The sequence below is a fragment of the Streptomyces spinoverrucosus genome, assembly GCF_015712165.1.
In the GTDB taxonomy this organism is placed as follows: Bacteria; Actinomycetota; Actinomycetes; order Streptomycetales; family Streptomycetaceae; genus Streptomyces; species Streptomyces spinoverrucosus_A.
The window spans coordinates 1,537,877-1,595,547 of record NZ_JADPZX010000001.1 but is presented as its reverse complement, the minus strand read 5'-3'; the positions used below and the strand labels follow the sequence as shown (position 1 = coordinate 1,595,547).

The window sequence follows — 57,671 nt, the reverse complement described above, 5'->3', positions numbered from 1 at the left end:
GCTACGCAACCCGCTCCGTTGTGTGGAACACCTGTGCGGCAGGATGGGCGCATGAGACGACCCGTGCGCGCGCTGCCCTGGACAGCCCTGTTGATCCCCGTGCTGCTCACCGGCTGCGGCACCGAGACGGAGCCCGCGGACGCGGCCGAACTCGCCTCCAGGGCGCGCACGTTGGGCATCGCGCCGGAACACGTCTACGCCACCGAAGCGGACGGCTTCACCCTCGCCCAGCAGTCCGTCGGGGTGTACGGCGGCGACGGCTTCCACGCCGTGTACGTCGCCCCGGAGGGCGGCGCCCAGATACAACTCACCGTCGACCGGGGCACCGTGACCGCCGCCGACTGCCCCGACTGCGTGCGCGACGGCGACGCCTGGTACCGCGGCATCGGGGAGCAGCGCGAGTACGCCGTACCCAAGGACGGCCATGTCGTCCGCGTCACCGGCACCATGGGCGTCTCCCGCGACGTCCTCCGCGAGGCGGCCCTCACCGCCCACCGCCCGTCCGCCGACGAACTCGACACCCTCCTGCCGTCCGCCGCCCCCGGACCCACCGCGCCCGTGGAACGCGGCGACCTGCCTCCGGAGGGCGACGGAGCACCCAACAATGAGGTGGGCACGGGCGGCTGACCGAACCGACTCAGCGACCGGGGTCGTCGGCAAGCTTCAGGAAGGCGGTCCGGCGGGACTCGCGTCTCGTGAACAAAGAACTACGCTCGACGACATGGCCGCACGACTCCTCGTCTACACCCGTACCACCGCCTACCGCCACGACTCCATCCCGGACGCCGTCGCCGCCGTACGTGCACTCGGCGGGTTCGAGGTCGAGCACACCGAGGCCCCGGCGGCTCTCGAAGCCTTCCTCGACGGGTACGCCGCCGTCGTCTTCCTCTCCACCAGCGGTGAGGTCCTGACGGCGACCGGACGCGAGCGGCTCGCCGCGTACGTGGAGGCGGGCGGCGGCTTCGTCGGCGTACACGCGGCGGCGTGCACCGAGTACGAGTGGCCGTACTACGGCGAACTGCTCGGCGCCCGATTCGACCGGCACCCCGCGTACCAGCCCGGCAAGGCCGTCGTCGAGGACCGCGACCACCCGGCCACCCGGCACCTGCCCGCCGTGTGGGACTTCAGCGACGAGTGGTACGACTTCCGCTCCAACCCGCGGGGTTCGGTGCGCGTGCTCCTGTCCGCCGACGAGTCCTCGTACGAGGGCGGTGGCATGGGGGACGACCATCCGCTGGCGTGGTGCCGGGAGAAGGGTGCAGGGCGGGTCTTCTACACCGCGCTCGGCCACGCCTCCGAGGCCTATGCGGACCCCGACTTCCGGGCCCATCTGCGGGGCGGCATCCGTTGGGCGGCGCGGCTCGACTGACGGGCCGTCGGCCCGCCCTCTACGTGCACTACCCGGCCGGCCGAGCCGTGCTGGCCCGTTCCACGAGGCGGGTCGACAGTTCCGTGCGGGTGCTCTCCGGGCGGTCGTCGGCCATCATGCGGACGAGCAGGCGCAGGGCGGTGGCCGCCATTTCCGAGATGGGCTGACGGACGGTGGTCAGGGGAGGGGTGGCCCACCGGGCCTCGGGCAGGTCGTCGAAACCGACCACGCTGATGTCGTGCGGGATCCTCAAGCCACGCTCGGCCACGGCGCCGTACACACCCAGGGCCATACGGTCGGAGCAGACGACGACGGCCGTCGGCGGCTCGGGCAGGTCGAGGAGTTCACGCATGCGTCTGCGGGCCATGGCCTCGTCGAACCCGGCGTGCCGCACGTACTCCGGGTGGTGGCGCACCCCGGCCGAGGCGAGCGCCGAGCGGTGGCCCGCGATCCTGGCGCTGCCGCTCATGGTCCGGCGGTGGTCGGCGATGACGGCGATGCGTTCGTGGCCGAGGGACAGCAGGTGCTCGGTCGCCGTCACCCCGCCCTGCCAGTTCGCCGCGCCCACCGACACCACGCCGGGCGGCGGTTCGAGCACCGGGTCGATCATTACGAAGGGGATGCGGTGCTGTTCGAGCCACGCGTATTGGGACTCGGTCAGCTCGGCGAGGTTGAACAGCACCCCGGCCGAGCCGCGCGCGGTGAGCTTGTCCAGCCAGCCGCGCTCCGGGCGGCCGGTCCGGCCGCGGGCGAGGTCCGCCGAGACGACCACGTCCAGGCCCGCGTCGTGCGCCGCCTGCTCCACGCCGTGCAGCACCGCTCCGGACCAGGAACTGTCCAGCGAGTGCACGACGAGGTCGACGAGGCGGGGCGCCTTCGCCGCGTCGAGGCGCGGTCTGCGCACGTAACCGAGCCGGACCAGGGCCTCCGTGACCCGGCGGCGCGTCTCGGGCGCCACGTCCTCGCGCCCGTTGACCACCTTCGAGGCGGTCGGCACCGATACCCCCGCCTCCCGGGCCACCACCGCCAGCGTCGGCCCCGCCGGCGCACTCGCACTCCCCGTACGGACCATCGGGAACCACCTCTCCGGCCCGCCCGAGGGCCATCGAAAGCCGCGACCAGCACTGCTTCCCGCCCACCGGTAGCCCCGGCCATGATAGAAAGCGCTTCCTACCCTAAGTGGGCCGCATGCGGACGGGAAGACACCGGGAATCACTGGAGCTGTGGTGACCTGAACGTTCGGAACCTCGAACGGCGAAGCGGTCCGGCTCACGCTCCGCCGTACAGGCGTCCCAGATCGACCAGGACCACTTCGCCACGCTTTGCAGCTGCTTGCAGGTCCGGGGTGAAACCGACGCCGCTGTAGCAGGCCGGGCGGGCGTGGGTGGTGTCGATGCCGCGGGCCGCGAGGAGTCCGAGGATGTGGCGGAGGCGGTCCAGGTGTCGTACGTCCATGAGCTTGTTCCACTTCGCCTCGCCGATCGACAGGAGGATGCCGTGGTCCTGGCCGACCGCGCCGCGTACGACGACGTCGACCTCGTGGGAGGTGCGCGCGGCGGGATCGGCGACTGTCCCCGAGGTGACCTCGATGGGGAGACCGCCGAAGGTGTCGGGCTCGGCGTGCCAGGAGACCCACTCGCGGCACAGCCGTTCGAAGTGCGGGCCGACGACCTTGCTCAGGAACGTGTCCCGCTCTTGCGCCCAGGCCGACGCCGGGTTGCTTCGGCGGGTCAGGCGGACCTGGTTGGGGCGTACCACCGCGTGGTGGAACGTGATCAGGGGCTCGGCGATGCGGTAGGCGCTGCGGTTGCCGCGGAAGGCGTCCGCCTCCACAGTCAGCAGTCCGCACCGCTTGAGTACGGTCAACGGCTGGGAGATGTCGGTGGCCTTGCGGCCCACCGCGCTCGCGATGCCACCGCTGGTGTGGTTGCCGGACGCGACCGCCGCGAGGACGGAGTGGTAGAGCGCTCGATCCCGTACGTCCGGTTCGGCGGCCAGCAGGAAATCCGCCTCGTCGTGGATCGGGCGCATGGGGTTGAGGACTGTACGGCACACCCAGTCGTCGAAGTCGTCCAGTCCCGCCGGTACGTCGTCGGCCACGAACTCCCGTCGGTAGGCGGGGGTTCCGCCGACCACGGCGTGGGTGAGGACTGCGAGCCTGGGGTCGGTGATGTTCCAGAACTCGGCAGCCTCCCGGTAGCCCAGGGAGTGCACGACCAGGTTCAGTCCCGCGCGCCCGTACAGCGGTGACGTGCCGGAGAGCAGACCGCCCATGAACGACATGGCGCTGCCGCAGAGGAGGATGCGGGGGTGGCGGAGCAGATAGCGGCCCGCGCGGTGGCCGATGGCCCTCTGGAGGCGGGAGGGAAGGGAAGCGTCGCCCCGGACAAGAAAGGGGAACTCGTCGATGACGATCGTGACGGGGCGCTGTGCGGCCAGGTCGAAGAGCAGCTCCACGGCTTCGGTCCAGTCCTGGGGGCGCAGTGGTACGGAAGCGCCGGTGAAGCGTGCGATCTCCTGGCCGAGCAGACTCAGCGCCTCCGCCTGCGTACCCTCGACGGCGGCGAAGTAGAAGCCGCCGGTCGCTTCGGTGAGGGCCTCGAGCAGGAAGCTCTTCCCCTGTCTGCGACGCCCGGACACGACCGCGAGGCGTGGCCCCGGCTCCTCGTCGGAGACGAATGCGGTCAACTCGCTCCACTCCCAGTCACGGTCGAAGATATGGGGTGGCTTCGGGATGTTTCGGGGAGCGGGTCGTGGCATGGCAACCTCGTCTTTAGGGGCGTAGTTCTAAGAAGTACATCCCTAAGAACGAGGAACGCACCTGTGCGGACACGGCCCGTGCGCCGCGTGCCCAATTTCACGGACGACTCGCCAGCCTGAAGCCCTGAAAATCCGCCGTGAACGACGCGTCGACGAGATCCCGGGCGTGGATCCCGGCCATGGCGCCGGTGAAACGCAGGCGGGAGCCGTAGTCGTCGGACAGTCGGCTGAAGTCGAGCGATGGTCCGACTCGAAGGAACTGGTCGCCACGTAGTACCAGTCGTCCACCCGGACGATGGACGGGTCTGGTGCGAAGCCGCGGATGACGGGATTGTGCAGCAGCGTCACTTCAGCGCCCCCAGCGTGACGCCGGTCCGCCAGTAGCGGCGCATCGCGATCATCATGATCGCCATCGGGACGATGGAGAGCAGCGCGCCGGTCAGGACCAGGCTGGTGAGGTCGACGCCGGATTCCAGGCGTTTGCCGGACCAGTTGTACAGGCCCAGGTTGAGGGTCCAGTTCTCCTCGCCGCGCAGGACGGTGAGGGGGAGGAAGAAGGCGTTCCAGGTGTTGACGAACGCGAGCAGGAACACCGTGGCGCCGCCGGTCGTCATCATGCGCAGCACGATGCTGAAGAAGATCCGCAGCTCGCCCGCGCCGTCGATGCGGGCCGCCTCCAGCAGTTCGAAGGGGATCGTCGATTCCGTGTAGACCTTGGCCAAGTAGACGCTGAAGGGGTTGATCAGGCAGGGGATCAGCATCGCCCAGGGGGTGTCGACCAGACCTATCTCCGAGAACATCAGGTAGAGCGGGAGCGTCAGCAGGGCGATCGGGATCAGGAACGAGCCCACCACGCAGGCGAAGACCAGCCGGCGGCCGGGGAAGTCGAAGCGGGCCAGGCCGTAGCCGGTGGCGAGGGCGATGAGGGTGCCGCCCAGGGAGCCGACGCCCGCGTACAACAGCGAGTTGGCCGTCCAGCGCAGGAAGATGCCGTCGTCGTATGTGAAGAGCTGACGCAGGTTGTCCCACAGGTGCATGCCGGAGAACCACAGGCCGTTGCTCTGGTACAGCCCCGTGCGGTCCTTGGTCGCTGCGACGATCAGCCACCAAACCGGGAACAGGCTGTAGACGCTCGCCAGGACCAGGCCGATGAGGAGGAAGCGCTGCCCGCCCCGTGAACGGGCAGCGCGGTCAGGGCGGCCCAGGCGGCCCAGGCGGCGCACCGGGCGCGTGGGGGGCTTTTCCGTACGGTCCTCGGTGAGCACCATCAGTCGGCCTCCCTCGAAGTCAGCCGGTAGAAGAGGAAGGACGCGACGCCGAGGATGAGCGCGAGGAGCACCGACAGGGCCGCGGCGTAGTGGTAGTCGCCCGCGTTGAACGCCTGGTTGTAGATGATCATGATCGGGGTGAAGCTGTCGTTCACCGTCTGCGGTGTGATGTTGCGGAAGAGGGCCGGCTCGTTGAAGATCTGCAGCATCTGGATGATCGAGAGCATGCCCGTCAGCACGAGCGCGCCGCGCACGTGCGGGATCTTGATGCTGAGGGCGATCCGGCGTTCGGAGGCGCCGTCGAGGCGCGCGGCCTCGAAGAGTTCGCGGGGCACCGCCTGCAGGGCGGCGTAGATGATCACCATGTTGTAGCCGATGCCGTGCCAGGTGAGCAGGTTGCCGATGGACGGCCAGACCATGGACGGCGCGAAGAAGTTCCAGTCGAGACCGAACGCCTCGCCCAGCGGGGTCAGCGGGCCGACCTCGGGGCTGTAGAGGTTGATCCAGACGATCGCGGCGACCACACCCGGGATCATGTACGGGACCAGCAGCAGGATCCGGAAGCCGCCGGCCGCGCGCGCGGTGAGCGCGTCCAGGAGCAGCGCCAGGACCAGGCTGATCAGCAGCATCACCGGGATCTGCACACAGGCGAACAGCACCACGCGCAGCACCGAACCCATGAACGCGGAGTCGGTCAGGCCCTGCTGGTAGTTGTCGAGGCCGGAGAACGTCTCCGTGGAGCCGCCGAGGCCCAGGCCCGAGCTCTGCTCGGTGAACAGGGACTGGTGGACGGCGTACCCGATCGGGAGCAGGTAGAGGAAGACGAAGCCGAGCTGGAAGGGCACCGTGAAGGCGGCGCCCTTCCAGCGCAGTGAGCGAATCATTGGTGAGTGCCTAGCTCTTGACGCTGATACCGCGGGACTTCAGGTCGTTGACGGTCCACTCCTGCATGTGCGCCAGGAGGTCCGTGACCTTCTGTTCCTTGTTGATGACCCTGGCCCAGCCGGCCTGCAACTCCGTGAACATGGCCGTCCAGTTGGGGCCGAAGGTCCAGTCCGTGGTGACGGTGCCGAGGCTGTCGGTCACAACCTTCTGCGCGGGCTCGTAGTGCTCGCCGAGCAGCTTCTCGGAGATCGACTCGGCGACGTACGCGTGGCTGTCGGCGAGGGCCGGCATCACGCCGTTGCCGGTCTCCGGGCTCGCCATCGTCTTCACCGCGTCCGCATCGGTCGACATCCACAGCGCCGCCTCGGCGGCCTGCTCCTGGTGCTCGCACTGCTCGGTCACCAGGGTCACGCTGCCGGTGAGGTTGGTGCCGGCCGGCGTCTTGGGTGCCTCGCCGGTGAAGGTCGGCCAGGGGGCGAGCGCCCAGTCGCCGAAGGACTCGGTGAAGTTCTGCACCATGCCGGCCATCTGCCAGGTGGAGATCTGCCGCGTCGCGGTGCCGCCCTTGTCGTAGTTGCGCTGCACGGCGGCGTAGTCGGCGAAGGACAGCTTGGAGTTGAGGTCGTTGTCGATGATCTCCTGGATCACCTCGGCGGCCTTGAGGGTGCCCTCGTCCTGGAAGTTCACCTTCCAGGAGTCGCCGTCGACGGCGTACCAGTGGGCGCCGGCCTGCATGGCGAGCACCTCCAGTGTGCTGGGGTCCTCACCGGCGTAGTTGGTGATCTTGATGTTGTGCTTCTTCAGCTCCTTGCCCGCGGCGATGAAGTCGTCCCAGGTGGCCGGGGGTTCGATGCCGTACTTCTGGAAGATGTCGGCACGGTAGATCGTGAAGTTGGGCGAGGAGCTGGTCGGGACGCCGTAGAGCTTGCCCTGCACCTGGGCGCCGGCCCACGAACCGGCGTTGAACCTGTCCTTCTCGCCCTCGACGTACTGGGTGATGTCGGCGAGCGCGCCCTGAGCGACCCAGCTCGTCACGTACTCGGCGGTGTTCTGCACCAGGCAGGGGGCGTTGCCCGCCTTGACCGCGTTGGTCAGCTGCTTCTGCATGGTCAACTGGTCGGTGACCTTCGTGTACTTGAGCTGGACGTCCTCGTGCGAGGCGTTGAACGCCTTGACGACCGCCTCCTGGCCGTTCGCCCAGCCCCAGAAGGGCAGGGTCACCGGGCCGGAACCCGAGGAGTCTCCGGAGTCGGAGCCGGAGTCGGAGCCGCCGCAGGCGGCGAGCAGACCGGTGAGCGCGACACCCGCGACTGCGGCGCGGGCGAACCTTCTCCGGGGGCTGGTGAAGTTCATCGGACCGTGTTCCTTCGGAAAGTAGGCGTCTCGCAGCGGGGGACGCGGCGGCTCGGTACTGGCCGGCAGCGGCGGTCTGAAAAACCGTCGGCTCGATGGGCGGGGCGGCCAGGCGGAAGTGATAGAAACCGGTTGCTGGGAAGGTAGGCCGCGACTCGCGTCTCTAGCAAGAGGTGTGCGGCAGTTTGTTGGAAGAGTTGTAGAAAACGTTTACGGAACAGGCTCCGCCATCGTCGGCCGACTACCCGCGCCGCCGAGGCGGCCGCACCGACTGCCGTACGACGACATGGGTGCCCAACACCAGATGCTCCCCGTCGGCCCCCTTGCGCCGCCCCGCGCCGCCCTCGCGCCGGTCGGCCACGGCGCGCAGAGCGACCCGGCCCATCTCCTCGTACGGCACGTGCACGGTGGTCAGTTGAGGGGTGAGCTGGGACGCCAGCGGGATGTCGTCGTAGCCGACGATCGACACGTCCTCCGGCACGCGCAGCCCGGCCGCGCGCAGGGCCTGCATGGCGCCCGCGGCGATCACGTCGGTGCCGGCGAGCACGGCGGTGAAGTCCAGCTTCTCGCGCAGGGCCGTCTCCACGGCTTCGTAGCCGTGCTCGTAGTCGTACGGACCGTGCCGCACCATGCCCGGCTCGAAGGGCACGCCGTACGCCTCGAAGGCACGCCGGGCACCCCGCAACCGGCCCTGTGCCGTGGTCAGTTCGGCGTGACCCGGCAGCACCAGGATGTCCCGGTGACCGGCCGACAGCAGGTGGCCGGCCATCGCGTAGGCGCCGGACTCGTTGTCGTAGTCGACGGTCGTCGCCGGGACGTCGCCCTCCAGCGGCGGCCGGCCGACCAGGACGAGGTGGGAGCCGGCCGCGTCCAGCGAGCGGGCGAAGCGGGCCATGCGCAACTGGTACTCGTCGTAGTCGTAGGCGCCGCCGAGCAGGACGACGGCGGCCACGCCCTGTTGGCGCATGAGGTTCACCAGGGCCAGCTCCCGCTCCGGGTCGTCGCCCGTCGTGCCGACCAGCGAGAGCCAGCCGCGCAGCGTGGCCGCGCCCTCGACGCCCTTGGCCACGTGGGCGAAGGCGGCGCCGGTGATGTTGTTGATGAGGATCGCGACCGTCGGGGTGCCGCCACCGGCCAGGGAGCGGGCGTGGGCGTTGGTGACGTAGTCCAGGTCCCGGACGACCTTCATCACCCGGCGGCGCAGGTCGTCGGAGACCGGGTAGTTGCCGGACAGTACGCGTGACACGCTCGCCACGGAGACGCCCGCGCGTTCCGCCACGTCCCGGATCGTCGCCCGGCCGGCGTCGCCCGGTGCCTTGCGCTGACTCACCGTTGCGGCTCCTTCACCGTTGTGGCCCGGTCACCGGGGCGGGCGCGCTCGCTGCCGGTGCGGAAACCGTATCCCATCGTTCCTCCAGGTAGGACGCCTGTGGACAGCGCTGTATCGGTGGCCGTCAGGCGACCCGGGGCAGGTCCGCGTGGCGCACCTCGTGGGCGAGGGGACGACCCGCGGCCAGGCGTTCCAGCTCCTCCACGACGATGCCGCCGAGGCGCTGCAGTTCGTTGCCGAGCGAGCCCGCGATGTGCGGGGTGAGGAAGACGTTGGGGAGTCTGTACAGCGGGGACCCGGCGGGCAGCGGCTCGGGTTCGGTGACGTCGAGAATCGCGCTGAGGCGGCCGGAGAGCAACTCGTCGGTGAGGGCGTCGTGGTCGACGAGTGCGCCCCGCGAGGTGTTGATGAGGACGCCGCCGTCGCGGATCAGGGCGAGGCGTTCGCGGTCCAGCATGCGGTGGGTCTCGGGATGTCGGGGGCGTGCAGGCTGACGATGTCGCTGCCGCTCAGCAACTCCTCCAGCGACACGGACCGGGCGCCGAGCGCGGCGGCCTCCACGGCGTTCACGTAGGGGTCGTGGAGCAGGACCTCGAAGTCGTAGGGGCGCAGCAGTTCGAGGAGTCTGCGGCCCACCCGCGAGGCGCCGATGACGCCGACGCGGCGGCCGCAGTTGCCGATGGCGGCGGTCTCGGCGGGGGCCGGGTGGGCGTGCGTGGCCCGGAATCGCTCGCGCTGCCCGAAGGCGTCCTTGCCGGCCAGCAGGATCATCGCGAGCGTGTACTCCGCGACCGGCAGCGCGTTGCCGGTGACCGCGCTGGAGACGGCGACGCCGCCCTTCCACAGGGCCTCGCCGACCAGCGAGCGGACGGAGCCGGCGGCGTGCAGGACCGCGCGCAGGCCGGGTGCCGCGGCGAGGGTGCCCTCGTCGAGGTGGGGACAGCCCCAGCCGGTGATCAGCACGTCGGCGCGGGCCAGCCGCGCCGCGGCGCCGGGGGCGGCGAAGTCCCGTACGACGAAGGTGGGGTCGATCTCGGCCGTCTGTCGCAGCCGGGCCACCAGGGGCTCGGGGAAGAGCAGCGGGAGATGCACCGGGTCCATGGCGAACACGGCCCGGGGCAGCGGGGCGCTGGGCATGACTCTCCTGAAGGCGAGAGGGTCGGAAACATTTTCTGAAACCGCCTTCTACCGTAGATCCGCCGGTGACGGAGGGTCAATCGGCGAAACGGGGTGGAAGGTCCGCAAGATTTCGCCCGCTGTGCGGGAGGTGGCCGACCTGTCGCGGGGTGGCCGCCCGGTTCCGCGTCGCCGCTGCGGCCCCTGAACAACGCTGGTCAGTGGCGGTTTGAGGCCCACTGCCGAGTCTCATGGGACCTGTCGTCGGCATCTCGCGGAGCTTTCGAAAGTGTGCGAGGAGTCTTGACGCGCCTTCCGGACGGGCCGAAGCTCTGGCCACTCGGTCATAGCAACCGGTTGCTACATGTTTTCCCGTGCCGCTCCTGTCCAGCGAGGAACCTCTCCATGACTGACACGCAAGGCACCGGCCTGTCCCGGCGCACCCTCATCCAGGCCGCGGGCGCCACCGCCGCCGCGTACTCACTGATCGGCGCGACCGCCGGCACGGTGAGAGCCGAGGACGGAGTGGAGGCCGCCGACCGGTTGGTGATCCACCCCGTCCCCGGCGCACTGCCGGTCAACACCACCTACCTCGTCAAGGCCCGTACCCCCGGCGGCCAGTGGAAGCCGGTGCCGGTCCTGCGCGCCGGGACGAAGACCATCAACGAGAAGACCGGCTCCGGCATCATCCGGTACACCTCGGTCGCGAGCCTCGACTTCACCGGCACCGTCGAGGTGCAGGTCACCTGGTCCAAGGGCACCATCCCCGCCGCGCGGATCCGCCCGCTGTCGTACGACATCGCGCACGAGGTGAGCGGCGACACCATCACCTTCAGCCTCACCGAGCCGCGCAACCTCTCCATCGAGATCGACGGCGACCTCTACGGCAACCTGCACCTGCACGCCAACCCGATCGAGAGGCGGCGGCCGGAGGAGGGCGACCCCGACGTCATCCACTTCGGCCCGGGTCTGCACACCCCCTCGGGCGGCGTGGTGAAGGTGCCCAGCGGAATGACCGTGTACCTGGCCGGAGGCGCGGTGCTCAAGGCCCGGGTGGAGTTCGTGGGCGTCGAGAACGCCCGCCTGCTCGGTCGGGGCATCATCTGGGACTCGGACGCCGCCACCCTGGTCGCGTTCTCCAGGAACATCGAGATCGACGGCATCCTCGTCCTCAACCCGAAGACCGGCTACTCCTGCACCATCGGCCAGTCCCAGCAGGTCACCGTCCGCAGCCTGCACTCCTACAGCAACGGCCAATGGGGCGACGGCATCGACGTGTTCAGCAGCGAGGACGTGCTGATCGAGGGCGTCTTCATGCGCAACAGCGACGACTGCATCGCCATCTACGCGCACCGCTGGGACTACTACGGCGACTGCCGCAACGTCGTCGTCCGCGACTCCACCCTGTGGGCCGACGTCGCGCACCCGGTGAACATGGGCACGCACGGCAACCCAGAGCAGCCCGAGACCATCGAGAACATCGTCTTCAGCAACATCGACGTCCTCCAGCACCGTGAGCCGCAGGTCCTCTACCAGGGCTGCTTCGCCCTGAACCCCGGAGACAGCAACCTCATCCGGAACGTGCGCATCCAGGACGTCCGGGTGGAGGACTTCACCTGGGGCCAGCTGTTCAACATGCGGGTCATGGCCAACCGGTACAACGCCACGCCCGGCCGGGGCATCCAGGACGTCTACGTCCGGAACCTGACCTACGACGGCCGCAACGCCATCATGCCGATCGTCGTCGGCTACGACGCCGACCGCCCCATCAAGAACCTCACCTTCCAGAACCTGCAGATCAACGGCACGGTCATCCACGACAAGATGCGCAAGCCCGGCTGGTACCTGACCCCGGACATGGTCCCGATGTTCGTCAACGAGCACGTGAAGGACCTCCGCTTCCTGGACGCCACCGCGCCGGCCGCCACGGTGGCCCCCGAGATCACCAGCGTGGACGAGGTGACGGCCACCAAGAAGCGGCTCTTCCACCACCTCGTCACCGCGACCGCGCTGCCGACGTCGTTCGGCGCCGAAGGGCTGCCGGAGGGACTGGCGATCGACGAGAAGACCGGCCTGATCTCCGGAACCCCGAAGAAACGCGGCACCCACACGGTCACCGTCTCGGCCACCAACAGCGTGGGCACGGCGACCAAGACCCTCAAGCTCACCGTGCAAAACCCGTAAGCCAGGAGTGACCCGTGGATTCCCTCAGCCGACGGACGCTCCTCGGCACGGCGGGACTCGCGGCCGTGGCCGGGGGTGGACTGCTGTCCACCTCCGCCGCGCCCGCGTGGGCCCACGCCGCCGAAGCCGCGTTCGCCTTCACGCATCCCGGCCTGCTGCACTCCCGGGCGGACCTGGCCCGGATGAAGTCGGCGGTGGCGCAAGGACGCGACCCGATCGCCTCCGGATTCGCCGCGCTGGCCGCCGACTTCCGTTCCCAGCACACCTACGCCGTCCGCAACACCGGACAGATCACCACCTGGGGCCGCGGCCCCACCGACTCCACCAGCCAGGCCGTCACCGACGCGGCCGCCGCCTACCACAACGCCCTCATGTGGGCGGTCACCGGCGACGTACGGCACGCCGACAAGGCCCGCGACATCCTCGACGCCTGGGCTGCCTCCCTCACCGGCATCACCGGCGCCGACGGGCAGCTCGGCGCCGGAATCCAGGGCTTCAAGCTCGTCAACGCCGCCGAGATCCTCCGGCACAGCGGCTACGACGGCTGGCCGGAGCAGTCGGTGCGGCGCTGCGAACGCTCCTTCACCGACGTCTGGTACCCGGCCCTGTCGGGCTACTGTCTGTACGCCAACGGCAACTGGGACGTCGCCGCGCTGCGCACGATCCTCGCCATCGCCGTGTTCTGCGACAACCGGGTGATGTTCGAGGACGCCCTGCGGTTCGCCGCCGCCGGGTCCGGCAACGGCTCGGTGCTGCACCGCGTCGTCACCGCCGAGGGCCAGGGCCAGGAGTCCGGCCGCGACCAGGCCCACGAACAGCTCGCCGTCGGTCTGCTGGCGGACGCGGCCGAAGTCGCCTGGCAGCAGGGCGTGGACCTGTACGGCTTCGCGGACAGCCGGATCCTCGCCAACTTCGAGTACTTCGCCCGCTACAACCTGGGCGACGACTCCGTACCGTTCACGCCCGATCTCGACCGCACCGGCAAGTACCTCAAGACGACCGTCTCCGACCGGCAGCGCGGAGTGTTCCGTCCGCTGTGGGAGATGGCGTACGCGCACTACGCGGGACGCCTCGGCAAACCCGCCCCCTACACCGAGAAGGTCATCTTCCGGGGCTCGGACGGAGCACGCGTGGTGGAGGGCTACCAGGAGGACCATCCGGGCTGGGGCACGCTCACCTACGCCGGGACGGAGACCGCCTCGCCCGCCGCGCCGACGGCACCCGCCGGGATCACCGCGACCGGCGACCACCACGCCGTCACCGTGTCCTGGCTGCCGTCCGCGTGGGCGGCCGCCTACACGGTCCGGCGGGCGACCGGTCCGGACGGCCCGTACCGGCGGCTCGCGTCCGGGATCGAGGCGGTACGGTTCAGCGACCACGACGTCCGCCCCGGCCGGACGTACTACTACACCGTCACCGCGGACAACTCCCTCGGCGCCGGCGCGGCTTCCGCCTGGGTCGCCGCCACCGCCGGTCTCCCCGAGCCCTGGTCGACCCGGGACGTGGGACACGTGAGGATCCCGGGGTCCGCCTCCTTCGACGGCGAGCGCTTCGTGCTGACGGCGAGCGGCACCGCCGACACCTACCGGCTGGCGCACCTGCCGCTGCACGGCGACGGCGTCGTCACCGCGCGGATCGTGTTCCCGCTCAGCTCGCAGTACTCCAAGATCGGCGTCACCGTCCGCGACTCCCTCGACCCGGACGCCGCGCACGCCTCGATGGTGATCCAGGGGTTGCCGCTGCACACCTGGAGCGGCGTCTGGACCGTCCGTCCCTCGGCCGGGGCGGACGTCTCGGCCACCGGCAGCACGCCCGTGCCGCCCTCCCAGCAGCAGGCGATCACCAGTGCGGCCGCGTTCCCGATCTCCGACCTCGGCTCGCTCCCCGAGTCGGCGACCCCCCTCCAGGCGCCGTACGTCGAGGGCGCGGGCGACGGCTACCGGCTGCGGGCGCCGTACTGGGTGCGCGTGGAGCGCAAGGGCCGACGCTGCACCGGCTCCCTCTCCCCGGACGGCGTCCGGTGGACCGAAGTCGGCTACACCGACGTCGAGTTGGGGCGTACGGCGCACGCGGGCCTGCTGCTCACCTCCTGCCTGGGCGTCGACGCCGAGTACGCCGGGACCGGCACCGGTGCCTTCGACAACGTCAGCGTGGTCACGTCCCGGGGCGCCGACTGGGTCAGCGCGCGTCCCCCGCACACCGCCACCGACCTGCGGGCGGCCACCGGCGCCGACGCCGTCGAACTGAGCTGGACCGACCCCGACCTCTCGGCCACCTACGCCGTACTGCGGGCCACGGACGCGGCGGGCCCGTACCGGACGATCGCGAACGGTGTCGCCCCGGTCGGCTTCGGCACCCGCATCCGATACACGGACCCCACCGGCAGACCCGGCACGACCTATCACTACACCGTCACCAGGACCAACACCGCCGGACGCGGCCCCCGTTCGGCTCCCGCGCACGCCAGGATGCCGACCCCTGCGAAGCCGGAGTTCGTCTCCCCGGACACCGCGTTCGCCAACCGAGGCGTCACGTTCCGCCACCTGCTGCGGGCCTCACCGACGGCGTTCCGGTTCGCCGCACGCGGCCTGCCCCACGGCCTGCGCCTCGACCCGCGTACCGGCCTCGTCTCCGGAACGCCCACCGAGGAAGGAGAGTTCACGGTCACGACCACCGCCACCAACGCGGCGGGCACCGCGACCGCCACCCTCACACTCACCGTCGGCACCCCGCCACCCGCCCCGTGGTCGTACGGCGACCTCGGCGACGTGGTGCCGGACGAGCGCGAACTCGGCACCTACGGCGTGGTCCACGTCCGCACACCCGGCAGCACCGCCTACGAGGACGGGACCTTCGTCGTGCGGGGCGCCGGGACCGATCTGACCGTCAACAACCAGGCCATGACCGGCCAGTTCGTACGGCGGCCCGTCACCGGCGACTGCGAGGTCACCGCCCGGCTGCTCTCCCGTACCGGCGCGAGCGCCGACCGGGTGGGTGTGCTCATGGCCAAGTCCCTGTCGCCGTTCGACCAGGCGGCCGGGGCCGTCGTCACCGCCGGGAGCGGCGCGCAGCTCATGCTGCGCCCCACCGTGGCCGGCCGGTCGGTCTTCACGGGCAACGCGCCCGTCTCCCTGCCCTGCCTCCTGCGACTGAGGCGCACCGGGACCGCCTTCGCCGCGTACACCTCCACCGATGACGGCGTCAGCTGGACCCCCCTCGCCGAGGGAGAGATCCCCGGCTTCGGCGACGCCCCCTACTACGTGGGCCTCGTGGTCTGCTCCCGCAGCCCGCTGGTCCGCAGCACCACCGAGTTCGACGAGGTGAGCATCACCGCCATGTAGAGCGACCCTTGGATTGGAGCCGCACGCAATGAGCCGCACTTCCCCCCACCAGCACCTCCGTGACAGAGCGCTGAGCCGCCGCGGTCTGCTGAAGACCGCCGGTGGCCTCACCGCCGCCCTCGCGCTCGGCGCCACCGCCACCACCGCGGACGCCGCCCCCGCCACCTGGACCCACCCCGGCATGCTGCACAACTGGGGTGACATCAACCGCGCCCGGGTCCGCGTGGCCGCCGGCAACGACCCCTGGCTGTCCGGCTGGAACCGGCTGGTCGCCAACTCCCACTCCCAGTCGACCTGGACACCCAACCCGCAGGCGACCGTCATCCGCGGCGGGACCGGCCAGAACTACGGCATCCTCTACAACGACATCGCCGCCGCCTACCAGAACGCGCTGCGCTGGCACGTCGGCGGCACCGAGGCCAACGCGGCCTGCGCCGCGCGCATCCTCAACGCGTGGGCCACGACCCTGACGACCGTGACCGGCAACGCCGACCGGTTCCTCGCGGCCGGCCTCTACGGCTGGCAGTTCGCGAACGCGGCCGAGCTCATGCGGGACTACGACGCCTTCGACCTGGCCGCCTTCCAGGAGATGATGGCGAGGGTCTTCTACCCGCTCAACAACCAGTTCCTGGTGGGCCACAACGACGCCTGCATCACCAACTACTGGGCCAACTGGGACCTGTGCAACATGGCCTCCGTCCTGGCCATCGGGATCCTCAACGAGGACGCCGCCAAGTACGACCAGGCGGTGACCTACTTCAAGTCCGGCGCCGGCAACGGCTCCCTCGCGCACGCCGTCCCGTTCCTGCACACCGACGCCGACGGCTACGCCCTGGGCCAGTGGCAGGAGTCCGGACGCGACCAGGGGCACACCGTCATGGGCATGGGCCAGATGGGCGCGATCTGCGAGATGGCCTGGAACCAGGGCGAGGACCTCTACTCCTACGACGGACGGCGCTTCATGAAGGCCGCCCAGTACGTCGCCAAGTACAACCTCGGCCATGACGTGCCGTTCACCACCTACAGCTGGGGCACCGGCCAGAACTGTGCGTACCGGGAGCACACGGCCGTCTCCGCCGCCTCACGCGGCCAGGTCCGCCCGGTGTGGGCCATGCTCCACTACCACTACAACCGGCGCCTGTACCTCGACGACCGGTACATCTCCCAGATGTGCTTCTCGGTCGCCCCCGAGGGCGGCGGCGGGGACTACGGATCGACCAGCGGAGGCTATGACCAGCTCGGCTTCGGCACGCTGATGTACGCCAAATAGGCGCTGAACCGGCTCGTGCACCGGAATACCTCCGAGCGATGTGATGCTCTGAGGTGAACGGTGCACGAGCACGGCGAAGGGCTGGTGGGCGGATGACCGAAGCAGACCTGACGGGCCCCGTGGCCAGGACGCCGTACGGGCGCGTGCGAGGCCGTTACGAGAACGGCGTGGCGGTCTTTCGCGGCATCCCGTACGCGGCGCCCCCGTTCGGTCCGAACCGGTTTCGGCCGCCTGTGCCGCCCGAGCCCTGGGACGGCGTCAGGGACGCGGTCGCCTTCGGGCCGACGCCGCCCAAACCGCCGTACTCGGAGGCGTTCGCCCAGTACCTTTCCGACCCGGTCGTGCCCGGGGACGACTGCCTCAACCTGAACGTGTGGACCCCGCAGCCCGGCCCCGGTGCCCGGCTGCCGGTCCTGGTGTGGCTGCACGGCGGGGCCCTGACCAGGGGCTCGTCGTGTGTGCCCGTGTACGACGGACACTCCTTCGCCCGTGACGGGATCGTCCTCGTCTCCCTCAACTACCGGCTCGGAGTGGAGGGCTACGGACTGTTTCCGGACGCTCCCGCCAACCCCGGCCTGCGCGACCAGCTCGCCGCCCTGCGCTGGGTGCACGAGTCGATCGAGGCCTTCGGCGGCGACCCCGACCGGGTGACCCTCGCGGGACAGTCGGCCGGGGCGATCAGCATCGGCGCCCTGATCGCCGCCCCGCAGGCCCAGGGACTGTTCCGGCGTGCGGTCCTGCAGAGCGGGCCGCCCGAGGCGGCCGAGCGCACCAACGTACGGCGGATGGTGCGCCGGATGGCGAACCGGCTGAAGGTGCCCGCGACCGCCGAGGCCTTCGCCGCCGTCGACCGCGACCTGCTGCTGCGTACCCAGGCCGAGATGGGCCGGCGCAGCAGCCCGGCGCTGGGCGGGCCCGCCTTCGGGATCGTCGTCGACGGTGACGTCGTCCCCCGCGATCCCATGGAGGCGCTGGCCGAGGGGGAGGTCGCGTCCGGCGTCGACCTGCTCATGGGCTGGACCCGCGACGAATACCGGCTGTGGCTCGTGCCCGGCGGCCTGCTGGAGCGCGTCGACCGGCTCGGCCCCATGGCCCTGGCCGGCGCCATGGCCCGCTGCCACTGCGGCCACGAGGTGCCACGCGGCTACCGCGCCCTGCACCCCGAGGCCGGCACCGCCGAGATCGTCGGCCAGATGGTCACCGACCACCTGCTGCGCATCCCACTGCACCGGCTGGCCGACGCCCGCCCCGGATCGTCGTACGTCTACGAGTTCGCCTGGCCGTCGCTGCGGCCCGGGCTCGGCGCCTGCCACGCCCTGGAGCTCGGCTTCGTCTTCGACACCGGCGAGGTACCCGAGTCGGCCAGACTGGCGGGCTGGGGTGCGCCGGTGGAGCTGGCCGACGCGATGCACGCGGCGTGGGTGAGGTTCGCGGTCGACGGCGACCCGGGCTGGCAGGCCTGGGACACCTCGCACCCCGTGCGGATCTTCGGCGAGAGCGAGCCGGCGGAGCCGGGGGAGCGGGGGGCGACGAGGGAGCCGTACACCGCGTACGGGCCGCGCGACCGAGAGCTCGCACTGTGGACGGCCGATCTCGTCGACCGGGACGCGGCGTCCGCCTCGGCCGACGGCGGTTCGCGCACCCGCGGCGCGGACACGCGGTCGGTCATACGCCTCCTGCGCCGCCCCGGAGGCAGCGTCCGTCGCCCCTGACGTCGGTAGCCGTACCGGCCCGCCTCTCCCCGGCCTCTGACAACCGCCGGATCATCCCGCCAGCGTCCGCGCGATGGACGTGATCGCCTCCGGCCCGACCCGGCAGCAGCCGCCGATCAGCCGGGCGCCGGAGTCACGCCAGCCCTCGACCTGCTCCGGCGTGAAGGTGGAGTGGCCCGTCCAGGCGCGGGCCTCGGCGTCCCAGGTCTCGCCGCTGTTGGGGTAGATCACCACCGGCTTGCCCGTCACCCGGGCCGCGACCGCGACGGCCCTGTCGACATCCTTGGGCGCACAGCAGTTCACGCCCACCGCGATCACCTCGTCCACGTCGGCGGCCAGGGCGAAGGCCTCCTCCAGTGGCTGCCCGGCCCGGGTGCGATCGCCGGCCACGGTGTACGACAGCCAGGCCGGCACGCCGAGTCCGCGCACCGCCCGCAGCAGGGCCGCCGCCTCGTCGGCGTCCGGAACCGTCTCCAGCGCCAGCACATCGGGCCGGGCCGCGGCGAGGGCCTCCATCCGGGGGCGGTGGAAGCGTTCCAGCTCGTTCACCGTCAGCCCGTATCGGCCCCGGTACTCCGAGCCGTCCGCGAGCATCGCCCCGTAGGGGCCGACCGAGGCCGCCACCCACAACGGACGGGCGATCCCCTTCGCCGCCGCCCGCGCCGCCGCCTCACGCGCCAACTCCACGCTGAGGCACAGGAGTTCGGCCGCCCGTTCCCGGCTGATCCCGCGCTTCGCGAAGCCCTCGAACGTGGCCTGGTAGCTGGAGGTGATCGCCACGCTCGCACCCGCCGTGAAGTACGCGAGGTGCGCCTCGGCGATCGCCTCGGGCCGCTCGGCGAGCAGTCGCGCCGACCAGAGCTCGTCACTGAGGTCGTGCCCGGCCGACTCGAGCTGGTTGGACATGCCGCCGTCGAGCACGACCGTCCCGGCGGCGAGGGCTTCGGCGAGGCCGGTCGGGGTTTCGGGGGTGTTGCTGGTCATGTCACGACGGTAGTCGACGAAGGGTGCCCTAGCGGTGCGCCGCATGCCGCCCCCCGCCCCTCCGCCGGCCGCCCCCGGTGCGTCGGGCCGCGGGTACCACCAGGCCGCCCAGCAGGCCGAGGCTCAGGACATACGGCCACCAGCCCCACCCGGAGTCCCCGGCGGTGCTCGCGCTGCGCGTGCCGACCGCCGCCGCGCCGGTCGCCCCTGCCCGGGACGGGGAAGCCGTCGGGCTCTGTGCGGTGGCGGTGAGGGCGACGTCGTTGCCGTCGCCGGCGCGGTAGCTGATGCGGTACACGGTGTCGGCCAGTTTCAGCGTCGTACCCTCACGCAGACCGGAGAAGGCGCCCTTCGTCCCGCCGCGCCCCGCGTTGTCGACGATCGTGATCCGGCGAGCCGAGGACGTGCCTGCCGCTGAGAGATCCACCTCTCCGGCCAGGCGAACCGGGCCGCCGGTCACCCTCAACGGCTTCCCCTCAACCACCAGTCGGCCCCGCGCACGCTGCTCATAGCCCCCGGTCACCGTCAGACCGCCCGTCACCACACCGTCGTTCGTCACCGCGCCCCGCACCGTGCCCTTGCCGGTGAGAGTGGTCGCCACGCGCAGGCCGGCCGTACCCGCGTCCAGTCGGGCGCCCGCCGAGGTGAGCCGAATCGCCTTGCTGCGCACCAGGGTGGCCCCGGACCTCAGCGCCAGCGTGCCCTTCTCGACCGTCGTGGTGCCGGTGTACGTCACTCCGCTCCCGGTCAGGGTCGTCGTCGCCGCGCCCGACTGCACGAAAGCCCCGGAGCCGCTGAGCCGGGACAGCGAGATGGGCGTCGACGCGTTCCGCACCACGAGCGTGCCGTCGTTCACGACCCGGCACAGGTCGCCGTCCATCCACAGCGAGCCGTCGCCCTGCGCCGAGCCCAGCCGCAGCACCGCGCCCTTCTCGACGGTGGTCGAGCCGTCGTAGTACTGCCGTGCCGCGAAGGTCACGTCGTTCCCGCGCGTCCCCGCGATCACGATGTCCCCGGCGCCGGGCGCGGACAGCGTGTCGTGGAAGCGGCCGCCGCCGATGGGGGCGCCCAGCGTCACGGGGCCGTTGTAGTCGAAGGTGAGCTGGGAGCGGGAGCGGGCGGCGAGCAGGTTGATGTAGACGGTCTGGGCGGTCCCCGGCATGAAGATCCGGCTCGTCGTCCCGTCGCCCCACTGGACGTTCGCGCCCTTGATGTTGGTGCCGCGCTTGTTGACGTTCTTGCGCGCGGGTGTCCAGTTCAGCGCGGGGTCGCTGAGTGAGGGGTCGGTGTCGCCACCCTGGTCCGACCAGCTGTACTGCCCGGTGAGGACGACCTTGCTTCCCGGCCGGGACTGGACGTTGATGTCGCTGCCGTACTCGCGCTGGTAGAAGTCCATGCCCATGGTGACCGTCCGGCCCAGCGGGGTGTCCACCGTCCAGGTGCCCTGGTTGAGCACCTTGCGGACGTTCGGGAGGGACGTCGCGTACTCGGGCCGGCCGGCGTTCAGTTGCGTGCCGTTGTCGATGACGCCGGAGAAAGGGTGGGTGCCCGACAGGTCCCAGGTGCCCCACAGGAACCTCGGCTGCGTGATCAGACCGGAGCCGCTGATCGTGCCCAGGTTGTAGGCGCTCCTCAGGGACAGCCGGAGGGTGCCGTCGACCCGGATGTTGTCCTGGTTCAGCCGGAACGCGGGCGTGCCGTACGGGAAGTGGCCGATCAGGCCCGTCGTACCGCCGTTGCCGTACTGGAGTGTCGCGCCGCGCTCGACGGTGATCGCCGGCGGGTCGGGGTCGGCCACCGTGACGTACGGGTGGTTGCCGCCCGGGATGCTCACCTTCTGCCGCTGCCGGGACTGCGGAAGCGTGAAGTCGCTGTCCTTGGTGAGGATCAGCGTCCCGCTGCCGCGCACGGTGAGCGTGCCCTCGCCACGGAAGACGCCGTCGTACGTGGTGGTCCCGGACGGCACGGTGACGACCGTGTCGCCGGTGAGGGTCACGTCGTGGCCCGCGAGCACGTCGGCGGTGACGTCCCGGGGGCCGGCGGCCGTGGCCGGGGGAGCGGTGACCAGGGCGGCGACGGCCGCGAGGGCGCCGACGGCCGCTGCTGTTCTGTGGGTTTGGCTGCGCACGTGTGGGGAGACGGCCCGGACGCCGGGCCGATAACAGAAAATCGCCGCCTGAGTTTGTCCCGTCGGAACCGTTGACCTCCTCGTAACTCACCTCTACCTTTTCGGCGTTCGGAATGACAGATGCCGTACGAAATATCGAACCGACTCCGTCGAGCATACGAGAGGCAGTCCGCATGAGCCGCGCCGACGACCTGCCCACCCCCAACCGCCGACTCGTACTGAAGGGCGCCGCCCTCGCGGCGGGCGCCCTGGCCGCCGCCCCCACCGCGGCCGCGGCTGCTGCGAAGGCGGCCGGGCCGTACACGAACCCGCTGGTCCTCAACCGCGCCGACCCGCACATCACCCGTCACACGGACGGCTACTACTACTTCACCGCCACCGCCCCCGAGTACGACCGCATCATCCTGCGCCGCTCCCGCACCCTGAACGGACTCGCCACCGCCGCCGAGTCCGTCATCTGGCGCGCGCACCCGACCGGTGACATGGGCGCCCACATCTGGGCTCCGGAAATGCACCGGATCAACGGCAGGTGGTACATCTACTTCGCCGCCGCCCCCGCCGAGGACGTGTGGAAGATCCGCATCTGGGTCCTGGAGAACTCCCACTCCAACCCCTTGCGCGGAACGTGGGTGGAGAAGGGCCAGATCAGGACGGCCTGGGAGACCTTCTCCCTCGACGCCACGACGTTCACCCACCGTGGCACCCGCTACCTGGCCTGGGCCCAGCATGAGCCCGGCATGGACAACAACACCGCCGTGTGGCTGTCGAAGATGGCGAACCCGTGGACCCTGACGGGCCCTCAGGTCAGGCTCTCCACCCCCGAGTACGACTGGGAGCGCATCGGCTTCAAGGTGAACGAGGGGCCGTACGTCCTCCAGCGCAACGGCCGCGTCTTCATGACGTACTCGGCCAGCGCCACCGACCACAACTACTGCGTCGGCCTGCTCACCGCGCCCGCGTCCGCCGACCTCATGAACCCCGCCAACTGGTCCAAGTCCCCGACGCCGGTCTTCACCAGCAACGACACCACCCAGCAGTACGGCCCCGGCCACAACTGCTTCACGGTCGCCGAGGACGGCCGTACCGACGTCCTCGTCTACCACGCCCGCCAGTACAAGGAGATCGACGGCGACCCGCTCAACGATCCCAACCGCCACACCCGTGTCCAGAAGCTCGGCTGGAAGCCCGACGGCACCCCCGACTTCGGCGTCCCCGTCGCCGACACCGCATCGCCGGGGGCGTGAGATGAGACGCGGGTACGCGATCCTCCTCGCGCTGTGCTGCGCCCTCGCCGGCACTCTGGTCACCGCCGCCCCGGCGAGCGCCGCCCCGCAGACGATCACCAACGGTACGCAGTTCACCGACACGTCGGGCAACCCCGTGCACGCCCACGGCGGCGGCGTCATCAAGGTCGGCGCTCACTACTACTGGTTCGGCGAGCACCGCAACGCCGACAACACCTTCCGGTACGTGGACGCCTACCGCTCCACCGACCTGAAGAACTGGGAGTTCAGAAACCACGTCCTGACCCAGTCCACCGACCCGGAGCTGGCCGTCGCCAACATCGAGCGGCCGAAGGTCATGTACAACGCGGCCACCGGCAAGTTCGTGATGTGGATGCACAAGGAGAACGGCTCCGACTACAGCGAGGCCCGCGCGGCCGTCGCCGTCTCGGACACCGTCGACGGCGACTACACCTGGCAGGGCAGCTTCCGCCCACTCGGTCAGCACATGTCCCGGGACATCACGGTCTTCGTAGACACCGACGGAACCGGGTACATGGTCTCCGCCGCCCGCGAGAATCACGACCTGCACATCTACCGCCTGACCAGCGACTACACGGGCATCGCCGCCCTGGTCGCCGACCCCTGGCACGGCGGCCACCGCGAGGCCCCCGCGCTGTTCAAGCGGGGCAACGTCTACTTCATGCTCACCTCGGGCGCCACCGGCTGGAGCCCCAACCAGCAGCGGTACGCCACCGCCACCAGCATCACCGGCCCCTGGACCGCGATGACCAACGCCGGCGACTCCACGGCCTACGGATCGCAGACGACGTACGTCCTTCCCGTGCAGGGCACTTCGACCACCTCGTACCTCTACCTGGGCGACCGCTGGGGAAACTCCTTCGGCGGCACCGTCAACGACTCCCGCTACGTCTGGCTGCCGCTGACCTTCCCCACCTCGACCTCGATGTCGATGTCCTGGTCTCCGGAGGTCACCGTCGACGCGGCGACCGGCACGGCGAGCGGCACCGCCGCCACGTACCAGACGCTGATCGCCCGGCACAGCGCCAAGTGCGCCGACGTGCCGAACCAGTCACTGTGGCAGGGCGCCGCGCTCAGCCAGTACACCTGCAACGGCGGCAACAACCAGAAGTTCTGGTTCAGGTCCGTCGGCAGCGGCTACCACCAGCTGATGGTCCGCAACAGCAGCCTGTGCCTGACCGAGAACGCCACCGGCGTCACCCAGCAGAACTGCGCCGGCGCGGCCACCAACCAGCAGTGGAGCGTGACCGCTTCAGGCAGCTACTGGCTGATCAGGTCCAGGGCCACCGGCGAGTGCCTGGACGTGAACGGCGCGTCCACCGCCAACTCCGCCGCGCTGATCACGTACACCTGCAACGGAGGTCCGAACCAGCAGTGGACACGCGGAACCTGACGGGACGGCCCGGGGCGCGCTCTCCCGACGGCTACTGGGTAGCGTCCCTCCGGTGAATGTCCGCCTCATCAACGACGTATCCGATGGCCTGACCCGACGAGCTCGATCGTTTGTGGGCGTGCACGGCGTCAAGGTCGACGTTCGGCCCGTCGAGGATCACAGGCAGTGGTGGCTTGAGCGAGACGTCCCCGCAGCGGTGATCGACCGGCGTCGGCGATGACGTCGATGGCATCGAGTTGGACGACTACGAGCCGGTGCGCGAGGTGATGGGCCTGGCGGACACCTGGTGGAGGGGGCCCGACTCGCTGGTGGCGCTCTATACGGGGGAGGCCACATCACTGGGCTTCCCCAAGGGTCGCATCGCGTTGATCTACTCCGGCCTTGATGAGTTCTCTGAACTGACGCCCCCATCTAGAAAGCGCTTGCCGAAACGGGTACGGTCCAGGCGCACACCGGGTCCGTCCGACTGAGGAGTCGCGTATGAGACGTTTCAGCGCCGCCGTACTGGTGGCCGCCACCGTGGGTACCTTGCTGGCGGCGGTACCGGCCCAGGCCCACGCCGACTGCACCGCCACCGCCTGCCACTTCGACGTCCCGCCCGGCACCTACGACGTCAAGGTCGTCCTGGGCGGCGAGGCCGCGTCGAGCACGAGCATCAGCGGCGAGACCCGGCGCGCCCTGCTCCCCGAGACGGTCGTCGCCGCCGGCGAGCGCGTCACCCGCAGCTTCACGGTGAACGTCCGCACCCCGGAGGGCGAGCCGACGGGCGCCGACGGCACCCCCGGCCTGGACCTGCGACTCCAAGGCTCCGCCCCAGCCCTGGCCGACATCGACGTCACCCCGGCCCGGCACACCCGCCAGATCTTCCTCATCGGCGACTCCACCGTCTGCGACCAGCCCGGCGCCCCGTACTCCGGCTGGGGTCAGCAACTCCCGCAGTTCCTGCGCAAGGGCGTCTCCGTCGCCAACCACGCCGACTCCGGCGAGAGCACGGTCACCTACCTGCAGAACCCGCGGCTGTGGGCCACCGTCCAGCCGCGGATCCGCCGCGGCGACCTCGTCCTCGTCCAGCTCGCCCACAACGACAAGACCACCGACGAGCCCACCTACCGGGCGAACCTCGAAACACTCGTGGACGGCGTCCGCGCCGAGGGCGGTCGCCCGGTGCTGGTCACGCCCATCGTGCGACGCTGGTTCAACGCCGACGGCACCCTGAACAACGGCACCGCCCTGCTGGTCAACGGCCTCGGCGTCGACCACCCGGCCGTCACCCGCTCGGTCGCGGCCGCCAAGGACGTCCCCCTCATCGACCTCACGGCGAAGACGAAAACGCTGGTGGAGACGCTGGGCGTCGAGGCGTCCAAGGCGCTGTACCTCTACAACGAGAAACGGGACAACACGCACACCTCCGTGTACGGCGCCACGGTCTACGCGGGCCTGGTCCGGGACGAACTCACCGCTCAGCATCTGGTGCCGCAGGGCCGGGCGCGGGTGGGATGAACTCCTGGGGTGCCCCGACCGGAACCGGGGCACCCCAGGCCCAGCTGGAAGGACGACCTGCCGATGGATCTGCCCCCGGACGACCGCGCCCCGAGCCCGTACACCGGCTACACGCGCGCCCACTGGGAGGCCGCCGCCGACGCCCTGCTCGCCGCCGTCGAGCCCTACGCCACCGAGGACCACGCCCTCTACGACCTGCCCGGCGACCACACCAGCTGGTCCGGCAGGCTCTCGGACGGCCTGGAGGGCTACGCCCGTACGCTGCTGCTCGCGGCCTTCCGCCGGGACGGGACCGCGCTCGAACGGTACGCCGAGGGACTCGCCGCCGGCGTGTCCGGCGTCTGGCCCCGCATCGCCGACCGCGGCCAGCCCCTGGTCGAGGCGGCGTCCATCGCCCTCGCGCTGCGCCTGACACGCGACCTGCTGTGGGACCGGCTGGACGACGGCGTACGTCAGCGGGCGGCCGCCTGGCTCGCCGACGCGCTCACCGCGGAGCCATGGCCGTGCAACTGGGAACTGTTTCCGGTGACGGTCGGTGGCTTCCTCCAGGAGATCGGCCACGAGACGGCGGCGTCCCGCAAGGCGATCGACCGCGGGCTGGAACGCATCGAGGAGTGGTACGTCGGGGAGGGGTGGTACACCGACGGGGACGGGCGCAAGTTCGACTACTACAACGGCTGGGCGATGCACCTCTACCCGGTCCTGCACGCCTGGCTCGCCGACGACAAACGGTTGCTGGACCTGTACGGCGGCCGGCTCTCCCGGCACCTCGCCGACTACGCCCGCCTGTTCGGGGCCGACGGCGCCCCGATGCACCAGGGCCGCTCCCTCACCTACCGCTTCGCCACCACGGCCCCGCTGTGGCTCGGCGCGCTCACCGGCCACACCCCGCTGTCGCCGGGTCAGACACGGCGGCTGGCGTCGGGCGCGCTGCGTTACTTCCTGGACCGGGGCGCGGTGGACGACCGTGGCCTGCTGACCCTGGGCTGGCACGGCCCCAATGCGGCGTTGCTGCAAGGCTATTCGGGACCGGCGTCCCCGTACTGGGTCGGCAAGGGCTTCCTCGGGCTGCTGCTGCCCGCCGACCACGAGGTGTGGACGGCGACGGAGGAACCGGGTCCGGCGGAGCGGGCCGACGCGGTCACGCCGGTCGGCCCGCCCAACTGGCTGTTGCAGTCCACGCGTTCGGACGGCGTGGTCCGGCTCCACAACCACGGCAGCGAGGACGTGCGCTACGACCCGTACTACACGCGCCTCGCCTACTCGACCGTGACGGAGCCTTCGGCGTCGTACGACAACAGCGTGATCGTCGGGGGCGACGCGAGCCGGACGGGGATCGTGCCGCTGGGGGTGGGGGAGGGCTGGGCGGCCTCCCTGCACACCGTGAGTGACGGGATCCGGGTCACGAGCCTGGTGGTCGCCGAGGGTGCGGTGGAGGTACGCGCGCATCTGGTGGCCGGCGCGGCGGCCGGGACCTCGGTACGGGTCACGGGGTGGGCGGCGAAGGACGGCGTACGCGCCGAACTCGTCCCCGTCATCGGCCTCGACGACACCCTGACCGGCACCGTCACCGACACTCCTGCCCTGTTCGTCGCCCTGGCGCGCCTCACGGCGGACACGGACCCGGAACCGCTCCCGCGGCTGGTCTCGGTGGACGTCCGCGATGCCTACGAACTGCACGTGCGGTGGTCCTCCGGACCTGCCGCCCGCTTCCGCTTCGTCAAGTCGGCCGAGCGATCCGCGGACTTGTGGACGGTGACGCCCGTGTGAGCCGTATCCCCGCGAGACGTCGGCCGACACCGAAACGATCGGTGCCTGCCGTGACGGCATGACCCCCTTCACGGGCACTCCACCGTGGCCGTCGGCGGGGACGGCCCGCCGGACCCGGACGGTTCCGGCGGGCACGCCAAGTGCTTCGGAGGGAACGCCGGATCAGCCGATCGGTGCGTACAGCACACCCAGCTTGTCGATCTCGTCGCCCGAGCGGCCCGTGAAGCCGACGATCTGCCGGCCGGACGGGGCCGTGAACGTTTTGGCCGCGGTCGTCGCGGTGCCGGCCGTGAGCGTACGGCCCCTGTCCGTGGTGAACGCGGCCGAGAAGATCCGGGTGCGGCCGTCCTTCTGGCCCTGCGTCAGCTTCACCGAGGTGAGGTGCTCGCCGGCGGCGAGGGTGAGGGAGGTGGCGGTGCCGCCCGCACCGCCGTGCGTGAGGACCGTACCGCCGTCGTGCGTGAGCGAGACCGCGTCGAGGCGGGCGCCGCCGCGCAGGGTCAGGGCGCGGGGCGACGGGGTCGCCGGGAGGTCGTCCGCGTCGTTGAACGCCGTGCCGTGCGGGCCGCCGAAGAAGTCGCTTGCCTTCAGGGACGGGTTGACGGTGTAGGCGAAGTCGACCGTGTGCGGGAAGTGGTCGGACAGGTGCTCGCCGTCGGAGCGCAGGAAGGAGCGCCACTCGTTGTTGTAACGGGTTGCGTCCAGGCTGACCAGGTCGCTGCCGCGGTAGAGGACCTTGTCGACGACCTCGCAGTCGTTGGTCGGGGCGGCCGCGTCGCAGACCAGCGCGTCGCTGCCCTGCGCGGGCGGCGTACCGCCCTTGACCAGCTCCACCCAGGCGTCGGTGAGGCCGTTGTCGGAGACGAGCGTGCGGATGTTGTCGCCGGCCCGCGTGTAACGGGTGTTGGTGTCACCCATGACGATCACCGCGTTGCCAGCGGAGTTCGCCTGGATGAAGTCCGACAGCTGCGCGAAGTTGGCGCGCCGGGCCGCCAGCGCCGCGTCCGTCACGTCGGCGTTGGTGTGGACGTTGTAGAGGTCCACGAAGACGCCTTCGGCAAGGCGTACCCGGGCGAGCGTGAAGCCCTTGGGGGTCAGGCAGTCCGTACCGGTGCAGTCCGTCCAGTCGACCCGCTGGAAGTCCTCGAAGGCGTGGTCGGAAAGGGTGTTGAGACCGTCCCCGAACCCGGCGCCGCCGCTGGTCGCGGTGCGGTACGGGTGGTTGTCGTTGGCGTACAGCGACGCGTGGTAGTTGAAGTCCTCCTGGACGTTCACGAGGTCGTACGCGCCCAGCCGCTGCCCGATCAGCGGGGTGTTGGTCTCCGGGTCGCTGTCGCCGAGGCCGAGCGGCAGGCCCGCGATGTTGTACGTGAGGACGTCGAAGGTGCCGGTGGGGGCGGCCGAGGCGGGCGCGGCGCCGGTGGAGACGAGTCCGGCCAGGGCCAGGGCGCCGGCCGCGAGGGTGCCGATGAGTCTTCTCATGATGGGGGGTCGCTCCGGGGGGTGGGAGTCGAGCGGGAGATGAACGCTGTTCAGGTTCGAGGGTGAATTCTGCATCGGGCAAGGGCAGTTGGGGAAACGGAACGGGTGTGTGGACGAGCGGCCGTGTCCATGACGTCCGGGGATCACTCATGGGTCGTTCAAATTCATCTGCTGCCTCGATTCTCCTCACGCGGCGCATCAGCGTCGTAAGAAGGCAACCGCCGCGGAAGGCAGCAGCGGTCTCCAGGAGGCGCATCATGGGGCACAGCCACGGACACGGGCACCACCATCACGGACACGAGCACGACCACGGTCACGAGCACGCGGCTCTGCCCGCCGCCTTCGACACCTCCGTGCCCGACGAGGCCCTGACGCCCGAGCAGCAGTCGCGCCGCTCGCTGCTGCGCCGCGCCGGTCTGCTGGGCGCGGGCCTGGCCGCCGGCAGCGTACTGTCGGGCACCGCCGGGACCGCCCCGGCCGCCGCCGCCACCAACGGCCGTCGCGGCAAGGGTTTCCTGTGGCTGGCCGGTGACCACCACATCCACACGCAGTACAGCAGCGACGGCAAGTACCGCGTCGTCGACCAGGTCCGCCAGGGCGCCAAGCACGGCATGGACTGGCTGGTCATCACCGACCACGGCAGCACCACGCACGCCAAGATAGGCGTGGAGAAGGTCAACCCGGACATCCAGCAGGCCCGCGCCGCCTACGAGGACACCCTCGTCTTCCAGGGCCTGGAGTGGAACATCCCGGCCGCCGAGCACGGCACGGTGTTCGTGCACCCCGGCAGGAACGAGGTCTCCGTCCTCAAGCAGTTCGAGACCGACTACGACGGCAGCGTCAAGGGCGCCTCCGACTCGACGCCCGCCAACGAGGCGCTGGCCGTCGCCGGTCTCGCCTTCCTCGGCGAGCAGGTCCGCCGCCGCAAGGTCAAGGACGCGCTGATGCTCGCCAACCACCCGGCGCGGCGCGGCGTCGACTCCCCGCACGAGATCCGCGCCTGGCGTGACGCCACGCCCGCGAGCCACCAGATCGCCATCGGCTTCGAGGGCGCGCCCGGCCACCAGGCCGCCGGTATCCCCGCGCCGCTCGGCATGGGCCGGGCGCGCGGCATCTACGACAACAACCCCAGCGCCAACTCCTTCGCCGGCTACCCGCCGGAGAGCTACCGCACCTGGGGCGGCTTCGACTGGATGACCTCCACCGTCGGCGGCCTGTGGGACAGCCTCCTCGCCGAGGGCAAGCCGTGGTGGATCACCGCCAACTCCGACTCCCACCAGGTGTACGCCGACACCGCCGCGCGCGGCGGCGGCGACTTCAACGCCAACGGCCGTTACGACGACCCGGTCTACGGCGGCAAGATCGACGTCTCCCAGGGCGACTACTGGCCCGGCTACTACAGCCGTACCCACGTCGGCGCCGACGGCTTCTCGTACGCCGCCGTCATGGACGGTATCCGCGCGGGCCGCATCTGGGTCGACCACGGCCAGCTGATCGGCGGCCTCGACGTCCGGGTGTCCGGCGGCAGCCGCTGGGCCACGCTGGGCGGCGCCCTGCACGTGCGCAAGGGCACGAACGTCACGCTGACCGTGGACGTGGCGCTGGCCGGAGGCCCCAACTGGGCGGGCTTCCTGCCGAAGCTGGCCCGCGTGGACGTCATCCAGGGCGATGTGACGGGCGAGGTCAAGGACAAGGACACGTTCACCGCGCCGACGGCCAAGGTCGTGAAGTCGTACGAGGTGAACAAGTCGACCGGCACGGTCCGCCTCACCTACGACCTCGGCAAGGTCGACCGCCCGGTCTACGTCCGTCTGCGCGGCACCGACGGCAACCGCTCGGCCGTCGGCGCGATGGGCGCGGCCGTCGACCCGGCCGGCCCGGCGCTCGACGTCGTCGGCGACGCCGACCCGTGGCTGGACCTGTGGTTCTACTCCAACCCGGTGTGGGTCCTGCCCTCGTGACCCCGTACGTCCTCACCGTCGACGCGGGCCTGAAGGACCTGCGCGCGGCCGACCACCTGCTCCTGACGCTGGCGGCCGAACTCGCCCTCCCCGAGGGCACGTTCGGCTGCACGCACCTCGTCCGGGACGAGCGGCCGCGGGTCGCGCTGTCCTTCGCGATGGCGTCGGAGCCGGTCCTGCGGTCGGCCCGCGAGTGGCTGACGGCGAAGGGATACGAGGTGCTGGACGGCGCCCCCGACGAGGTCGGCCGCGCCGTGCTCTACCCGGGCGCGGCCGACCTCACCGGCACGCTGTCGATCGCGGAGCTGCTGTCCCGCTCCGCGATCGACCGTGTGACCGTCCTCGGCGCGACGCAGCCCCCGGCTCCGGACACCACCGTCGTCACCCGGGACCACGTACGACCGCAGTGGCAGAACGGCGAGCTGATACTCGCCGCCATGCCGGCCGTCGGCGGCACCCTGACCCCCTTCGAGGTCCCGGACCCGACACCCTGCTGCGCCGACCACTGAGAGCCGCACGGTGGTGTGGAAGGTCCGGGTCAGGGGCCCGGACCTCGATACTGCCGCTCAGCCCGTCTGCGTGAAGGTGAAGGAGAACGTGGTGGGTCGTGCGTGCAGGTGGTACTGGGGGAGTGTGCCGGGGCCGCAGGACTGGGAGCCGATGCCCATCTGGCCGTGGTCCAGGTTGACCCACACCGTGTCGCCGGGCGTGAGGTCGGTCGGGTGTGCGGCGGCGTCCAGTTGCTCGGTGGTCCAGCGGCGGGCGGTGAACCAGAACTCCGGGTCGCCCTCGACGCGCAGGCCACCGAGTTCCGCCCAGCGGACGTCGGCGCGGGCGCCGTTCTCCTGCGGGCGGACGTAGGGGGTCTGCATCTCGTCGACCGTGGAGTGCCAACGGCCCAGCATCGAGGCGGACTTGGTGTCCGGGTACGCCTCCCCGGGGCCGCCGCCGAACCATGTCACCTCGTCCGCCGACGCCAGCCCGAAGCGGATGCCGAGCCTGGGCAGGGGCAGCCGCCAGTCGCCCTCGGGCGTCACGGAAACGGAGAGGCGCAACCGGTCTGCGTCGGCTGTCCAGCGGTACACCGTCCGCAGGGCGACCTCGGCGGCCGCGGGCGCCACCCGGGTCCGTACCGTCAGCGCGTTGTCGTCCCACTCGACGCCGTCCAGCCGGTGTCGCATCCGGTGCAGGCCGAGCTTGCGCCACAGCAGGCCGTAGCGGGCGTCGGGCTGCCAGTGGGCGCCGTTGTCGTTGTCGGTGGGGGCGCGCCAGACGTCGAGGCGGAGTGGCGACACGATCTCGACGCCGCCGATGGTGCGCAAGGTACCCGTGCGGGCGTCGAAGGTGGCTGGGCCGAGGCGGACGAGGGGTCCGTCGACGGTGGGGGGCTGGGTGGCGGCCGGTGCGGGGGACTCTCGCCTGCCGAGCGGAAGCTGGGCCCAGGCCACCTGGTGACCCCGCTCGGCCCACGGTGTGTCCTGCGCCAGCAGCGCCCGTACCGTCCACTGCGTCTCGGCACCGGCCGGAGCGTCGGGCGGTGCGGGCAGCTTCACGTCGGCCGACTCGCCCGGTGTGAGCGGCGGGACCGACAGCGGGCCCGACTCGACCGTCTCGCCGTCCACCTGGCAGGACCATTCGAAGGCGAGGGCGGACAGGTCGGCGAAGTCGTACGCGTTGGTGACACGGACCGTGCCGGACGGGCCGTCGCCGTCGATCCGGACCGGCTCGATCACCTTCTTGTACTCGGTCAGACCCGGCGACGGCGTCCGGTCCGGGAAGATCAGCCCGTCGCAGACGAAGTTCGAATCGTGCAGTTCCTCGCCGAAGTCGCCGCCGTAGGCGAAGCCCAGCTCGGGATGGTTGATGCCGTGGTCGATCCACTCCCAGATGAAGCCGCCCTGGAGCCGGTCGTACGACTCGAAGATCCGCTGGTAGTCGGCGAGGCCGCCGGGGCCGTTGCCCATGGCGTGGCCGTACTCGCAGAGGATGAAGGGGAGCTCGCGGCGCTTGTGCGTACCGCCGTCCAGACGGCGGCCGATCTTCTCGACCTCGGCGTGGGGGGCGTACATCCGCGAGTACATGTCGGTGTCACGGCAGTCGATGTCGCCCTCGTAGTGCACGAGGCGTGAGTCGTCGCGGCCGTGGATCCACTCGGCCATGGCGGTCAGCCCGCGTCCGGTGCCGGCCTCGTTGCCGAGGGACCAGATGACGACCGACGGGTGGTTCTTGTCCCGCTCGACCATACGGGCGGCACGGTCGAGCAGGGCCGGGGTCCAGCGGTCGTCGTCGACGGGGTTGTCCCGCCAGGACTGCTCGACGAAGCCGTGGGTCTCCAGGTCGCACTCGTCGATGACCCACAGACCGTACTCGTCGCACAGGTCGAGGAAGGCGGGGTGCGGCGGGTAGTGGGAGGTGCGGACGGCGTTGAGGTTGTGCTGTTTCATCAGCAGCACGTCCGCGCGCATGGTGTCGAGGTCGAGGGCGCGGCCGCGCTCGGGGTGCCACTCGTGCCGGTTGACGCCCTTGAAGAGGATCGGCTTGCCGTTGACCTTGAGCAGGCCGTCTTCGAGGCAAACGGTCCGGAAACCGACGCGCAGGGGAACACGTTCGCCGTCGGTGGCCAGTACGCCGTCGTAGAGGCGCGGGGTCTCCGCGGTCCAGGGTTCGACGGCGACCGTGACCGACTCGCCGGTGGCGAGGTCGACGGACAGCTCCGGGACGGTGACCCGGCCGGGCACGTCGGAGTCGACGCGCAGGGTGCCCTCGCCCGTGAGGTGGTCGTAGGAAGCGTGCACGAAGAAGTCGCGCGCGCCGTTCGCCGGGCGGTGCAGCAGGGTGACGTCACGGAAGATGCCTGGCAGCCACCACTGGTCCTGGTCCTCCAGGTACGAGCCCGCCGACCACTGGTGCACCCGCACCGCCAGGACGTTGCCCGTCGGTCGCAGCAGGTGCCCGACCTCGAACTCGTGCGGCAGGCGCGAGCCCTTGAACTCGCCGAGTTCCGTGCCGTTCAGCCAGACGCGGGCGCAGGATTCGACGCCGTCGAAGCGGACGGTGGCGCCGCCGTCCGACGGCCAGTCGTCGGGGAGGTCGAAGACGCGGAGGTGGTCGCCGGTGGGGTTCTCGGTGGGCACGTGCGGGGGGTCCACCGGGAACGGGTACAGGTGGTTCGTGTAAATGGGCGAACCATGGCCCTGTAGGACCCAGTGCCCGGGGACGGTGACCTCCGCCCAGTCCCCGGCGTCGTATCCGGGCCCGGCGAAGGAGTCGTCCTCGGCGTCGGCGGTCGGTGACAGGCGGAAGCGCCAGCTGCCGCCCAGGGACAGGGACGCGGCGTCGGAGGACGCGTACCAGGCGCGGGGCGGCAGGGCGCCGGTGCCGGGTGCGACGTCCTCGACGTAGCCGATGGCGGGTGTCGTGGTGCGGAGGGACATCGGTCTCCTTGCTCAGCCCTTGATGCCGGTCTGCGCGATCCCCTGCACCAGCCAGCGCTGGAGGAAGAGGAACACGAACACCAGGGGCAGGATGGAAATGGCGGTGGCCATGAAGATCAGGTGGAAGTTGACGGTCTGGTTGGTCATGTACGAGGAGAGCGCCACCTGGACGGTCCACGCGCTCGGGTCCTGGCCGATGACCAGGGGCCACAGGAAGGCGTTCCACCCGCTGATGAACGTGATCGTCGCGATCGCGGCGAAGAAGTTCAGCGAGTTGGGTACGACGACCCGCCAGTACGCGCCCCAGTAGCCGAGCCCGTCCACGCGCGCCGCCTCCTCCAGCTCCTTCGGGAACCCCAGGAAGTACTGCCGGAAGAGGAAGCAGGTGAAACCACTGAAGAGGCCGGGGATGATCAGTCCGCGGTATGTGTCCACCCAGCCGAGTGACGAGACCAGCACGAAGCTCGGCACGAAGGTGACGGCGGTCGGCACCATCAGCGTCACCAGAACGGCGTAGAAGATCTTGTTGGCGTGTCGGTACGGGATGCGGGCGAGGCCGTAGCCGGCCAGTGAGCAGACCAGCAGGGTGCCGAGGGTGTGCGCCACGCCGACGATCGCCGAGTTCCACAGGGAGCGGGCGAAGTCGACCGAGGGGTCGTCGAACGGTTCGGTGATGTTGCCCCACTGGATGTCCGTGGGGAACCACTTCCACTCCTCGCCCGTGATCTCCGGGTCCGTCATCAGGGCGTTGCGGAGGATCAAGTAGAAGGGGACGAGGAAGAGGAAGGCGGCGACGGCGGTGGCGAGGTAGAGCCCGGCGGAGCCGGCGACGCCTCGCCGGCCGCGACCCGGCTTGTTCGGCGGGCGTGTGGTCGTGGTGGCGGTCACTTGGACTCCTCCCCGCGTCCGAAGCCCATGATCCGGCCCTGGAGCAGGGTCACGATGCAGATCAGCACCGTGAGGATCAGCGCGCCCGCGCTGCCGGCGCCGTAGTCCTGGTTCTCGCCCAGCGCCATGTAGTACAGCTCGACCAGCGGCGGGCGGCCCCAGGTGGTCTTCGCCATCAGGTTGAAGAACTCGTCGAAGGCCTGGTAGGCGGCTACGAGCAGCAGCAGGATCACGGCGGTGGAGGTCGCGCGCAGCTGGGGCAGGGTGATGTGACGGAAGGTCTGCCAGCCCGGCCTGGCCCCGTCGATGGCGGCGGCCTCGTACAGCTCCTGCGGGATGTTCTGCAGGGCCGCCAGGAACAGGATCATGTAGAAGCCCGCCTGGAGCCACAGGCGTACGGTCACGATGACCAGCCAGTACCAGGGCGGATCGGGGTTGGCCAGCCAGGCGATGTTCTCGACGCCGAACCAGCCGAGGACGGTGTTCGCCAGGCCGAAGCGGACGCCGTTGAAGATGGACATCTTCCAGATGAGCGCGGCGGCGACATAGCTCACCGCCGTCGGCAGAAAGAACACCGACCGGAAGAAAGCCCGCATGAACCGCAGCCGGTTCACCATCAGCGCCAGCGTCAGCGAGAGCGCCCAGGTGGTCGGCACGATGATCACGGCGAAGACCGTGAAGGTGACGAGCGAGCCCATGAAATCGTCGTCCGTCAGCATCGTCACGTAGTTGTCGAAGCCGACGAACTCGCTCGGTGTGACCGTGAAGCGGGCCTCGAAGAAGGAGAGCCACAGACTCCACAGGATCGGGACGTAGACGAAGATCACCAGGCCGATGAGGAAGGGGCCGGTGAAGAGCCAGAAGTTGAAGGTGCGGCTGCCGAGCAGCCTCCGCCGCGGCCGGGCCCCGTCGGCCCGGGCCGGGGCGGGGGGCTTCGCGACACCCTGAGTCGTGGTGGTCGACATCGCGCTGCTGTCCGTCCGCCGGCCTATCCGAACAGCTTCTTCAGCTCGCGGTCGACCTTGGCGTCCGCCTTGTCGAGCTCGGAGTCCGGGTCGCCGCCCTTGCGGACGCAGTTGGCCATGACGTCCTCCAGCGCGGTACGCATGGCCTGGGTCCAGCCGATGTTGTCGAAGTGCCCGAACTCGTTGAAGAGCTTGACGCCTTCCGCGGGCAGACCCGACTTGAGCTTGTCGGCGGACTCGGCGATCGAGGTGCGCGGCGGGATGTGGAAGCCGTAGGACAGCGCCCAGTCCTCCTGGTACTCCTTCTGGTCGATCCACAGCCACTTCACGTACTCCTTGGCCGCCTCGACGTTCGGGCCCTTGGCGTTGACGAACATCGACCAGCCGCCGTTGTAGACCGACTGCTTGCCCGCGCCGGTGACCTTCGGGAAGGGGAAGATCCCGAGGTCGTCCCCGAGCGCCTCCTGCATCTGCGGCATCGCCCACATGCCGCACCACTGGATGGCCGTCAGGCCCTGGTTCAGCGCGGACGGGTCCCAGAAGTCGGTCGGGGCGTCCAGGAGCAGGTCGCCACCCGTGAACAGCTTGCGCAGCTTGGTGAAGCCCTCGACGACCCCGTCGGTGTGGTAGGCGATCCGGTTGTCGTCGTCGAGGTGCTGGGCGCCGGCCGACCAGATCAGCGGGTCGACGATCGCGTGCAGTTTGTTGCCGAGGTAGATGCCCTTGACCTTGTCGGTGGTGAGCTCGGCCGCGGCGTCGAGCAGCTCGTCGAGCGTGGTGGGTACGCCGACGCCCGCCTTGTCGAACATCGACTTGCGGTAGAAGAAGAACTGCGGGTCGTCGATCATCCGGACGCCGTATATCTTCCCGTCCACCGTGTGCGACTGGATGTCGGCCGGGTTGAAGTCGTCCTTGACCGGGTTGACGAGGTCGCTCAGGTCGGCCACCTGACCGCTCTTGATGAGCTGGATCTGCGGGTGGAACTCGAAGAGGTCCGGTGCCTTGTCGGTGAGCAGCGAGGCGAACAGCTTGCTCTCGAAGTTGTCGCCCGTGATCCACTGCGTGGTGACGCCGGCCTCCTTGTAGGCCTTCGCGTACCGCCTGATCGCCTGCTCGGTCCCTGCCTCGCCGTACGCGTGGAAGTACTGGACCAGGTTCTCGCCCGAAGCGGACGCGCCGCCCCGCCCGTTGTTGCTCCCGCACGCCGCCAGCCCGCCGGCGGCGGCCAGGCCCATGGCGGCCCGCAGTACGGATCGGCGGTCCCAGTTGCTGTTGCTCAGTGCCGACATGGTGACGTCCTTGTCTCTTGTGCGGCTGCGGCTCGAATGGCTCAATCGGCCTTGCGGTGCCGGACGTTAACCTTCGGCTAAGGCTTCGGCAAGGGGTCGAACGAAGTCTGTTCGAAACGTTGCGTGACGTTCGGGATGCCGGACGTGACGGAGTGGCGGGCCACCGCACCGGCGGCCCGCCGAACCGCCCGAAGGGTGAACTACTGCCGGAACCAGGCCTGGTTGGACCCGCCGGTGCAGCTGTAGAGGATGACCTTGCCGCCGTCGGCGGTCGCCTGACCGCTGACGTCCAGGCACTTCCCGGACGCCTCGCTCACGATCTGCCCGTTGCCGTTGAGCAGCCAGCGCTGGGCGGCGTCACCGCTGAACGAGGCGGTGGTCGACAGGCCCGAACTCCCTGCCGTGAGATACCCGTTGGCGGACTTCAGCGCGCCCCTGGCGTCGTACGACCACGACTGCTCGGGCCCGCCCGTGCAGGTGCCGATGGCGGCGCCGGACGCGTTCGCCGTCAGGCACTTGCGGGAGTGTTCGCCCTGCCAGGCACCGGTCACGGGCGAACCGCCGTGGCCCTTCTGGTCGAGGACGTACGTCGTGATGGAACGGGCCGGAAGCGTTGCCGAAACGGTCGCGCCCCGCACCGCCGGCTTCGCCACGTTCGCCCAGTTCTCGGTCGCCGAGGTGCGCACGGCCTTGCTCGCCCGCAGCGGCGTCCCGCTGTGGAAACGCAGGTCGAGCGAGGTGTCGGTGGCGTTGTGGTTGTTGACCACGACCACCCACTGGCCCTTGCGGTCGTAGGCGGTGACCTCGACCCCGCTCGGCGCGCCCGTCACGTTGTGCGCCACCGCGCCCGGCTTCACGAACTTGCTGTACTGACCGAGCGCGTAGTAGCGCTTGGTGAAGTACAGCGTCTGGTTGCCGTTCGTCGCGTAGTCCGGGTCGTAGTAGATCAGGCCGTCGTTCCAGCCGGCGTCGTTCTTCGTGTACGGATCGGTGCCGATCATCTCCGACAGCGCGACCCACCACTGGAAGGCCGAGTCGTGGGCGACGGCGAAGTCCTTGTGGATGATCCGGGAGAGGTTCAGGCCGCCGTCGATGCTCGGGTCGTACTCCTGGGCCCAGCCGGTGCCGCCCTTGCCGAAGCAGCAGATCTCCGTCGACCAGGACCGCTTGCCGACGGCCTGCGAGGTCTCGTAGATCTTCGCCCGCTGGTCGTCGCCGGGGTTGTTGTACGTGTGGTGGGCGAGCTTGGAGACGTACTGGGCGGTGTCCGGCTGCGCGATCCACTCGGGGAGCTCGGTGTTGAACTGGACCGTGCTGCTGGACTCGTCCGCGATGATGCCGGTCCGCTGGTGCCGGGACCGCTGCTCGGCGCCCAGCGCCCGCACGATGTCGTCGCGCTGGTCGACGGGGACGAGCATGCCCTCCTGGCCGCAGCTGTCGAAGCTGTTGGTGGGCTCGTTGAAGGGGCTGATGTAGTCGAACTTCGCGCCCCGCGCGGCGAAGTGGTCGGTGACGTCGGCTATGTAGTCGGCGAGGTCCTGGGTGTTCTCCGTCTTCAGATAGCCGCCGCAGCTCTTGCCGTTGGTCTTCCACTCGGCGGGGGCGCTGTTGACGAAGGCGATCAGGTCCTCGACGCCGTACTTCGCGGCGTACGACAGGAACGTGCGGCCGCCCTTGTCCTTGCTCCAGTCGTAGGTGCCGTCCGCGGTGCGGAAGTCCTCGGGGGCGCGGGAAGGAGTGGTGACCCCGGTGCCGCCACCGCCGATGTTGTAGCGGTAGCTGCTCAGGTCCAGGCCCTGGGAGGAGAACAGCAGCTTGGCCACCCGGGCCTGGATCGCGGGGTCGAAGTTCTTGAGGTCGTTGACCCACCAGGCGCCGGACGCGCCGATGTTGTCGATGCGCTGGGCGGCGTGTGGGGAGACCTCGGCGGGGGCGGGGTCGGCGGCGGTTGCGGGCGGTGCGGATATCAGGGTTGCGGCGACAGCCAGTGCGGCCGCGGCTGTCGGGAGAATCGATCTGCTGGTGCGCAACGTGCATCCCTTCCGTCGTCATGAAGGTGGTGCGGTACGGCTCCTTGCGGGGGTGGTGGTGCGTCGTGCGGACTGGACGGTTTTCCTCGGGGCGCCCACGGACTGCAGCGCGCCTTCGAGCGCGAACGTCGCCGCGCCCAGGGAGACCGGGTCCGTGGGAATCGGGGAGAGGACGATCTCGGTGGCGGCCAGCGGCCGCCGCAGCGCGTGCCGGGAAACGGCTTCGCGCACCTCGGTGAGGAGGGGTTCGCCGAGGGTGGCCGCGACCCAGCTGCTGAGGACGACCACTTCGGGGTTGAGGAGATTGACCAGGTCGGCGATCCCGGCGGCGAGGTAACGGGCGGTGTCCCGGACGACCTTGAGGGCCACCGGGTCGTGCGCGGCGACCGCGCGGGCCAGGGCGTCGACGGTGGCCGTCTGGTCCTCGGGGTGCAGCAGCGGACTGCCCGGGCTCAACTCCCGCAGGTGCTGCATGATGCCGGGAGCGCCCACGTACGTTTCCACACAGCCGTGGTTGCCGCAGTGGCACAGCCGGCCGTCCAGCACGAGCGTGGTGTGTCCCCACTCGCCGGCGCTGTTGCTGACCCCGCGATGCAGCCCACCGCCCAGGACCAACCCGGCCCCGACCCCGGTCCCGAGGTTGACCACCACCGCGTCGCCGCGCCCCCGCGCCGCCCCGAACCACAGCTCGGCCACGGCGCAGGCGCGCAACGGATTGTCGAGGTGGAGGGGGTAGGCGATGTGCTCGGCGAGCAGGTCCAGCAGGGGTACGTCGTGCCAGTCCCAGTTGGGCGCGAACTCGGAGATGCCCGTGTCGCGGTCCACCTGCCCCGGCACGCTCACCCCGACGCCGAGCACGCGCGCGCCCTCGACCCCGGCCTGCGCGACCACCGAGCCCACGGCGGCGGCGACATGGCCGACCACCTGCTCGGGGCGGCTCTCGCCGGGGCGCATGTCCTCGTCGGCGCGGGCCAGCACGTTCAGCGCGAGGTCGAACAGCTCGACATGGACGTACGTCTCCGCGATGTCGACGCCGATCAGCGCGCCGCCGGACGCGTTGACGGCCACCAGCCCGCGCGGGCGGCCGCCCGCCGAGTCCTCGAAACCGACTTCGGTGATCATGCCGAGGTCGAGCAGCTCGCCGACCAGGGTGGCGACGGTGGCGAGGCTCAGGCCGGTCGCGGCGGCCAGCTCCTGCCGGGAGGTGGGAGACTCGGCGATGATCTGGCGCAGCACCTCGTAGCGGTTCGCGGTGCGGATGTCACGTGAGGTGCCGCGCTTCATCGAGTTGCCCCCGTCCCTTCAGCCGGCCGGGACGACATCGGCACCGGCGCGGCGCAAGGCTATGGGGTGCGCAGGCTTTCGACAAGGGGTTAGGAAAGGGGGTGTAGGAAGTCGGTGAGGGTTGGGAAGGTCAGTGGTCCAGGACGGCTTGCACGAAGGCGTTGCCGAACTTGCCCGCCGGGTCGAGTTCCCCGACCAGCGCCTTGAAGTCACCGAGCCGCGGATACCGCCCGCGCAGCACCGGCCCCGGCATCGCGAACACCTTCCCCCAGTGCGGCCGCGCGTCGAAGGCGTCCAGAGCCTCCTCCAGCCGCCGCACCACCGGGAGGACGGGTGCCGTGTCCTTGACCCAGGTGAAGTGCACCGCCAAGCTGTCCCGCCCGTACGCGGGACTCAGCCACTGCGCGTCGGCGGCCACGGTGCGCACCTCGCAGGTCTGCACGACCGGCGCCATGACGGTCCGCAGGGCGTCGAGGGCGTGCAGTACGTCGACGGCGTAAGACCGCGGCATCAGGTACTCGGACTGCAACTCCGCACCGCTGCTCGGCGTGAACTCGGCCCGGAAGTGCGGCAGTCGCTCGTGCCAGGGCCCCGGCACGCCGAACTGCTCCGTGCAGTTCACAGCGGGCATCCCCGGCACCGGGTGCAGCTTCTCGGTCGCGGGCGCGGCCCAGCGGAAGTCGGGCATCGGCTGGTCGGTGCGGCGCTTGACCCACACCTGCCGGAAACCGGGCTCGCGCCAGTCGGTGAACAGGCTGACGCTGTACGCCGCCGCCATCACCGTCTCGAAGTCGAGCCCGGGCAGCGGCAGTTCCGTGAAGAGGTGCTGCTCCACCTCGAACGCCGGCTCCAGGTCGAGGGTGAGCGCGGTGACGACTCCGAGCGCGCCCAGTGACGTGACCGCACCACCGAACCGCTCCTCGCCCCGGGCGATCGTGACGGTCCTACCGTCGCCGGTGACCAGCTCGACCTCACGTACCGCGGCGGCGAGGGGCGCGTTGCCGACCCCCGAGCCGTGGGTGCCGGTCGCCACCGATCCGGCGACCGAGATGTGCGGCAGGGACGCCATGTTGGCCAGGGCGAGGCCGTGTGCGTGGACCGTGCGGGCCAGTTCGGCGTAGCGGACGCCGCCCGAGACTCGTACCGTACGGGCCGTCGTGTCGACGTCGATCGCGGGCGGCAGGGCGTCCAGGGAGAGCAGCGAGCCCTCGGGGCCCGGTTCGGCGATCTCGTTGAACGAGTGCCCGCTGCCCAGCACCCGTACCCGCGCGCTGCCCGCGACGAGCGAGCGCAGCGCGCCGAGGGTGGGCGGGCGGTGCACCTCCTTGGCGGTGTACGTGATGTTGCCCGCCCAGTTGGTCACGGTCCCGGTCATGCGGTCGCCCCTCCCCGATGAATCGAGTCAACGTCACGGACCAGCAAATCACCTGTGACCGGCCCACCGCCCGCGACCTGTGGTTTCGCCCCCGCTCCGTGCCCGATTCGCCCTTTTCTGGCGCTCCCGTCGGACCCGCCTGCACGGCTCCGGAGGCGGTGGGCATACCGTGAGGAGTCGAACATCGCAGCACGCCGTCGCAGGGAGGAGACACGAAGATGGGCAGCCGCACCGCGCTCGTCGAGGATCTGATGGAGCGCTTCCCGCACGTGCCGCGGGAGGCGGTCTTCAAAGAGGACCTGCTCCGGGGCGGTGTCGCCTTCGACCCGTCCGCGCTCAGCGACAACGAGAGCGGCGAGGTCAAGCCGAAGTCGTACTTCATCTTCTCCTTCGACCACGGCACCCTGCCCGAGCTGGGCGAGGCGGCGCTGCGCCGGCCGCCGGAGGAGATCATCCTCACCGGAGGCCCGTACGACCTGCGCCGGACCGTCGTGTCGGTGCGGGTGAACCCGGCCTCGCCGTACCGGGTCGCCGCGGACGAGGAGGGTCTGCTCGGGCTGTACCTCGACGGCCGGCGGATCGCCGACGTGGGTGTGCCGCCGATGCCTGAGTACTACCGGCACAAGCTGTCCAACGGGAAGTCCGTGATGGAGGTGGCCCCGACCATTCAGTGGGGCTACCTCATCTACCTGACCGTCTTCCGGGTGTGCCAGTACTTCGGCGCCAAGGAGGAGTGCCAGTACTGCGACATCAACCACAACTGGCGCCAGCACAAGGCGGCCGGGCGGCCGTACACCGGGGTCAAGGACGTCGAGGAGGTCCTGGAGGCCCTGGAGATCATCAACCGGTACGACACCGCCAAGGCGTCCACCGCCTACACACTCACCGGCGGTGCCATCACCAAGACCGTCGCCGGGCGCGACGAGGCCGACTTCTACGGCCACTACGCCAAGGCCATCGAGGAGCGCTTCCCGGGCCGGTGGATCGGCAAGGTGGTGGCCCAGGCGCTGCCGCGCGACGACGTCCAGCGGTTCAAGGACTACGGCGTGCAGATCTACCACCCGAACTACGAGGTGTGGGACGAGTACCTCTTCAAGATGTACTGCCCCGGCAAGGAGCGCTACGTCGGCCGCGACGAGTGGCACAAGCGGATCCTCGACTCGGCCGAGGTCTTCGGCGCGCGCAACGTCATCCCCAACTTCGTGGCGGGCGTGGAGATGGCGGAGCCCTTCGGCTTCACCACCGTCGACGAGGCCATCGCGTCCACGACGGAGGGCCTGCGCTTCTTCATGTCGCACGGGATCACGCCCCGGTTTACTACGTGGTGCCCGGAGCCCACGACCCCGCTCGGCAAGGCCAACCCGCAGGGCGCGCCGCTGGAGTACCACATCCGCCTGCTGGAGGCCTACCGCGCCACCATGGACGACTTCGGTCTCACCTCCCCGCCCGGCTACGGCCCGCCCGGCCCCGGCCAGGCGGTCTTCTCCGTCAGCTCCTTCATGGACAGCCTTTCCGCACAGGAGCCCGTCGAAGTCCCGTGATCCAGGGTGCGGCGGCGTCCCCGCGTCGGAGCGGGGACGCCGCATCGCCCCGATGGCGCCGCAGTTTGAATACCTGGCTTGTCAGTTGTGTCGAAAGCGTGAAAGGCTCTTGCCCTGCCCCGAGGTTCCCCACAACTCCCCTTTCCCTACGGTGAGTTGACCTCGCATGATGCAGGAGACTCATGCCCGACCTGCCGACCCCCCAGGACGCCACCGAGGCGGCGCTGTTCTCCGAGTGCTGGGACACCGTGCTGTCGTACGCCGATCTGTGCACGGCCGGATCCGCGGCCGCGACCCGGCTCGCCCGGGATGCGTTCGCACACGGTATACGCGAGGCCCGCACCGCCGAGTCCGAACCGCACCGGAACGCCGGCCGCCGCCCGCCCCGACTGCCCCGCATACCCCTCCTCCTGACCGCCGTACGCACCACGGCGGCCGACTGGGAGATGCAGGGCCACGGCCACCGGCTCGACCCCGAACTGCGCCTGTGGCTCAACTCCGACAACGCCGCCCGCTACACCGGCCCCCCACTGCGCCGCCCGCTCGCCCTGCGCGCCCTGCGCGACATGCAGGGCCCCGACGCCGAACTGCTCTGGCTCGCCGAGGTGGAGGCCCTGCCGCTGTCGGTGGTCGCCCGCCGCCTCGGCCTCGACCCGACCGGCGTCCCCGACGAACTCACCGAAGTGCGCGCCCTGTTCCGGGACCGCTGCCTGCGCAACCATCTCGACACGCCGATGGACCCGCAGTGCCGCAGCTACGCCCGGCTGCTCGACGCCGTCACCCGCTCACCGGTCGCCGACACCCCCGACGACCTCTCCCGGCACCTCGCCCGCTGTGTGCAGTGCGCGGAGGCCGCGGCCTGCCTGCGGCTGCACGGCGGCGGCCTGCCCGGAGCCCTCGCCGGCGGTGTCATCGGCTGGGGCGGCCTCGCCTACCTGGAGCGCCGCCGCCGGGCCGCGGAGGTACGCCTCGGCGCCGGCCGCCCCGGCGCGCCCGACTCGGACGACGACGCGGCCGGTGCCGGTGCCGACAAGGCGCGGGTGCTGCGCAACGGCCTTCTCGTCGCCGCCGTCCTGGTCTCCCTGCTGGCCCTCGCCGTCACCCTGATGCCGCAGGGCACCACCGGCGACAACTCCGCGGCACCCGCCGACACCACCGACCGCCAGCCGGTGGCCGATCCCCGCCCGTCCCCGCCGGTCGCCACCACCCGCACCCCCTCCGAGCCGGCGTCCCCAGCCCCGAACTCCCCGAAGCCGTCGGGCAAGGAGACCTCCGCCCCGCCGCCCGAGCACCAGGGCACCGACCCGGAACCCCAGGGCTCGTCCACCACGTCGGCGGAGACCAGCCCGACGCCCGAGGAGAGCGAGCAGCCGGACTGTCACGTCACGTACGACCTCGTCGGCCAGTGGCCCGACGGCTTCCAGGCCGCCGTCACCGTCACCACCGAGCACGCCCTGGACAACTGGAACGTCGCCTGGACCTTCCGGGACGGCCAGCGGGTCGGCCAGATGTGGGACGCGAGCGTCACCCAGGACGGCTCCCGCGTCACCGCCACCGCCGCCGACTACAACAGGACCGTCCCCGCGGACGGCAGCCTCGCCTTCGGCTTCCTCGCCTCCTGGCGCGGCAAGAACTCACCGGCGTACGACTTCACGCTGAACGGGCGGGACTGCGCGGGCGCCTGAGCGCGACGGCGGGTGAGCGGCCGGCCTCCTCTACCCGGTGAGGCCGGCCTCGGAGCAGGCGCGCCGGAGCTCGGGGGTGCAGATCTGGTCGACGGTGTAGACGCCGTCCTTGATCAGGGTCTGCTCGATGTTGTCGCGCGTCACCGCCTGCGGAGCGAGCAGCGTCGAGGGGATGTCCTTGGTGGTGGGGCTGTCGGTCGTCGTCGTGGCGATGCCGCGGAGATCGTCGCCGCGCCCGAGGGCGACGGCCATGGCGGCGGCTGCGTCGGCCTCCGCCTTGAAGGGCTTGTACACCGTCATGTACTGCTCGCGCTCGACGATGCGCCGCACGGCATCGAGGTCGGCGTCCTGGCCGGTGACGGGAGGCAGATCCCGGACACCGGCACTCCTGAGAGCGGCGATGACGCCCGCGGCGATGGTGTCGTTGGCCGCCAGGACGCCACCGATCCGGTCCGGGCCCAGGGCCGCGACGGCGGCGGACATACTGGCGTGGGCGTTGTCCGTGCTCCAGCCCCGGATGTCGTACGACCTGCCGATCTTCACCTTGCCGTCGAGGACGGACAGCGCGCCGCTGCGGAACCACTCCGCGTTGGGGCTGGTCGGGTCGCCGTTCAGCATGACGATGCTCTCGCGGCTCGCGTCCTCGCCCATGGCCTTCAGGAGCGCCTCGCCCTGGAGCCTGCCGACCTGGAAGCCGTCGAAACTGACATAGCCCGAGACCGGGCCTTCGGCGAGCCGGTCATAGGCGACGACGGGGACACCCGCATTGTGTGCCTCCTGGATGGAGGAGCGGAGAGCCCGGGTGTCCGCGGCGTCGAGGATCAGGACGCTGACGCCCTTGGTGACCATGGAGGTCACTTGTTGCTGCTGCCTCGTCGCGTCGCTCTCGGCATTGGCGTACTGCATGGTGCAGTCGGCGCACAGCTCTTTCAGCCGCTTTTCGATCAGTGGCTTGTCGGAATGCTCCCAGCGGGGGACCGCCCGGCTCGGGAGCAGCAGGCCCACGGTGAAGCCTTCCCCGCCCGCGTCGCTGTCTCCTCCGCATGCGGTCGGGGACAGCATCAGCAGTCCGGCGGCGAACGCGGCGACGGCGTGCCGTGTACGAGGCCTCATGGCAGACCCACTCGTTCCGTTCGGGGTGCAGAGTCGGCGGGATCCGGCTCGGCGCGCTGCACCTGGATCTCGCTCCACACCTGTTTGCCGCCGGCCACCGGCACCGAGCCGAAGGACTCCGACACCGCCTCGACCAGCAGCAGCCCCCGGCCACCGGTCGACTCCCAGTCCACGATCACCGGCTTGGCGGGCGCACGAGGTGAGGCGTCGCTCACGGCGACCCGCACCCGGTTCTCGCCGAGCGTCAGGTTGAGGCCGATCGGACCCTGGGTGTGCACCAAGGCGTTGGTGACCAGTTCGGACACCACCAGCAGCACCGCATCGGCTGCCTCCTCGACCTTCCAGCGACGTAGCGTGCGCGCGGTGAACCGGCGGGCGTGCATGACGGCGTCGGGCAGCCGCCACACCACCCAGCCCGCCCGAATCGGCCGAATCCTCATGCCGTCGTAGCGCAGCAGCAACAGCGCCACGTCGTCCTCACGGCGACCGGTGTCGCCGAGCAGAGCGTCGGCCATCCGCCCCGGGTCCGCCGGATCAGCCGCGGCGAGTGCGGCACGCGTGCGGCGCATGCCCTCGTCCAGGGGCAGGTCGGCGGCCTCGACCAGCCCGTCCGTGATCAGGGCGAGCACCGTGCCGGGGGCCAGCGCGAGGGCGGTCAGGGGAAACTCCGCGTCCGCGAGAATGCCCAGCGGCGGCCCGCCCTCGGCCTCCACCTCCTCGGTGCTTCCGTCGGGACGGCGCACCAGCGGTGCGAGGTGCCCGGCCCGGACGAACAGCGTGTTGCCCTCCTCCAGGTCGAGTTCGGCGTAGCAGCAGGTGGCGAACAGGTCGGTCTCCATGCCGACGAGGAGGCGGTTCGCGTGGGAGACCACCACGTCGGGCGGATGGCCCTCCACCGCGTACGCCCTGACCGCGGTACGCATCTGACCCATGATCGTCGCGGCTCCGGCGCTGTGTCCTTGCACGTCACCGATGACCAGCGCCACCCGCCGCTCGGAGAGGGCGATGACGTCGTACCAGTCGCCGCCCACCTGCAGTCCCCGTCTGGCGGGCAGATAGCGGGCGACTGCCGCCCCGCCGGGCAGCTCGGGAAGGCGCCGGGGCAACAGACTGCGTTGCAACATCGTCGCGAGCTCCTGCTCGGCGTCATGAGCGTGCGCGCGCCTGAGGGCCTGCCCGACCAGCGCCGCGGTCGCCGTGAGCAGGGACCGCTCCTCGGGGACGAACTCGTGCGGCTGATCCCAGCCGACCACGCACACGCCGGCGACCCCGCCCTTGGCGGGGAGCGGCAGCACGGCCAGACCCCCGGCGCCGATACCCGTGAGTCCGGGTTCGAGGGCGGTGCCTGCGGGCCACAGATCCGCACGCCCGTCCCGCAGCGCCATGCGCAGCGTGGGCAGGGCGCTGACCGGTGCGTCAGGCCATTCCGAACGCCACTGGGAACGCCAGATCTCCGGCCAGGCGTCGGGCTGCGGCGGGTCGAGCAGGGTGACCGTGAACCGGTCGTCCTGCAGTTCGGCGAGCGCCACCCGGTCGGCACCGAGCGGTTCCCGCAGCGCTGTGACCACCACCCGGCCGACCTCCTGGACCGTCGCGGCTTCGTCGAGGGCGGCGGTCAGCCACTGGATCCGGGAAACGTCGTCGGGGCTCCGGCGCAGGATTGAGGGCGCGGCCACCACGCCGAGCACCTGCTCGGGCTCGTCGTCGTGCGTCAGGACCCGGCAGCCCAGGCTCAGCCAGCGCATTTCACCGGTGGGGCAGCGGACGCGGAATTCCAGCTCCCGCCGGCCGAACGCCTGGGCGGACGGCTCCAGGACCGACATCAGCGCGTGCATGTCCTCCGGCAGGGCGTGCGAGAGCAGGGTGTCCGCCTTGCCGTCGAAGTCGTCCGGTGTGATGCCCACCAGGTCGAGCAGCGTCTCGTCCGCCTCGATCAGGCCGGTGTCCGGCATCAGGACGAACGAGCCGACACGCAGGCTGCGCAGGGCGGAACCCAGCAACGACGACGGTGCGGGTGGGCCGGTCCCGCCCAGCAGGTCGGCGACCGCGTCGGCATACCGCTCCAGGAAGCGTCGCTGCTCGGCCTCGAAGCCGTCCGGGGAAGCGCCGACGACGACGAGGCAGCCCAGCCGTCTGCCCTGCGTGACGAGGGGCAGCGCGCCGAGCGGCGCCTGCGTGCGCGGGGGCATTGGCCCGCCGTCGTGGCTGGAGGCGAGCGCGCCAGGACTCAGCCACAGGGGCCCCTCGGCGCGGCAGGCGTGGGCTGCGGGAGAGCCACCGAACAGTGGCAGGCGCTCCGGCGTTTCGTACTGGTCGGTTCCGGCTCGGGTCGACTCCAGCAGGCGCAGCTCCTGCTGCCCGACCTCGGACACATAGACGGCCGCCAGCGCCACTCCGGCGAACGCCAGTGCCCGGTCCCTCGTGGTGGCCTCGCGCAGTGGAGGCGGTGAACGGTCATCGGTCATGTCCGCAACCCACCTCCTGCCCCTGCCGCAGGTACCGACCGGTTGAGATCGGCGCACTCAGATACCAGATTGTCATATTCGAACCAAACGGATAGAGCGATTGATATGGGATGCAGTGCTCACTGACGTCGCAGATCAGCGCATCTCGTGTCAGACTGACGACATAGTCGTCTTGCCAGGGTGTCGTCATGCTGAAGGTGGCCGTCACGATGACCGCGGTGTCGATGGCTGTCACCCTGGCCGCCTGCGGGCCGGACGCAGGGAATGACTCCGACGGGGAGAACACGCCGAAGATCGGTGTGCTGCTGCCGGACAACACCACGGCTCGCTGGGAGACACAGGACAGGCCCCTGCTCGACAGGAAGATCAAGGAACTGTGCGCCGACTGCACCGTCGAGCACGCCAACGCCAAGAATGATGTGGCCCTCCAGCAGCAGCAGATGGACCAACTGATCAGTCAGGGGGTCGACGCCATCCTGCTGGTGGCCGTGGACGCCAGATCGCTCCGGCCCGAGGTCGGAAGGGCGGCTGAAGCGGGTGTCCCCGTCATCGCCTACGACCGCCTCGCCGAGGGCCCCATCTCGGGTTACGTCTCCTTCGACGGCGAGGAGGTCGGCAGGCTCCAGGGCAGGGCACTGCTGAAGGCCATGGGTGCCGGCCTGTCCCACCGTCAGATCGTCATGATGAACGGCGATCTCAGCGACCCCAACGCAGTGATGTTCAAGAAGGGCGCCCTGTCCGTACTCGAGGGGCGGGTGAAGATCGGCAAAGCGTACGACATTCATCAATGGCGGACGGAGGTCGCGTACATGAACATGTCCGGCGCCATCGCCGCCCTCGGCGCCGGCAATATCGACGGGGTCTACGCCGCCAACGACGGCCTCGCCGCCGGCAGCATTGCCGCCCTCAAGGCCAACAAGGTCACCTCGCTTCCCCCTGTCACCGGGCAGGACGCCGAACTGGCCGCCGTGCGGCGCATCGTGGCAGGCGACCAGTACATGACCGTCTACAAACCCTTCGAACCCGAGGCTTCCGCCGGTGCAGCCATGGCCGTGGCCGCGGCCCGCGGCGAAAAGCTGAACCGGATTGCCACGGCAGAGGTGAAATCCTCCGGTGGGGACGCGGTACCCGCCGTCCTGCTCACCCCCAGGTCCGTGACCGTCGACAACATCAAGGACACCTTGGTGAAGGACGGTGTGTACACGATCCAGCAGATCTGCCCCCCTCGACTCGACGCCGCCTGCGACAGAGCCGGACTCGCCTGAGAGCCGGGCCGGCGCAGCACCGGTCACGGGAAGGAGGTGGTCTTCGTGCCGACTCCCCCCTTGCTGATGCTGCACGGCATATGCAAGCGCTTCGGCGTCGTCGACGTGCTCACCGATGTCGATCTCGAGATCCGCGCCGGCGAGGTCGTCGCGCTGCTCGGCGACAACGGGGCCGGTAAGTCCACGCTGGTCAAAGTGATCTCCGGTGTCGCTCCGGCGGACCGGGGCGTCATCCGGTGGGAGGGCCGGACGGTCCACATCAGGCGTCCTCAGGATGCCCGGGACCTCGGCATCGCCACCGTCTACCAGGATCTCGCGCTGTGCGGGAACCTCGATGTCGTCGGCAACCTGTTCCTCGGCCGGGAAATCCGCAGATTCGGCTTCCTCGACGAGGTGGAGATGGAACGCCGGACCGGCCACCTGCTGGAACGCCTGACCAGCCGCGTTCCCGATCTGCGGGCGCCCCTGGTCTCACTGTCCAGCGGTCAGCGGCAGACGGTCGCCATCGCTCGTTCGCTTCTGGGCGACCCGCGAGTGCTCCTCCTGGACGAGCCGACCGCGGCTTTGGGACTCGAACAGACCAACGAGGTCCTCGACCTGGTCGACCGGCTGCGTGATCACGGCCTCGGCGTACTGCTCATCAGCCACAACATGGGCGACGTGAAGGCTCTCGCGGACCGGGCCGCCGTACTGCGGCTCGGCCGCAACAACGGCTTCTTCGACGTGAACACCGCATCGCATGAACAGATCATCTCGTCCATCACCGGCGCCGCGGAGAACGTGCCCCGCCGGACGGCCCACCGGGAGGCAGGGTGGTGAAAGGGAAGCGCAACACGGCCGCCCCCGGCACACCCACCGTCGAGGCCCGTCGGGCACACCGCGGACAGGCTGTCGCCCGCGCCGTGGAAAGCCGGGTCGTCATGCTCCGACGCAAGCTGGGCGCCGGCGAACTGGGCTTGCTCCCGGTCGTTCTCGTCCTCGCCGCGGTCTGGATCACCTTCCAGTCCCTCAACGAGAACTTCCTGTCCCCCCGGAACCTGTCCAATCTCGGCGTGGACATCGTGGGCACGGGTCTGATCGCCGTCGGCATCGTCTTCGTGCTGCTGCTCGGTGAGCTCGACCTGTCGGTCGGCTCGATCAGTGGCCTCGCGGCGGCTGTCTTCGCCGTTCTGAACGTGAGCCACGGCGTACCGGAATGGCTCGCCCTCGTCATCGCGGTGCTCGCGGGCACGGTGGCGGGCAGCGTCCAGGGCCTCTCGTTCGCCCGGACCCGCGTGCCGGCTTTCGTGGTCACCCTGGCGGGGCTGCTCACCTGGAACGGCCTCATGCTCTACATCCTCGGCACCAGCGGCACCATCAACCTCGACGAGAACGGGCTCGTCGCCAAGCTGACCAGCCATTACTTCACCCATGACGCCGCCGCCTACACAGTGGCGGCAGTCGGCACGGGCGCGGTGTTCCTCGTGTCCTACCTGGACAGGCGACGCCGCAGGGCGGTCGGCATGCGGCACCGCTCACTGAGCGGGATCGCCGTGCGTGCGGGAGCCCTCGCGGTGATCGCGTTCACCGCCGCGTATGTGCTCAACCGCTTCCAGGGTCTGCCGCTCGCCCTGCTGATCTTCCTCGTGATCGTGGCCGGCCTCGACATCGCTCTGCGCCGCACTTACCACGGGCGGCAGGTCTACGCACTGGGCGGCGGTGTCGAGGCGGCCCGTCGCGCCAGCGTCAGTGTGACGCGGGTGCAGACCGCGGTGCTCGCGGTCTCGGGCACCATGGCCGCGATCGGCGGTCTCTTCCTGGCCTCGCGCATCACCTCGGTGAGCCAGAGTTCGGGCTCGGGCGCACTGCTGCTCAATGCCATCGCGGCAGCGGTCATCGGTGGCACCAGCCTGTTCGGAGGGCGTGGTACGACCTGGTCCGCCGTGCTCGGCATCCTGGTCATCCAGTCGATCGCCTCGGGCATGGCGATTACGGACACCCCCGCAGCCGTGCAATTCATGATCACGGGAGGTGTGCTCTTCGCTGCGGCAGTCATCGACGCACTGTCGCGACGCTCGCAGGAGGCCCATGGCCGGGCTTGAGCCGCAAAATTCGGTGGCGCTCGCGGGTGCGACTCCCCAGTGTGAGGGCTGCTTCGCGCGGCAGCCGTCGGCTGCCGCTGCTCGGCCGAGTGGTAAGGGAGGTGTCGACCGATGGCTGTCGCTGCGCTGGGCGCTGCCCGCATCCCGGAGTTCATCAAGTCCACCTCCGTGGCCACCGGCTGACACACTCGACGCTTCCGCGCGCGTCGTCGTACGCGCGCCTGCCGGGGCCACCCTTGTGAAGGGTCTCCCTTGACTTCCACTTCTGCTTCCGCCGCGCTCGCCCCCTACGGCTGGGACGAGGCATGGGCGGACGAGTTCACCCCGTACGACTGCGAGGGGCTGCTGGCCGGGCGGGTCGTCCGGGTCGACCGCGGTCAGTGCGACGTGGCCACCGCCGACGGAGTGTTGCGCGCCGACACCGCCTTCGTCACACCGCACGATCCGATGCGGGTCGTGTGCACCGGCGACTGGGTCGCCGTCGAACCCGCGGGCAGCCCCCGCTACGTACGGACGTATCTGCCACGCCGTACCGCCTTCGTACGCTCCACCTCCTCCAAGCGGTCCGAGGGGCAGATCCTCGCCGCCAACGTCGACCACGCGATCATCGCCGTGTCGCCGGCCGTCGAACTCGACCTCGGCCGCGTCGGGATGCGGGCCCTTGCGTCGGCCCGGGGCGCGGATGCCGAGCGGTGCGGGGTCGGCGAGGCAGGTGGTCTCGATGGCGACCGCTTCAAGAGGCGGACAGCCGGGCCTGGCGCAGGTGGGCGGCGGGTCACGATGTGCGGTGTCGTCGTCCGGGGCGCGTGCCGAGCGGACGGTCTCCTTCGGGCGGTGCGGCTCGGGGTGGCCGGTCCCGATGCGCTGTGTGGCCTGAGTCCCAGGGCCGTGGTGGATTGCCTCTTTCGTCCGTCGCGGGCTGGCAGGCGGTGCAGACGCCGGTGAGCTCGACGGTGTGCTCCACGGCCGCGAAGCCGGTCTGGGCTGTGATGCGCTCGGCCCACTCCTCGATGACCTCGGAGTCCACCGGACGGCTGCGTCCGCAACTGCGGCAGATCAGGTAGTGGCGGTGCTCGTCGCCGGCCCGCGAGCGGTACAACCGTTCGCCGACTTCGTCGCGTACGACGTCGACGCCGCCGGTCGCCTCCAGGTCGCGCAGCGCGCGGTAGACGGTGGTCAGCCCGATCTGGGTGCCGTCGGCCGTCAGCAGGGCGTGCAAGTCCTGGGCGGACACGAACTCTTGACAGTGTGTCAGCGCATTGAGGACCGCTGCGCGCTGGCGGGTGATCCGGCCGCTCACAGCTGATGACCCCCCGGTTGTGTCGGGATCGAGGCGGATGCACGGTCAAGGGTAGATGAAAATGGCAGTCATATCCATGTGGTCCCCGGTTCACGCCTCGGCGGCGGTGGCGTGGTATATAAATGGGAACCATTTTCAATAAGCTGGGAAGGGGGCAGGGCATGGCTCGAGCAGGGGCCGGCCGCCGAAGTCGTCCTTTCACCCTCGTTGTCTGCACCGCCTGCCGTGACACCGCCGACGGTCAGGTGGTCGACGTGCTGCGGCGGGCCGTGCGTGACTGTCCGCACGGGGTCATGGTTGCCACCGGGTGCCTGGAATCCCTGTTGCACTGCCGCCCCGGTCGAGGTCTGTATGCGGCCGTGCAGCCGTGCGCGGTGGACCGTCGGCCCTCCGGGGCCTCGGTGCGTCTCGGGCCGCTCGTCGGGGAAGCGGACGCGGAGGCGGTCGGCGCGTGGTTGCGGGCCGGGATGCCGGTCGACGGCACGCTGCCCGACCGGCTGCGCGCGGCACCCGCTCCACGGCACGTCGCTCACCTCAACTGAGGGCGTACGGCGTGCGGAAAGGGCTGTTGAGCGTGGTGGCCGGCAATACACCGGAGGTGCGCGGTGCCGTGGTGGACGCCTTGCTGCGTACGGCTCCGCGCGCGGTGGTGATGGCCGTCTCCATCCAGGAGCGGGGTGAGGGATATCCGGCGGTTCAGCGCTTCATGTCCGGCGCTGACGCGCGCTTGCGGGACGCCGCTGCCCAGGGTGCGACGGGCGATCCTGTGGTGATTCTCCGCCAGGACCTGATGGCTCTGCGGCGCGCCGAGGACGGCGTACATGTGGTTCTGGCGCTGCCGGAGAGCCTCGATGTCCTGCCGTTCCTGGTCGAGTTGTGGCGGGCGCGGATCGGCAGCGGTCGCCTGGGGGACCACTATGATCCCGGGCCGGTCATGGTCGGTGTCGATGCCGCCCCGTTCATGGCGGACCTCGGATGTGTGCACCGGTCCATGCGCCTGTGGAACGGGGACGGGCGCGGTGAGCCTCTGACTCCTGCCGAGGTCGCGGTGCGTCAGGTGGAGGCGGCGGATGTGCTGCTCGTGCCGCACGGGCCGCACGAGGGCCGCCGCGAGGCCGGGGTCGGGGCGCTGGCCGCTCACCTCAACGCCCAGGCCCTGCTCCTGAATCTCCCGGCCGGGGAACTCCCGACCCTCCCGGTCCAGCCCGTTCCCCGCGCGGCCGACGATGTGTGGCGGGCCCGGTTGGAGCCGGTGACCGTGCCTCGCATCCGCCGGCCGGGCGGCGTCAGTCACGGGGTGGAGTCCGTGTTGTGGCGGGCCCGCCGCCCGATGCATCCGCAGCGCCTGGCCGACGTTCTCGCGGACGTGCTGTGCGGTGTCGTACGCAGCCGTGGTCATCTGTGGCTGGCCGGCCGTCCCGACTCCGTCGTGGCCTGGCGCTCGGCAGGACCGCATCTGGAACTGGCCGAGGCCGACCGCTGGTTGGAGCAGGGGGACGCCCCGGCCTGGGAGGCCGCCTCCCCGCAGCGGCGCACGCTCGCCTCCTGGTTCTGGCACGACTACTACGGCGAGCGACGCAACGAGCTCACCTTCACCGGCGTCGGCCTGGACCCGCACCGCATCCGCTCGGCGCTGGACGCGGCCCTCCTCACCGACGCCGAACTGTCGCTGGGGCGAGAGGGCTGGGCCGCCATCCCCGACCCCCTGCTCGGCGGCCCCGATGCGCCGTGATCGGCGGAGCTGGTGGGGCAGCCCCGTGCGCGCGTGTTGGCGGGCGCCTCGACGGAACCGGTGGCCCGTACCTGCTGTTCGAGAGCACGGCATGTCAAGGGCCGCCCAGCGGGGGTGCTTTCTAGGGGGAAGCCGGGCGGCCCTCAGGGTGTTGCCGCGTCTGGCGGTGGCTACTCCTGTGCGTGCCGAATGGCGTCCAGCACGATGTGTGCCACATGGTCGTCGGTCAGGCGGTAGCGCGTCTCGCGGGCCTCGCGCCGGGCGGTGACGATCCGGGAGGTGCGCAGCACCCTCAGGTGCTGCGAGACCAGGGGCTGGCTGACGCCGAGGGCGGTCACCAGCTCGTGGACGTACTTCCCGCCGTCGGCCAACTCGCGCACGATGCCCAGCCGGACGGGCGACGCCAGTGCGCGCAGCAGGTCACTGGCGGCCTGCAAGGTCTGTAGCGGCTCGTCCGCCGAGGGAGGGGAAGTCGTTGTCATATGCAGACATTAGCATATGGCAATGATTTCCAGTGTGGCGGTTGGCCGCTTCGGTGTGCGAGGTGTCAGTGGTCGTCCCAGTGTCCCTCGTGGGCCGCGTGACGGTGACCGTCGTGCACGTAGTCGGTGTGGTCGTCATGCGGCACGGCGACATGGCCGCAGCCCTCGCCGTGGTGGTGGTCGTGGCCGTCGTGCACGGCGTGGCCGGTTCCCGCGCACTCGTCGACGTGGTCGCCGTGGACCCGGTGGACGTGGCCGTCGTGCGCGTAGTCGGTGTGGTCCCCGTGCGGGAAGGCGACGTGGCCGCAGCCTTCGCCGTGGGCGTGTGCGTGGTCGTCGTGGGTGCGGTGCTCGGTTGCGGTGGCCATGAGGGGGGCTCCTTGTGCGTGGTTGTGCGTCCGCGGCTCTCGCCGTGACAGTGCATGGCGACATTAACATATAGTGATTGCTGCATGTGTTTGTGGTTCGACGGTGACTGCTGGTGAACTCCGGGCACCGTGGGTCGAGTTCGATGCGGGCGAGGGGCTGCGGCCACGCCCCGCGCTGGAAGCCCTTGTCCGTGCGGCGAGCGGGTCGGCAGGCAGGGAGAGGGTGCGGCCCGCAACGCGTCTCGGGCGGCGAGCCGGCTGAAGTCGGGTGTGTCGAGGGCTTCCTGGCGGTCGGCGAGGAAGTGGTTGGGTAGCAGAATCGTCATCGCTCGCCCGTCGCAGCGGTTGCAGAGCATCGAAAATGACAACCATTTAACTTCATGTCTTCGAAGTCTTGACGGCGCCACGGGCGCTGGACTACTTATTGCCAAGAGGTTGCAATAAGCCTCCGTTCGGGGCCGAGCGTCCCACGATGCCAGCCCGCCCGGGCGGAGAGGATCCTTCGTGCGATCGGCTGTTGGCCTCTTCCTGTCCTTCTCGCGGCGCGCCCGGATCGAGGTCGCCGGGCTGGTCGTTTTGCTCCTGCTGGTCACCGCCACCTACATCGGTCAAGGGCTGCTGATCGCGAGACTGCTGGCAAACGTGCTCGGCGGCGCCTCGGTGGGCGAACTCGCGGGCCCGGTGGTCGGGATCGTGGCGCTGCAGCTCGCCCGGATCGCCGTGATCGTGCTCCGCGACAGCTGGGCGCCCCGCGTTTCCGGCCGGGTGAAGGAGGCGGTGCGGCAGCGGCTCACGGCGAAGCTGATCGAGATCGGCCCGGGTCAGGCTCAGCAACTGCGCACCGGAGACCTGCAGTCCACCGTCGTCGACTCGGTGGAACTGCTCGATCCCCTGATCGGCCGTTTCGTGCCGTCGGTGTACGCCTCCATGCTCGGAGCCGGCGCGGCATCGGCATGCATCATGGTGATCGATCCGCTGGTCGGTGTCATCGTGCTGGTGTGCGCCCTGCTGGCGCCGCTGTCCCAGCTGCTCGGCGCGCGGTGGATCAAGGATCGCGGTGATCGATGGATGCGGTCCTACCGTGGCTTGTACGCCGAGAACCTCGACGCCGTGCAGGGCATGGCGACGCTCAAGGCGTTCAACGCCAGCGGGCGCCGCGGGCGGGAGCTGGCAGCCCGGGCCGAGGCTTTCTGCGTGGACTCGATCCGGCTCATGTGGTCCTGGGCCGCCTCCTCCAGCGTCGCGCAACTGCTCGTGCCGATCGGTACCACCGCCGCGGTCGCGCTCGGCGCCTGGCACGCGG

Annotated in this window: 42 protein-coding genes and 2 pseudogenes (1 of these 44 cut by a window edge); 21 read left to right on the top strand and 23 right to left on the bottom strand. The window is 70.4% G+C overall.

What is annotated here, in order from left to right; all coding sequences use genetic code 11:
• Positions 1-51: 51 nt before the first annotated feature.
• Entirely contained in the window at positions 52-627 is a 576-nt protein-coding gene (locus tag I2W78_RS07255; RefSeq protein WP_196457953.1) for a hypothetical protein, read from the top strand.
• 94 nt (positions 628-721) lie between these two features.
• Complete coding sequence (locus I2W78_RS07250; protein WP_196457951.1) at positions 722-1,369, top strand: ThuA domain-containing protein; 648 nt, start codon at positions 722-724, stop codon at positions 1,367-1,369.
• A 28-nt stretch (positions 1,370-1,397) separates the two neighbouring features.
• On the opposite strand, the gene I2W78_RS07245 is transcribed toward I2W78_RS07250, so the two are convergent.
• The 8 genes and pseudogenes from I2W78_RS07245 to I2W78_RS07210 all read right to left on the bottom strand — a co-directional run bounded on the left by I2W78_RS07245 (position 1,398) and on the right by I2W78_RS07210 (position 10,102).
• A complete protein-coding gene (locus I2W78_RS07245) occupies positions 1,398-2,441 on the bottom strand; it encodes a LacI family DNA-binding transcriptional regulator (protein WP_196457950.1) in 1,044 nt (347 codons plus the stop codon).
• A gap of 197 nt (positions 2,442-2,638) precedes the next feature.
• Entirely contained in the window at positions 2,639-4,057 is a 1,419-nt protein-coding gene (locus I2W78_RS07240; protein ID WP_230885362.1) for an AAA family ATPase, read from the bottom strand.
• 169 nt (positions 4,058-4,226) lie between these two features.
• The gene (locus I2W78_RS07235) at positions 4,227-4,352 is read right to left on the bottom strand and encodes a hypothetical protein (RefSeq protein ID WP_374222722.1); all 126 of its coding nucleotides are present in this window, start codon (positions 4,350-4,352) and stop codon (positions 4,227-4,229) included.
• Between the two features lie 121 nt (positions 4,353-4,473).
• Positions 4,474-5,397, bottom strand: coding sequence for a carbohydrate ABC transporter permease (locus I2W78_RS07230; protein ID WP_196457949.1), 924 nt, complete (start codon positions 5,395-5,397; stop codon positions 4,474-4,476).
• Positions 5,397-6,281 (bottom strand): carbohydrate ABC transporter permease, encoded by an 885-nt coding sequence (locus I2W78_RS07225; RefSeq protein ID WP_196457948.1) that lies wholly within the window; start codon positions 6,279-6,281, stop codon positions 5,397-5,399. Before I2W78_RS07225 ends, I2W78_RS07230 begins: the two co-directional genes overlap by 1 nt.
• Positions 6,282-6,291: 10 nt before the next feature.
• Positions 6,292-7,635 carry an ABC transporter substrate-binding protein gene (locus I2W78_RS07220; protein WP_196457947.1) on the bottom strand — a complete coding sequence of 448 codons (1,344 nt, stop codon included), beginning with the start codon at positions 7,633-7,635 and terminating at the stop codon, positions 6,292-6,294.
• A 241-nt stretch (positions 7,636-7,876) separates the two neighbouring features.
• Positions 7,877-8,965: a LacI family DNA-binding transcriptional regulator gene (locus tag I2W78_RS07215; protein WP_196457946.1), complete on the bottom strand. Its 1,089-nt coding sequence runs from the start codon at positions 8,963-8,965 to the stop codon at positions 7,877-7,879.
• Between the two features lie 124 nt (positions 8,966-9,089).
• Positions 9,090-10,102: pseudogene (locus tag I2W78_RS07210) on the bottom strand (hydroxyacid dehydrogenase).
• 384 nt (positions 10,103-10,486) lie between these two features.
• Between I2W78_RS07210 and I2W78_RS07205 the strand changes: the two are divergent.
• The 4 genes from I2W78_RS07205 (at position 10,487) to I2W78_RS07190 (ending at position 18,588) form a co-directional block, all read left to right on the top strand.
• Entirely contained in the window at positions 10,487-12,265 is a 1,779-nt protein-coding gene (locus I2W78_RS07205; RefSeq protein ID WP_196457945.1) for an Ig domain-containing protein, read from the top strand.
• A 14-nt stretch (positions 12,266-12,279) separates the two neighbouring features.
• On the top strand, positions 12,280-15,606 hold the full coding sequence (locus tag I2W78_RS07200) for an alginate lyase family protein (protein WP_196457944.1): 3,327 nt from the start codon (positions 12,280-12,282) through the stop codon (positions 15,604-15,606).
• Between the two features lie 28 nt (positions 15,607-15,634).
• Entirely contained in the window at positions 15,635-16,876 is a 1,242-nt protein-coding gene (locus I2W78_RS07195) for an alginate lyase family protein (protein WP_196457942.1), read from the top strand.
• Between the two features lie 92 nt (positions 16,877-16,968).
• Positions 16,969-18,588: a carboxylesterase/lipase family protein gene (locus I2W78_RS07190; protein WP_196457941.1), complete on the top strand. Its 1,620-nt coding sequence runs from the start codon at positions 16,969-16,971 to the stop codon at positions 18,586-18,588.
• 51 nt (positions 18,589-18,639) lie between these two features.
• On the opposite strand, the gene mmuM is transcribed toward I2W78_RS07190, so the two are convergent.
• Positions 18,640-19,572 (bottom strand): homocysteine S-methyltransferase, encoded by a 933-nt coding sequence (gene mmuM, locus I2W78_RS07185; protein ID WP_196457940.1) that lies wholly within the window; start codon positions 19,570-19,572, stop codon positions 18,640-18,642.
• Positions 19,573-19,600: 28 nt separating this feature from the next.
• Positions 19,601-21,700: an autotransporter gene (locus tag I2W78_RS07180; RefSeq protein WP_196457939.1), complete on the bottom strand. Its 2,100-nt coding sequence runs from the start codon at positions 21,698-21,700 to the stop codon at positions 19,601-19,603.
• Between the two features lie 173 nt (positions 21,701-21,873).
• On the opposite strand from I2W78_RS07180, the gene I2W78_RS07175 reads away from it, so the two are divergent.
• From I2W78_RS07175 to I2W78_RS07160, 4 genes are all read left to right on the top strand, one after another.
• Entirely contained in the window at positions 21,874-22,944 is a 1,071-nt protein-coding gene (locus I2W78_RS07175; RefSeq protein WP_196457938.1) for a glycoside hydrolase family 43 protein, read from the top strand.
• A gap of 1 nt (position 22,945) precedes the next feature.
• Positions 22,946-24,358, top strand: a complete 1,413-nt coding sequence (locus tag I2W78_RS07170; protein WP_196457937.1) for an RICIN domain-containing protein — start codon at positions 22,946-22,948, stop codon at positions 24,356-24,358.
• A 480-nt stretch (positions 24,359-24,838) separates the two neighbouring features.
• On the top strand, positions 24,839-25,858 hold the full coding sequence (locus tag I2W78_RS07165; protein WP_196457936.1) for a rhamnogalacturonan acetylesterase: 1,020 nt from the start codon (positions 24,839-24,841) through the stop codon (positions 25,856-25,858).
• A 63-nt stretch (positions 25,859-25,921) separates the two neighbouring features.
• Positions 25,922-27,628, top strand: coding sequence for a DUF2264 domain-containing protein (locus tag I2W78_RS07160; RefSeq protein ID WP_196457935.1), 1,707 nt, complete (start codon positions 25,922-25,924; stop codon positions 27,626-27,628).
• A 162-nt stretch (positions 27,629-27,790) separates the two neighbouring features.
• Here the strand turns inward: I2W78_RS07160 and I2W78_RS07155 are convergent, their stop codons facing one another.
• On the bottom strand, positions 27,791-29,110 hold the full coding sequence (locus I2W78_RS07155; RefSeq protein WP_196457932.1) for a jacalin-like lectin: 1,320 nt from the start codon (positions 29,108-29,110) through the stop codon (positions 27,791-27,793).
• A gap of 257 nt (positions 29,111-29,367) precedes the next feature.
• On the opposite strand from I2W78_RS07155, the gene I2W78_RS07150 reads away from it, so the two are divergent.
• Entirely contained in the window at positions 29,368-31,071 is a 1,704-nt protein-coding gene (locus I2W78_RS07150) for a PHP domain-containing protein (RefSeq protein WP_196457930.1), read from the top strand.
• Positions 31,068-31,580: a hypothetical protein gene (locus tag I2W78_RS07145; RefSeq protein ID WP_196457928.1), complete on the top strand. Its 513-nt coding sequence runs from the start codon at positions 31,068-31,070 to the stop codon at positions 31,578-31,580. The genes I2W78_RS07150 and I2W78_RS07145 overlap by 4 nt, the downstream gene beginning before the upstream one ends.
• 57 nt (positions 31,581-31,637) lie before the next feature.
• On the opposite strand, the gene I2W78_RS07140 is transcribed toward I2W78_RS07145, so the two are convergent.
• The 7 genes from I2W78_RS07140 to I2W78_RS07110 form a co-directional block, all read right to left on the bottom strand.
• Positions 31,638-34,505 (bottom strand): glycoside hydrolase family 2 TIM barrel-domain containing protein, encoded by a 2,868-nt coding sequence (locus tag I2W78_RS07140; protein WP_196457926.1) that lies wholly within the window; start codon positions 34,503-34,505, stop codon positions 31,638-31,640.
• Between the two features lie 12 nt (positions 34,506-34,517).
• The gene (locus tag I2W78_RS07135) at positions 34,518-35,393 is read right to left on the bottom strand and encodes a carbohydrate ABC transporter permease (protein WP_196457924.1); all 876 of its coding nucleotides are present in this window, start codon (positions 35,391-35,393) and stop codon (positions 34,518-34,520) included.
• Positions 35,390-36,358, bottom strand: a complete 969-nt coding sequence (locus I2W78_RS07130) for a carbohydrate ABC transporter permease (RefSeq protein ID WP_196457922.1) — start codon at positions 36,356-36,358, stop codon at positions 35,390-35,392. Before I2W78_RS07130 ends, I2W78_RS07135 begins: the two co-directional genes overlap by 4 nt.
• Before the next feature lie 23 nt (positions 36,359-36,381).
• Positions 36,382-37,647 carry an ABC transporter substrate-binding protein gene (locus I2W78_RS07125; RefSeq protein ID WP_196457920.1) on the bottom strand — a complete coding sequence of 422 codons (1,266 nt, stop codon included), beginning with the start codon at positions 37,645-37,647 and terminating at the stop codon, positions 36,382-36,384.
• A gap of 200 nt (positions 37,648-37,847) precedes the next feature.
• Positions 37,848-39,677, bottom strand: a complete 1,830-nt coding sequence (locus I2W78_RS07120) for a glycoside hydrolase (protein ID WP_196457918.1) — start codon at positions 39,675-39,677, stop codon at positions 37,848-37,850.
• Positions 39,678-39,695: 18 nt separating this feature from the next.
• A complete protein-coding gene (locus I2W78_RS07115; RefSeq protein WP_196457916.1) occupies positions 39,696-40,961 on the bottom strand; it encodes an ROK family transcriptional regulator in 1,266 nt (421 codons plus the stop codon).
• Positions 40,962-41,091: 130 nt separating this feature from the next.
• Positions 41,092-42,336 carry a D-arabinono-1,4-lactone oxidase gene (locus tag I2W78_RS07110; RefSeq protein WP_196457914.1) on the bottom strand — a complete coding sequence of 415 codons (1,245 nt, stop codon included), beginning with the start codon at positions 42,334-42,336 and terminating at the stop codon, positions 41,092-41,094.
• Between the two features lie 218 nt (positions 42,337-42,554).
• On the opposite strand from I2W78_RS07110, the gene I2W78_RS07105 reads away from it, so the two are divergent.
• Together I2W78_RS07105 and I2W78_RS07100 are read left to right on the top strand one after the other, a co-directional pair.
• Positions 42,555-43,877 (top strand): radical SAM protein, encoded by a 1,323-nt coding sequence (locus I2W78_RS07105; protein ID WP_196457912.1) that lies wholly within the window; start codon positions 42,555-42,557, stop codon positions 43,875-43,877.
• A gap of 182 nt (positions 43,878-44,059) precedes the next feature.
• Positions 44,060-45,562, top strand: a complete 1,503-nt coding sequence (locus I2W78_RS07100; RefSeq protein ID WP_196457910.1) for a cellulose-binding domain-containing protein — start codon at positions 44,060-44,062, stop codon at positions 45,560-45,562.
• A gap of 30 nt (positions 45,563-45,592) precedes the next feature.
• Here I2W78_RS07100 and I2W78_RS07095 read toward each other — a convergent pair whose 3' ends face one another.
• Both I2W78_RS07095 and I2W78_RS07090 read right to left on the bottom strand, forming a co-directional pair.
• On the bottom strand, positions 45,593-46,675 hold the full coding sequence (locus tag I2W78_RS07095; protein WP_196457907.1) for a sugar ABC transporter substrate-binding protein: 1,083 nt from the start codon (positions 46,673-46,675) through the stop codon (positions 45,593-45,595).
• Positions 46,672-49,140, bottom strand: a complete 2,469-nt coding sequence (locus I2W78_RS07090; protein ID WP_196457905.1) for a SpoIIE family protein phosphatase — start codon at positions 49,138-49,140, stop codon at positions 46,672-46,674. The genes I2W78_RS07095 and I2W78_RS07090 overlap by 4 nt, the downstream gene beginning before the upstream one ends.
• Positions 49,141-49,328: 188 nt before the next feature.
• Between I2W78_RS07090 and I2W78_RS07085 the strand changes: the two genes are divergently transcribed.
• From I2W78_RS07085 to I2W78_RS07070, 4 genes and pseudogenes are all read left to right on the top strand, one after another.
• Positions 49,329-50,405, top strand: coding sequence for a substrate-binding domain-containing protein (locus I2W78_RS07085; RefSeq protein ID WP_196457903.1), 1,077 nt, complete (start codon positions 49,329-49,331; stop codon positions 50,403-50,405).
• Positions 50,406-50,450: 45 nt separating this feature from the next.
• Positions 50,451-51,224 (top strand): ATP-binding cassette domain-containing protein, encoded by a 774-nt coding sequence (locus I2W78_RS07080; RefSeq protein ID WP_196457900.1) that lies wholly within the window; start codon positions 50,451-50,453, stop codon positions 51,222-51,224.
• On the top strand, positions 51,218-52,486 hold the full coding sequence (locus I2W78_RS07075) for a sugar ABC transporter permease (protein WP_374222649.1): 1,269 nt from the start codon (positions 51,218-51,220) through the stop codon (positions 52,484-52,486). Before I2W78_RS07080 ends, I2W78_RS07075 begins: the two co-directional genes overlap by 7 nt.
• Before the next feature lie 252 nt (positions 52,487-52,738).
• A pseudogene (locus I2W78_RS07070) lies at positions 52,739-53,167 on the top strand (ribosome small subunit-dependent GTPase A); the annotation flags it as partial.
• A gap of 94 nt (positions 53,168-53,261) precedes the next feature.
• On the opposite strand, the gene I2W78_RS07065 reads toward I2W78_RS07070, so the two are convergent.
• A complete protein-coding gene (locus I2W78_RS07065) occupies positions 53,262-53,720 on the bottom strand; it encodes a Fur family transcriptional regulator (protein WP_307783623.1) in 459 nt (152 codons plus the stop codon).
• 227 nt (positions 53,721-53,947) lie between these two features.
• On the opposite strand from I2W78_RS07065, the gene I2W78_RS07060 reads away from it, so the two are divergent.
• Together I2W78_RS07060 and I2W78_RS07055 are read left to right on the top strand one after the other, a co-directional pair.
• Positions 53,948-54,328, top strand: a complete 381-nt coding sequence (locus I2W78_RS07060; protein ID WP_196457896.1) for a hypothetical protein — start codon at positions 53,948-53,950, stop codon at positions 54,326-54,328.
• Positions 54,329-54,360: 32 nt separating this feature from the next.
• Positions 54,361-55,518, top strand: a complete 1,158-nt coding sequence (locus I2W78_RS07055; protein ID WP_307783943.1) for a GTP-binding protein — start codon at positions 54,361-54,363, stop codon at positions 55,516-55,518.
• A gap of 170 nt (positions 55,519-55,688) precedes the next feature.
• Here the strand turns inward: I2W78_RS07055 and I2W78_RS07050 are convergent, their stop codons facing one another.
• Positions 55,689-56,000 (bottom strand): ArsR/SmtB family transcription factor, encoded by a 312-nt coding sequence (locus tag I2W78_RS07050; protein ID WP_196457894.1) that lies wholly within the window; start codon positions 55,998-56,000, stop codon positions 55,689-55,691.
• Between the two features lie 65 nt (positions 56,001-56,065).
• The gene (locus I2W78_RS07045; RefSeq protein WP_196457892.1) at positions 56,066-56,368 is read right to left on the bottom strand and encodes a hypothetical protein; all 303 of its coding nucleotides are present in this window, start codon (positions 56,366-56,368) and stop codon (positions 56,066-56,068) included.
• A 504-nt stretch (positions 56,369-56,872) separates the two neighbouring features.
• On the opposite strand from I2W78_RS07045, the gene I2W78_RS07040 reads away from it, so the two are divergent.
• Positions 56,873-57,671, top strand: the beginning of a protein-coding gene (locus I2W78_RS07040) for an ABC transporter ATP-binding protein (protein ID WP_196457890.1). Its footprint extends 938 nt past the window's final position; 799 of the gene's 1,737 nt are visible here — the first part of the coding sequence; it begins with the start codon at positions 56,873-56,875; the stop codon falls past the right edge of the window.

Coding starts and splice junctions, on each gene's coding strand:
- I2W78_RS07245 (WP_196457950.1), bottom strand. CDS start 2,441: ATGGTCCGTACGGGGAGTGCGAGTGCGCCGGCGGGGCCGACGCTGGCG.
- I2W78_RS07090 (WP_196457905.1), bottom strand. CDS start 49,140: ATGACCGATGACCGTTCACCGCCTCCACTGCGCGAGGCCACCACGAGG.
- I2W78_RS07175 (WP_196457938.1), top strand. CDS start 21,874: ATGAGCCGCGCCGACGACCTGCCCACCCCCAACCGCCGACTCGTACTG.
- I2W78_RS07045 (WP_196457892.1), bottom strand. CDS start 56,368: ATGGCCACCGCAACCGAGCACCGCACCCACGACGACCACGCACACGCC.
- I2W78_RS07250 (WP_196457951.1), top strand. CDS start 722: ATGGCCGCACGACTCCTCGTCTACACCCGTACCACCGCCTACCGCCAC.
- I2W78_RS07255 (WP_196457953.1), top strand. CDS start 52: ATGAGACGACCCGTGCGCGCGCTGCCCTGGACAGCCCTGTTGATCCCC.
- I2W78_RS07050 (WP_196457894.1), bottom strand. CDS start 56,000: ATGACAACGACTTCCCCTCCCTCGGCGGACGAGCCGCTACAGACCTTG.
- I2W78_RS07160 (WP_196457935.1), top strand. CDS start 25,922: ATGGATCTGCCCCCGGACGACCGCGCCCCGAGCCCGTACACCGGCTAC.
- I2W78_RS07130 (WP_196457922.1), bottom strand. CDS start 36,358: ATGTCGACCACCACGACTCAGGGTGTCGCGAAGCCCCCCGCCCCGGCC.
- I2W78_RS07150 (WP_196457930.1), top strand. CDS start 29,368: ATGGGGCACAGCCACGGACACGGGCACCACCATCACGGACACGAGCAC.
- I2W78_RS07225 (WP_196457948.1), bottom strand. CDS start 6,281: ATGATTCGCTCACTGCGCTGGAAGGGCGCCGCCTTCACGGTGCCCTTC.
- I2W78_RS07165 (WP_196457936.1), top strand. CDS start 24,839: ATGAGACGTTTCAGCGCCGCCGTACTGGTGGCCGCCACCGTGGGTACC.
- I2W78_RS07140 (WP_196457926.1), bottom strand. CDS start 34,505: ATGTCCCTCCGCACCACGACACCCGCCATCGGCTACGTCGAGGACGTC.
- mmuM (WP_196457940.1), bottom strand. CDS start 19,572: ATGACCAGCAACACCCCCGAAACCCCGACCGGCCTCGCCGAAGCCCTC.
- I2W78_RS07190 (WP_196457941.1), top strand. CDS start 16,969: ATGACCGAAGCAGACCTGACGGGCCCCGTGGCCAGGACGCCGTACGGG.
- I2W78_RS07195 (WP_196457942.1), top strand. CDS start 15,635: ATGAGCCGCACTTCCCCCCACCAGCACCTCCGTGACAGAGCGCTGAGC.
- I2W78_RS07085 (WP_196457903.1), top strand. CDS start 49,329: ATGCTGAAGGTGGCCGTCACGATGACCGCGGTGTCGATGGCTGTCACC.
- I2W78_RS07230 (WP_196457949.1), bottom strand. CDS start 5,397: ATGGTGCTCACCGAGGACCGTACGGAAAAGCCCCCCACGCGCCCGGTG.
- I2W78_RS07155 (WP_196457932.1), bottom strand. CDS start 29,110: ATGAGAAGACTCATCGGCACCCTCGCGGCCGGCGCCCTGGCCCTGGCC.
- I2W78_RS07170 (WP_196457937.1), top strand. CDS start 22,946: ATGAGACGCGGGTACGCGATCCTCCTCGCGCTGTGCTGCGCCCTCGCC.
- I2W78_RS07205 (WP_196457945.1), top strand. CDS start 10,487: ATGACTGACACGCAAGGCACCGGCCTGTCCCGGCGCACCCTCATCCAG.
- I2W78_RS07100 (WP_196457910.1), top strand. CDS start 44,060: ATGCCCGACCTGCCGACCCCCCAGGACGCCACCGAGGCGGCGCTGTTC.
- I2W78_RS07115 (WP_196457916.1), bottom strand. CDS start 40,961: ATGAAGCGCGGCACCTCACGTGACATCCGCACCGCGAACCGCTACGAG.
- I2W78_RS07110 (WP_196457914.1), bottom strand. CDS start 42,336: ATGACCGGGACCGTGACCAACTGGGCGGGCAACATCACGTACACCGCC.
- I2W78_RS07105 (WP_196457912.1), top strand. CDS start 42,555: ATGGGCAGCCGCACCGCGCTCGTCGAGGATCTGATGGAGCGCTTCCCG.
- I2W78_RS07095 (WP_196457907.1), bottom strand. CDS start 46,675: ATGAGGCCTCGTACACGGCACGCCGTCGCCGCGTTCGCCGCCGGACTG.
- I2W78_RS07060 (WP_196457896.1), top strand. CDS start 53,948: ATGGCTCGAGCAGGGGCCGGCCGCCGAAGTCGTCCTTTCACCCTCGTT.
- I2W78_RS07220 (WP_196457947.1), bottom strand. CDS start 7,635: ATGAACTTCACCAGCCCCCGGAGAAGGTTCGCCCGCGCCGCAGTCGCG.
- I2W78_RS07125 (WP_196457920.1), bottom strand. CDS start 37,647: ATGTCGGCACTGAGCAACAGCAACTGGGACCGCCGATCCGTACTGCGG.